This is a genomic window from Pedobacter hartonius, from assembly GCF_900107535.1.
GTDB classification, from domain to species: Bacteria; Bacteroidota; Bacteroidia; order Sphingobacteriales; family Sphingobacteriaceae; genus Pedobacter; species Pedobacter hartonius.
In genome coordinates this window covers 1-57,671 of record NZ_FNRA01000011.1, presented here as the reverse complement: position 1 = coordinate 57,671, position 57,671 = coordinate 1, and the positions used below count along the sequence as shown (strand labels likewise).

Sequence of the window (57,671 nt, the reverse complement as noted above, 5' to 3'; positions counted from 1 at the left end):
CCTTATGCAGGTTATGACGAATATAGTGATTGATTGCCACCAGGATCTGCCCTATCCCATTTTTATCACTTCTTACATCAGTCACCCCGGAGATGTAAAATCCTTCCGGTTTCAGGGGAATGGGCTGATCCGTCAGAACGATCTGTCCTGACGATTCAAAGGAGATAAAGAGAAGAATGCTTATAAATAATTGCCGGTTCAATAGGATTCAGATGTCTTTGTATTTCAATAACGTTCTGCTGCGGGTCCTGGTATCTCTAACGTCTGATTGACCTGCAGCAACGCAATCATCTTATTTACTCTTCACACCCTTAAAATGGCATTTTTTATCTAAAAACTTAGTATTTTAGATAAAAACACTAATCCCCGATAAATGGAAAATTCAACTCCCGAAGAAAACTTTGCTAAAACCGGTTTACAATTACCTCCTGCTCCTACGCCTATAGGTGTTTACACTCCATACCTGATCGATGGTAAATACCTGTACATTTCCGGTCACGGACCGGTACAGAACGATAAACAGCTGATTAAAGGAAGGATAGGCAAAGACATAGATATGGAACAGGGTAAACTTGCGGCCCAGCAGGTAGGCTTAACCATTCTTTCCACCATCAAAACTCACCTTGGGAGCCTTGATAAAGTGAAGCGTGTGATAAAAGTACTCGGAATGGTCAACTGCGTGCCGGAATTTGAGAAACACCCGTATATCATCAATGGCTGCAGTGAGCTTTTCGCCAAGGTATGGGGAAAAGAAAACGGGATCGGCGTAAGGAGTGCAGTTGGGTTCGGCTCTTTACCAGATAACATTCCGGTAGAAATTGAAGCCCTTTTTGAATTGGGGCACTGGCCAAAAAATCCTTTGGAATAATTAATAAAGACGGCAGGCAATGCCTGTCGTCCTGTTTATTTTATTCCCTGTGCATTCCTTTCAGACTAACTTGCCTTACTCAGTTCCTCCTGAACACGTTTGGCAACAATTTTATCTTCCCCAGGTTTTAACATAAACACAGTGATATTGATACTGTTGGGGCTAAATTTCATGATCTCAATGGACGGACTGCCGTTCCGCAATTCAAGAGCCAGGTCATCACTGGTCATCTTCACCTTAGTGGTATCCCATGCGATATTCAAAAGCGGGTTATGGTTTGCGATAGGGGGAACAGTAACGGTTGTAGTAACGCCTGCAACGCTTTTTACTGCCGTTTCAATTACGGCTACCCTTGCTTCCCAGTCTTTCCATTCTTTGTCATGATCCAGTTTCATATAATGGTCCAGAGCGGCATACATCCCCAGGATCTCTTCTTTATTCACCTTCATCCCGCGGCCGATGTTGTTACCGAAAGGAGGGGCATTTAAACGGGCGGCTTTAATCAGGTCAGCTTTTCCCATCAGGATACCTGCACTCTGAGGGCCACGGATAGCTTTACCGCCTGATACACATACGAGGTCGAAACCAAGGTCATTGAATTTCCAGAGGTTTTGTACAGGAGGGATATCTGCTGCGATATCGATCATTGTAGGGATCTTATGTTTTTTCGCAATGGCAATCCATTCCTCATGTTTGATCTTGCCCTCGTTTGAAGCCAGGTTCAGGAACCACATCATGGCCGTTTTTTCATTGATCGCTTTTTCAAGGTCTTCGGCCGTTTCAACTTCTACAACCTCGATGCCCGTATTTGTTGGTGCATGGACATAAGCGATATTATGAGCTTTCTGCACAATCATCTGTGTTTTCTGGAAACCGTCAAGGTTGGGCAGCTGTGCAATTTTCTTAAGGTCAGTTCCGGTAAGTACACCGGCTGTTCCCAGTACTAAGGCCGACCAGCATCCTGCGGTAACCATTGCAGATTCTGCATGACACAGCGCGGCGATCTTCTCTCCCACTTTATCCTGAATGTCACCAATCATGATAAAATGGGTGGATGAACCGTTAATTGCTTCGAGAACGTCTTCATGCATTAATGAAGCCGTATGTGTAGTATAGGTACCAGCTGCATTGATAAAGGTACGTAAACCTAACTCTTTGATCAGATCACGTTTTGCGGCAGTACTAACAGCTGCATTTGCTGATAAAAATGGAATACCTGCTCCGACAACACCACCTACAAGCGGTGCAACTGACAGGTATTTTATAAGATCTCTGCGTTTCATATGTAAAGAATTAAAAAGATGGTTAAACCAAAATGGGGACAGGAAATGATCCCTGTCCCCATGTTAGAAGCTATGAATTAGTTAAAGTTAAAAGGTAATCCTGGTTTTTTATCCCACCATACTTTGGTGAGTAAGTTGTCATCGGTCGACTCTGAGAATCCCTGTCTGCTCAGTGCTGCAAGGTAATTGTCAGCATTCACCAGTTTTTCTGAGATCGGAAGTGCGAAGCGACGGAACATAAATCCACCTGTTACGTTTCCTGTATAGTTTACCTTTTTCAAACGCGGGTAACCTGTACGTCTCCAGTTGGCATATACTTCGTAGTCATCACCAAACATAGATAACCATTTTTGGGTATTGATCTGCTCCATTTGTGCTTCAGTGCTTGCAGTTGCAACATATGGATTAGCCAAAAGGTAAGCATCGATCTGTGCAGTGGTAATCACACCTGAGCTTACCCCTACAGTTGGCCATAAAGCCCATTGAGTCATACCTGAACGTACACCGTTGTTATATGCTGTTGCAGCACTTGTACCTGTAGACCATCCCCTCAGGGCAGCTTCTGCCAGCAATAAATTGGCTTCAGCAGGGCCCATAATAATGATTGGGGCAGCAAGGTTCAGTACCAGCTGAGACGGCTCAGAATAGGTGTCAAAATCTGTCGGACGTGTATTCAGGCTTGCACTCACCATACCTCTTTGTACAGCCGGGGTATTGTTTGCGCTATAAGTTGCACCTGAAGGCTGCCAAACTACTGAAACCACAGGTAAACGCGGATCATTAGTAGTCTTCATCCTGTCAATAAAGGTAGCAGCATATTTACCGCCCTCTACGTTATCACCACCCGGACTGGCGTAATCACCATTCACCAGGCCTTGTGTTTTTGCATTGATATTACCCGTTGTATTGGCATAAATAATCTTCGCAATATCTGCATCAGATGTCATTACACCACCTGCAATTGCGGTTTGAACCCAGGTTTGTGCATCTGCCGGACTTACTTCCGATAAACGCATTCCCAGTCTCAGCATCAGCGTATAAGCAAATTTCTTCCATTTGCTGATATCCCCTTTGTAGAAAAGGTCTCCTGTAGTGAAAGTAGGGTTGGCCGCATTTAATAACTCTGCTGATTCTTTAAGTTCTTTCAGCATGTCCATGTAAATAGCCTGTTGGGTATCATATTTCGGGCTCAGTAAACCAGACTCCCCTTTCAGGGCATCAAAGTAAGGTACATCACCTGCAACATCTGTCAGCTGGTGGTAGGTGTATACTTTCAGGATACGTACAATAGCTTTTTTATTCACATCAGCAGCAGTCAGTGCGTTGTCAAGCACATACAGCCTGTTGAGGTTATTGGTGTAAAAACCGGTAGTAGCAGTACCAAAATCAACAGTTGCACCATTGAAGCTGTAATATTTATCCCCTACAGCAGGTACTTCTTTATAAGTAGAAAAATATTGCATACCACCGCCAATTACAGCGTAATTACTTCTTGGCATGTTTAAGATCACATTGGTAAAAATATTTTCAGGGATAATAAATCCAACTGCATTTTGAGGTGCATTTAATTCGGCAAGTTTGTCTTTACTGCATGATGGCATTAATGCGATCACTGCAGCGGCTAAGAGACAAATACTTTTTATAAATTTCTTTTTCATCTTCTATCGATCTAATAGTTAGAATTTAACATTTAGGTTCAAACCAATGGTACGTGTTCTGGGTTCACCAGCACCGGCAGTACCTGTAGCATTTCCAACGGATTGCTGCATTTCAGGATCAAGTCCTGCTGCTTTGGTTCTTTTATCTCTGTAAAGGATAGCGAGGTTACGTCCTACAATACCAATCGTTGCTGATTGTATCCCGATTTTATTCAGCTTCAGGGAAGGGATAGTATAGTTCAGAATCACCTGGCGAAGTTTCACGAAATCAGTACTGAAAGTCGAGATTTCTGAGATGGTATTACCTAAGTTGTTGTAGTAGTTATCCACATCTGCAACACCCCACAGTTTGCTGAATGGTGCACCAGTCTGGTCAACACCAGTTAACTGAACACCAGTGTCCCTGCCTGGTAAAGTTTCTTTTGTCAAACCGAACCTTGAAGCGTATAACCACATGTTGTTATAAGCCACAGCGCCAAATTTAGCGTCAAACAGTACATTCAGGGAGAACTTTTTGTATTTGAAATCGTTACCCAGACCTATTGTCCATGGTGGATTTGCAACGCCAAGATCTTTCTCTACACGTACTTCATAACCACTTGTTTTGTTATAAACCTGATTGCCGTTGGCATCTTTAAGTAAGCCCCATCCGCGGACAGTACCATATGGAAGACCTACTGCATTCAGTACCCTTACCTGGTTTGAAATACCTGTTCCTACTTCGATAGTTGTTAAACCCGGAGCAAGTTCTACGATTTTACTTTGGTTGTAAGCGAAAGGAAGGCTAACATTCCAGCTGAAATCTTTCGACTGAACAACAGTACCGCTCAGTAAGATCTCAATACCTCTGTTGGTTACTTTACCTACGTTGGTAAAACCTGCAATAAAACCTGAAGTTGGTGAGATTGTTGGTGCCAGCTGATCATCTTTTGTGACGCGGCTGTAATAAGTTGCGTCAAAGCTCAGTCTGTTTTTAAGGAAACGTACTTCAAAACCACCCTCTGTAGTATAGATACTCAATGGGCGGATACCGAAGTCAATCAGTGTATTGGTATTGTTTTGTACCGGCACACCGTTAAACGATGTTCCGAAGCTATAAGTTCTGTTGATCTGGCCCGGGGTTACAGTATTGCTACCCACTTTAGCCCATGAACCGCGCAGTTTTAAGAAACTGATCACTTCAGGTAATTTAACAATGTCAGACATAATTACACTCGATCCTACTGATGGGTAGAAGATGGAGTTGTTTCCGGCCTGTAAGGTAGAGAAAGTATCTTCCCTTCCTGTGAATGACAAATATACAATGCCTTTGTAGTCAAAATCTGCTGATCCGAACACGGAATTTGTACCAGAAGTACCCCTGTTTCTGTAAGGAGCAAGATCAGTATTGGGATTGATGGTAGCAAGGTTACTGATGTGGATAAAGTTAGGCACCTGGAAATTTACACCTCCAAGGTTTGTATTTAAGTCTGACAGTCTTTCACGGTTGGCACCAACCATTGCATTCACTTTAAAGTCTTTGAGGAACGTGGTATTGTAGTTCATCATTGCGTTAAAATTGGTACGGTCATTCTGGCGCTGTCCTGTGTTTAGGTACCCAAGTGGCGTATAAGCCGTACCAATCGGAACATAATCCTGCAGGTCAGTATAAGCAAAGTCCCTTGCAACAGTACCTTTAATGAACAAATTCTCCAGCAGGTTAATGCGGATACTACCGTTAGCAATCAAACGTTGTGTTTTATCACTGTTACCAGTGCTGTAAGCTACGAAGTAAGGATTTGATGCCGCCGGAACCGGGTTCCATTGGATTTCGTTTCCAAGTGCGTCAGTACCGTTTCCGTTAGGACCGGCTAAATTTCTAACGTCAACTGTATTTCCGAGCAGGTAAGTACCCCAGCTTGAGTTACGCTCTGCATAACCAACACCCGGTCTGTTTTTTGCGTCTTCTATATTGTATTGAATTGTAGACTCCAGGTTAATCAGGTTGTTTTTACCCATATTAGCCCTGGTGCTTAAATTTACTGTTTTTCTGTTGTAAGTTGAATTTGGTGTTTGTGCTTTTGAACTCAGGTCTGAAACTGATAACCTGAAATTCAACGCTTCGCTACCACCTGAAAAAGCTACAGTGTTTGTCCAGTCGCGGCTCAGGTTATAAAAGTTATTGATGTTGTTTTTTACACCTGTTGCGCTGTACGGACGTGATACGCCGTCAAACTGAATCACGTTAGATCCGTCTACTTTAGCTCCGAATGATAAACGGCCTGCGCTTAATGCTGCTGCCTGAGTTGCTGGTTTCACACCGTCTATACCCGATCCATATTCTTCCTGGAAATTCGGATAAGCTGAAGGACTACCATACACAATGTTTGAACTGTATTCAACACCGATACCTTTTTGGGCTTTACCGGATTTGGTAGTGATCAAAATCACACCATTTGCTGCCTGGCTACCATAAAGTGCTGCTGCTGCACCACTTTTCAGTACAGTGATCGTCTCGATATCATCAGGGTTAATGCTGGAAATACCGTCACCACGGTCAACGTTCAGACCAGTAGTGTTTGTACCTGCACCGCTGTTTCCAGAGTTGATCGGTAATCCGTTAACTACATATAAAGGCTGATTGTTTGCATTCGGGTTAATCGCTCCTGCTCCCCTGATGACCACGCGGCTTGAACCACCTGGTCCGGATGAGATCTGGCTGGCATCCACACCGGCAATTTTACCGGTAAGTGAGCTTGCTACGTTGTTCTCACGGGCTTCAGTTAGTGATGAACCTGCAACTTCAGAACTGGAATATACCAATCCTCTTCTTGCTCTTTTCACACCGAAGGCTGTTACTACAACTTCACTTAAACCTTTTGAGTCTTCAGCTAAAGTAACATTGATAGATGTTCTTCTGTTTACATCAACTTCCTGGGTTGCAAATCCTATGGAGGAAAAGATCAGGGTAGAGATGTCTGGTGCACTGATAGAGTAGTTACCATTGGCATCTGTAGTAGTTCCAACAGTTGAACCCTTCAATTTTACACTTACACCCGGCAGCGGGGCGCGTTTTGCATCCGTTACCTTACCAGTAATTACTACCGGAGGATTAGTAAAGCTATTTAATGCAAGCGCGCTTTCATTAAATGGTTTAGTGATATTAAATGAGGATAATTTATTAGCAGGTGCCGCAGCTACCTGTAACGTAGTGGCTAAAACCATTAGACCAGTAAATTTGATCACTCGTGATGGTTTTGAAGATATTATTGTCCTGATTTTCTCTTTAGAATAATTTTCATAGAGGTATACGCAGGCATCATTACATTTTTCATGTAAAAAATTTTTCATACTCTGGGTTTTTGGTGAGTGGCTATTAAGTTTTGTGATTTAAGAATTCGGAGAAGGTTGATGGTTACGCTGTATTGGGATTAAGCGCACATAACCGTCCGATCCAGGGGGATCTAACTGCTATTGGTTTCCATATTTATATATTTAGTTTAAGTTGATAATTCAATTCCTCAAATTCAAAGTGTCATTTTAACACTAAGATGAAATATTCAATGCCATTTTATCTATAAAATACAGCAAGGTCTATTACAATGAGAGCTGATATTATAAAAGTATTACTTTTTTTCAATAAAAAATATAAAAATTAAAATATTTAGTTTTTATATTCATCAAATAGCCAACGATTACTCGCTTTTATTATGTGATCATCAATCATATTGCCAGCAAATAACGAATATGATAATTATTTATTCTTACAGGTATTAGAATTATGAAATAAATAATAATGATACATCTTTTGGAAGTACTAATTTATAAAGAACCCGTTTTCTGGCGATCCATTTAATATCATTCCTGTTATAAATGCAATAATCCCAAATAATTTCTATTATTTCATCTTAAATAGAGAAAAACTAAAACTTAAGACCATGTATAAAATTAAATTCACCCTCTTTTCCCTGGTATTGCTGCTGATGAATACAGTTAGCGCACAAACTACCTATACATATAGTGTGGTAATAAAGGGAGGTCATGTGATCGATCCGAAGAACAAAATCGATGAATTAATGGATGTGGCGATCAACGATGGCAAGATTGTCATGCTGGCCAAAAACATTGATCCGAAACAAGGCAGACAGGTGGTAAACGCAAAGGGATTATATGTCACTCCCGGACTGATTGACCTGCATGTACACTTTTTCTGGGGCACAGACTTAGAAGGCACCTACAGAAACGGTCCGAATGCTTTACCGGCTGACGGCTTTACTTTCCCGGCAGGTGTAACCACCGTAGTTGATGCAGGATCTTCAGGATGGAAAACTTTTGAGACTTTTAAAAAACAGACGATTGACAGGTCGCAGACCAGGGTGCTCGCCATGCTGAATATAGTAGGTGAAGGTATGGCAGGTGGCCGTTTTGAGAACAATATCGAAGAAATGGATGCGCAGAAGACCGCGGAAATGGCAAAAAAATACCCGGAAATCGTTGTAGGCGTAAAACTTGCCCATTTCAGCGGGCATACATGGACGCCGACAGACCGGGCAGTTGAAGCAGCGCGACTGGCAAATATCCGTGTAATGGTTGATTTTGGCGGGGCCAAACCTTTTTTACCCCTCGATTCATTATTTAATGTAAAACTCAGGCCGGGAGATATCTATACACATGCCTTCGGCGGGAATCCTGAAGTAGGCGTAACCTCTGATAACGGAAGAGAACCTATAGTAGATCCGAAAACAAACAACTTAAAAGCCTTCGTACTTAAAGCACGAAAAAGAGGAATTATCTTTGACGTCGGTTTTGGCGGCGCAAGTTTCCTCTTCTCACAGGCAACACCTGCATTCAAGAGCGGATTTTTCCCTAATTCTATCAGTACAGATTTACACACCGGCAGTATGAACGGCCCGATGAAGAGTATGCCAAATATCATGTCTTTATTTATGGCAATGGGTATGCCTTTTAAAGACGTAATTGCAGCGAGCACCTGGAATCCTGCGAAAGAAATCAAACGCGAGGAGCTGGGAAACCTATCCGTTGGTTCGGTTGCGGATATCGCTATATTTAACCTGAGAGAAGGCAAGTTCGGATTTTACGCCAGGGATGGCAAGATTGAAGGCAAAAACAGGCTGGAAACAGAAATGACCATCAGAAAAGGGAATATTGTATATAACCTGAACGCTATCGCAGATCCGAATATCCTCGTTGGACAAAATCCAAGTCCACATTAATGGAAATTTATGGTGAATTTGACTCAAATTTAATAAACAACAAAGGCTGCGATGATCAGCCTTTGTTGTTTATTAAAACCTGTATTAATGTTCTTCATGCAGGTATAGCCCCGGCTGTAGTAATTTAAAGGTTGGATTGGCTTTTTTCTGATCAGCCACCATTTTCCTTACATCTTCCAGCAGTTTTTTAGCATCATAGACGATCCCGTCTTTAATGGTATACGAAACACCCCCAACACGTTCAACATCATTATTCGGCATTACTTTAATCACACCGGTTCCCAGTAAAGACTGGAGATTCACCAGCGGATTTTCTTTGGCAATGACAAAATCCGCAAGTTTACCTATCTCTATGCTCCCGATATTTTTTTCTTCCCCAATTGCTTCTGCACCGTTCATTGTCGCTGCCTTTATGATCTCCAGCGGATGGAAGCCCGCCTCACGAAGCAGTTCCATTTCCTGAGTATAGGCAAAACCATACAGGTTGAAGATAAATCCGGCATCGGTTCCAACAGTAACCCGGCCACCTCTGTTTTTATATTCATTGATAAAGGTCATCCACAGGCGGAAATTCTCTTTCCATTGTACTTCCTGCTCTGTGCCCCAGCTAAACCAGTACGAGCCATGTGCATTTCTGTTGGGCTGGTAGTAATTCCAGAGTGATGGCAGGGTATATTCTTCATGCCACTCCGCGCGTCTCTGGGCCATCAGGTTCCGGTTAGACAAATAAGCGATCATCGTTGGAGAAAGAGTAAAATCAAGTTTCAGCAATTCATCCATTACATCATTCCATTTCTTTGAAAATGGCGCAGCAGCCTGTTTCCAGAGCAGGCCGGCCTCGCCAAAACGGTCTTGCTCATTCATATAGTTATAATCGAGAGAGTAATTCTGGACAGTACGATCTGTAAACAATGCTTCAGGGAGTCCGTACCAGTGTTCCATGGCGGTCAGCCCCGCTCTTGCACTGTTCAGCACATTCCAGCTTCCTACATAGGTCTGGGAGTGGTGCATTTTAGAGCGTAATCCCATTTTCTTATTCTCATCCAGCGCAGCTGTCATGATTGCAGGTGTTTCTCCAAAGAATTTGATCCCATCGGAACCCATTTTCGCGTTATTACGCACCCACTCACGTGCCTGTTCAACGGTAGAGATCGGTGTTTTGCTCCCCATCCCAAAACGGGTATACTGTTTGATCCTTGGTGCGGTGATCAGGTTCCGGGCACTTTTGCGTTTCTGATCCAGCACCCAGTCTACCCCATTCATACTTCCCGCTTCCACAATTGTGGTCACGCCATGGGCCATATATAACTTATAAACATATTCTGCATCAGACACTTTATCACCACCGCCGATATGGACATGGTTATCAACAAAGCCCGGCATCAGATACATACCTTCCGCATTTAACTCTTTTCCGCCAGCCTTTAAAACAGGCCTGAGTTTTGGATCAGGAGGCGAACCCGGATTACCGAACTTATAAATACCGGCAATCCTGTTCTTCTCTACTACAATATCTACAGGCCCGTATGGCGGGGACAAGGTACCGTCAATAACGATAACACCCCTTATGATGAGTTGCTCCCAGGGGCCATCACCATCTTTACGGTCGGGCGCTTTCTTAGGTTGTGCATGTGCTGCACTGAGCTGCCATAGGCTACAGCTAATGATAAACAGGAATCTTAATGTGGCTTTCATCTAATAATAGTTAATGGTGATTATTTATTTACCTACCTGGTATTTTGCAGCCTGTCCTTTTTCAGGTATAGCTTTCTGGATAAATTCACGAAGGTCTTCATTCGCTTTGATGAGGTCTTCATACCTGAGGTACATCATGTGCCCGCTGCGGTATCCTTTCCAGTCCATACGGCCTTTCAGTTTGCCGCTTGGATCCAGCTGCCACATATTGTACTTTGCATTAAAATAATCACAGGCACCATCATAGTATCCTGACTGTACCAGCAGGTGCATAAAAGGGTTCATCGCCATTGCCTGTCTCAGGTTTTCTCCTGTTTGTTCAATATCTGACCCTTCACGTGTCCACCCTCTGGTATGACCAGCTACGAAGTACTCCAGATCTGTATGGTATTTGAGATAATTGGTATAATAATAGTTATTGGCTGGAGTGAAAAGGTGCTGCCATGTAGTATTCTCAGGGGAATAATCGGGCCTTCCTCCCGCATCGTCCCTGTCTACACCAAGGTAACGGGAATCCAGACGGCCGATCGTATAACCTTTATCCCTCAACAGTTCTTTCCAGAAGTAATTAGCCGGCACCGCGAGGTTATTTTGAAGGACGGCTTTCTCAGAGAGCCCGGTATACTTAGCCATCTTGGCAGCAACTCTTTTCTTGGTAGCTTCATCAAGAAATCCTCCCCTGGTTAATGCCGGGATCAGTTCATTGATAGTAAACTCTTCCACTTCGGGCAGAAAGGCTTCCAATTCCTTTTGCTGATATTCCGGAGGGAGCACTTTATGGAACCAGGCTGCTGCTGCGTAATATGGAACGTGATTTGCATATTCTACAGGGCCATCTCTTCTGATGCCGAGGTTTGTGGGCGAGACGAGTACAACTCCGTTGATATACATCCAGTGTTCCTGTTGCAGCTCATAGGCGAGACCGGCAACACGGGTAGTACCATAACTTTCTCCGACAAGGAATTTCGGGGATACCCATCTGTTCTTCCGGGTTACGAAGGTACTGATCCAGCGCGCAAGATATCTCAGGTCTTTGTTTACGCCAAAGAACGTTGAATCCGGTGTTCCTCCATAAGCTCTGGAAAAACCGGTATTCACAGGTTCTACATATACAATATCTGCAACATCAAGCAGCGAATAGGGATTGTCTTCGATCCCGTATGGCTGGATAGGAAAACCTTCTTTATCTACTTTAATACGGTGCGGGCCTGTATATCCCAGGCGCATCCAAAGCGCACCGGCACCCGGACCTCCGTTAAAAGAGATCACCAGGGGCCTGGTGGCGCTGTCTGCCACATCAGTACGTCTATAGTAGGTGTAAAATACACTGGCTATTATTTTATTGTTCTTATCCCATACAGGCTGCGTTCCGGTAGTCGCTTTAAACGCCACTGGTTTCCCTTTGATCGTTACCACATGCCTGGTTGTGACAGAAGAATCGGGATTGATCTTGATCCCATTAGCCTTTGCCTGCAGTGTGAACACTGTAAACATCAATAAATAGAAAGTAATTTGTCGTTTCATGTTAAAAGATTTAAATGATTTGTAATCATAATTTATTTGAAAATTGGTAGTCCGGGCCTCAATTAAAGGCCATTAAATAGTTTTAAAATACGTTTGTATTGATCAGTCCAGCTTACTTCATCCACAAAATCATGGCTTTCCAATGGATAAACAGCCAGTTCCCAATTGTCCTTTTTCAGCTCAATCAGCTTTTGGGTCAGGAGTACAATGTCCTGAAAGTTGACATTGATATCTACTATCCCGTGAGTCATTAACAGGTTGCCTTTTAGCCCTGCAGCAAAAAACAGGGCTGAGCTTTGACGGTAAGCTTTTTCGTCATTTACCGGTTCATTCAGGATGCCGGAAGTATAACCCTGGTTGTAATTAGACCAGTCAGTAACCGAACGGAGTGCAGCGCCGGATTTGAAAATATCCGACTGCGTAAACATGGCCATTAAGGTGAGGAAGCCACCGTATGAACCTCCGTAAAGTCCGATACGTGCCGGATCAACATTGTATTTGTCTACCAGCAGTTTTGCGCCATCAGAAAGATCTGTCATATCCAGACCGCCCATATGACGGTAGATTCCCGTCCTGAAATCCCTTCCATAACCTGAGCTGGCGGTATAATCAATATTGATCACGGTATAACCGCGGTCTGCCAATAAGTTGTTGAACATATATTCCTTATAATGATAGCTCCATCCGTAATGGACATTTTGCAGGTAACCATTGGAATGCACAAATACGACAGCAGGCCCTTTGCCTTTTGCATTGGCAGACTTAAACACCTGGGCATACACATCGGTCCCGTTCCTGTTTTTATAGGTAATCGTTTCAGGTATCTTCCATGGGTAGGCATCAAATTCCGCAGTGGTAGACTTTGTGACCTGTACAGGCGTAGCATTCGGCTCATTCTTTTGCAGGTAAAGTTCCCAGGGTTTGTTGATATAGGAATGACGCACAGCGAGCCACTTTTCATCCGGCGAAAGGAAGGTCTCATTTCCACCGTCTGTTGAAGTCAGCTGCACAGGATTCCCGCCGCTCACCGCAACCCGGTAAAAATGAACGATACCGGGATGTTTGATATTCGCGCTGAAATAAAAATTCCGGTGGTCATTCGACAGCTGCAATGTTTGCACCTCATACTTCCCGGAGGTGATCTGTTTTTTTGCAGTGGTATCGTTTACATTCACCGTATACACGTGTGAATATCCGCTCCGCTCACTCTGGTAGTAGAAAGTTTCAGCATTTACCCAACCCATGAGCACTCCGCGACCTATACCCGGACCGGCAACCCAGGCATCATCATGCTGCCTGTCAAGCAGGGTGACAGACCCGTTTAAAGGATCCAGCTTCATGATCCAGCGGTCCTTATGGTCATCAGACATGATATTAACTATTGCCATTGTACCTCCGGTGTTCCAGTAAAATCCTGTAACCCTCACCTTCCGGTCTTCATTTTTTGTCTGAAGTTCCTGATAACGGACAGGATATTCTTTCAGGTATCCCGGCAAATCCTTTATACCCGGAAGTGTTGCCATTGAGATCTGCCAGATAGTATCCCTTTGCCTGTCATAGATATAACTTTTAGCCATGCCCGCTGTACTGCCAACTTTCGTTCTGCCGGCGATATCTTCTGTATATCCGGAGCCTGTCACATAATCAGGCACAATGATATTCCTGTTTTGGGGAACAGCCTGTTCAGTGGTAAACGCTACAAAACGCATATCCGGGCCAATGCTCATGTCCGCAACAGTACCCTGGTTATCAATATTGAATGTTTTGGGATAACCTTTGCCTTCCTGTTTTTGCTGCCAGGCACGCTCGGCTGCACGGGAACGTACTATAGCAAAAGTTTGCTGCTGCTTTTCCCTGAGCCATCTGGCCTGACCGGTAAGCGATTCAGCAGCATCTTTCGCCTGCCTGAAATTCGTCAGTTGCCTTACTGCCCCACCAGAAACAGAAAAACTGTACAGGTTATTATTTCTGCGAAAAATGATTTCACTTTCATCTTTACTGAACACAGGGTTGCTCTCCTGCTCTGTTGTTTGCGTAACCTTCGTTTCGTTTCCTTTTTTCAGGTCTGCCAATACAATATCACCTGCGCATTCATAAATTACTTTTGAACGGTCCCGGGAATAACTTATTTGTTTTTTCTGCAGCACAGCAGCTGGTTCCGAAGTCCTTACAGGCTGATGGCCTCCGGCTGGAACCCGGTAAACCAATGGATGATCCTGGCCATCCGGGTTCCAGCTAAAACTAACTGCCTTACTGTCCGGGTTCCACTGAACCTGCCCGGGGACAACTCCCATCCATTTTTCGTTCTGCATAATTTTATCCACGGTTAATCCGCCTGCAACCTGTGCACTAAGTTTTCCCGTGAGCATGCCGATAAAGAAGAATATACAGAGGTACCTCATGATACAGCCTGGTTAATTGATATCCCAAAAAAGTTTTGTGGTCATCAGGTCTCCTCCAATCGCAGAGGAAGCCGCAGCCCAGTTTGCAGTATTTAACGTTTGTTCCGAAGTAGGATAAAGCAATCTCTTTGGAACCACATTGATAAATGCCGCCACCGGAGCCTTTAACTCCGGATAATCCAGCCTGCGGTATTCTGTCCATGCTTCATATCCCTGGTTATAGAGTGCAATCCATTTTTGTATACCGATTTTCCTTTTCCATGGCCCCGCTGCGGTTTGGTAAGCCACTTGGGGCAATCTGAGGTAAGTATCTATTCCGCTTACACCATAGTAATTGAAGGAAGCTGTGACCGCTGCATTGTAATGTTGTTCTGCAGTGCCTGTTGCACCCGGTATTCCGCGTTCTACGGCTTCGGCCAGCAAAAATTCAACAGTAGCATAATCCAGCAGGATAGAAGGTACTGTTGGCGTATAAAACAAATCACCAAAATGCGAATAACGGCTATATTCAACAGGCAGTCCGTAAGGTGCGCCTACAAAGGCACCTGCCACTGTGGTGAAATAAACTGCCCTTCTTGGATCAGCAACTGCGTTCATCTGGTCTACCAGTGGTGCAGCAGCAACAAAATCCTGACGGTTACCTACCGCTAAATCTACCCATAGTGGGTTGGTGTTTGGCTGCGCGGTGAGATAAGTAAGTTTAGCATTTTGCGTATTAGCAGTAAACACACCGGGGATAGCAGCCTGAATGGTTGTCGTACCCAGCTCCGGCAGGGCATCAATGATCCGCATCCCCATCTGAAGTTTCATGGAATTGGCGAAACTTCTCCAGTTGGTTACCGACCCGCTATAGATCAGATCCGAAGTACCAAAGCTGGTTCCTGAGATATCCAGTTTAGCGATCGCCGCGTTCAGGCGGCTGATCAAGTCAGTATATACCTCTTTCTGATCCTCATATTTAGGCAGCACATTATCAATAACAAGGGCCTGTGTATAAGGAATGTTCCCAAATGACTCCACCAGTCTTGTATAGGTATACACATTCATGATCTCAATAATAGCGAGCTGATTTTGCTTCTGTTTGGTTGCAGCATCGGTGAGCGGGCTAACTGCTTCAATGTTTCTTTTGCTTTCATCCAGGTTTTTCAGCACATTCATATAAACGCTGGTCCAGTTGAACTGGGCAAAATAGTTTGAGCCCTCATTATAGGTATTAGCGGAGATCTGTTGTGCAAAGAACCTGCATATCGTCCAGGGCGTTCCTGAGCTACCATAAGTAAGGTCCGACATTGCACCTGCCATTTCCTTTTCTGCATAGGCAAAGAAGGTTTCGCCTCCTGCTGCCGTAGCATCTTTAACATTCACATTTAGTTTTTCCAGGTCTTTAGAGCAGGAAGTAAGAACTGCGATTAAAGACAATATGATGATAATTCTTTTCATGCTATTTAAAATTGAAGTTTAACATTTAACCCAAAATCCCTTGTTGTAGGCAGTGGGCCTAACTGGTATCCCTGGATATTACCGGCACTTAAACCCGATTCAGGATCGGCATAGGGCAGGTTTTTATGTATGATCCATAAGTTGGATCCCACAGCAGAAATGCTGAGCCCGCGCACCCTTATTTTTTTCAGGAAGCTTGCATTTACTTTATAAGTAATGGCCACCTCTCTCAGCTTCACATAAGTTGCATCATAAATGTAAAGTGCCTGCGGGCCTTTCACAATACCAAGAGCATTGTTATAGGTGTCCATCCTTGTTCTCACCGCATTTGGAGATCCGTCGGGAGCAACACCTCCAAGGATGATACCTCCTCCATCAGCGAGAGAGTTTCTTACCGGGTTACCAAGGTCATTCAGTCCGACAGTATTTTCGTACAATCCGGAACGGTAACCCTGGGCCATATCACTGGAGAAAATATCTCCGCCCTTCTGCATATCAATCAGGAAGCTCAGGCTTAAGTTCTTATACCTGAAACTGTTGCTGACGCCGCCTTTCCAATCCGGATTTACATCCCCAATCACATTGTTAAACGTCGAGGTTTTTGCGTACTCTCCGGTGGTCTGGTTAATCACGCGTTTTCCATTCAGATAAATAAAATCAGCCCCTTTTAAGGTTCCGTAAGCCTCACCTACCGTGGCATTCAGCGTAACCGTACCCCTGAATGAACCCAGCTGAAGGTTGTCCACCCCCTCAAACAGTGATACTACAGTATTCTTATTTTTTGCCCAGTTCACCTTCACATCCCAGCTAAAGTCTTTACTGGTAACCGGTGTTCCGGAGAGGACAACCTCCACACCTTTATTTTGTACTTCTCCAGCATTTACATACTTGGAGGTATAACCCGTTGTTGAAGATACCTCAACCGGGATGATCTGATCTTTGGTATTCGTTTTATAAACCGAGACATCAAGTCCCAGTCTTCTTTTCAGGAATGACATTTCCAGCCCTGCCTCATAACTCTGGGTAGATTCAGGCAAAAGACTGGCGTTGTTCTTCGTTGTATTTACCGCATATAACGGGACCGATCCGAAAGGGGTTGGTTTTTGCAGGATATCGGTCAACCTGTTTGCCGGGGCACTACTTCCTACTTCAGCATAGTTCAGTCTTAACTTACCAAAATTGATGAAATCACTTTTCAGCAAATTAGAAAAGATGAAACTCGCTGCTACAGACGGGTAGAAAAACGTGCTGTTATTTTCCGGTAAAGTAGAAGCATGGTCACTTCTTCCTGTTACATCCAGGAAGTAAGTATCATTATAACCCAGGGAAACCAATCCGTATATTCCATCCACGCCCAGTTTTTCAGCAACCTCAATAGGGGCCGCCGGTGCGCTGACAGAATTGGAAACGGAGAACAGACCGGGAACGATCAAGCCGCCGTTAGTTTCCATAAATACTGTTCTCAGGTCATTTCTACGGATATTTGTTCCTACTACGCCACTGATGTTCAGTTTTTTTGTAATGTTTTTGTTGAAGTTTAACATCAGGTCATAGTTTGATTCCATAAAATCAATATCCTGCCTGGTGTAACGGCCAACCTGGCCAGTCGTGCCGGTATTCGTACGGTCTTCCTGTAAATACGAGTATGTATCAACAGAAACGCGGCCATCCGCAGTTAACCAGTCTGTAAGTTTATATTTCAAACCCAGGTTACCATAAAAACGTGTACGGGTATCAGATTCATAATTTTCATACCGGGTCCAGTAAGGGTTATCTATCGTTCCACCGATGAAATTGGTAATATTTCTTCCTGTTGAAAAATAAGCATCCTTCAGCTGTCCGAGATCCACATTGTTTTGCCACCACTGGCGTACAATGGCGGAATAATTTCCACCACCAGAACCCGATTCATTACCTGTAAGGTTTCTTCCGACTACGTCTGCTTTAGAGAAATTACCACTGCCGTTTACCGTCAGACGGTCATTGATCTTAAAGGTGTTGCTCATAGAAAAGTTATTTCTCTTGATATCACTGTTAGGCAATAGCCCTTTTTGGTTCACATTGGTATAAGAAAAGCGATAGTTTCCACCGTTATCTGTACTGCCGGCCATGGAAATGCTGTTTGTATTGGTCACAGGTGTTTCAAAAAATGCATCAGGGCCATTCTTAGGCGCTACCCAGGGGGTTGCCACATGGTAGGTAGCCAGGGCAGGATCAAAGGCATTCCACTGATATACCAAAAGTGAAGGATCATAGGCCGCTCCGAATGAACCATAAGCATTAAAGGCAGGTACAAGGTCAAGTACACCATCTCCGTTCACATCCTGCGAATTAAAGAACTGATCCCTGTTTGGCCCATATATTTTTTCATAACCACTGCCATATTCCTGCTGAAACTTAGGCCAGGTAGATTTATCTATTACACCAATAGTAACTCCTGAGCTCAGTTCTATCACAGGCTTTCCTTTTCCAGCTCCTTTTTTCATGGTAATAATGATAGCTCCATTGGCTGCGCGCGATCCGTAAAGGGCAGTAGCAGCTGCGCCTTTCAGTACGTTCATAGATTCCACATCGTCGGGGTTAATATCCGAGGCAAGGTTTCCGAAATCATATCCTCCGCCGGCACCCTGCTGGTCAGCAGAATTAAAGGTAGAGTTGCTGACAGGTACACCATCCACCACAAACAGAGCCTGGTTATTTCCGGTCAAAGAGGTATTACCCCGGATCACAATGTTCGTTGATCCACCAAAGTTGTTGTTCCTTTGTACCTGTACACCGGCTGCTTTTCCGGATAAGCTATTGGTAATATTGGAAGTAGGCACCTGGTTCAGGCTTTCGCCGGAGAGTTCCTGGCTGGCATAACCCAGTGATTTTTTCTGTCTTGAAATTCCCAGTGCGGTAACAACAACTTCATTCAGCTTATTTTCTTCATTTACCAAATTGATGTTGTAAACGGAACCTGTGGTAACTGGCATCCTTACAGTTGAGTAACCTATAGAGGTTACAATCAGGGTAGTCCCGGGCGCAGCCTGAATCCTGAACTTTCCGTCCTTGTCAGTCTGTGTTGCAGTCCCCGTTCCTTCCAGCACGATGGAAACACCGGGGATTGCTCCTCCTGTGTCTTTGACGGTTCCGGTGATCAGTTTAGTTTGCGCTTCTGCCTTGGCAAAGGCAAAAAACAGTAAAAAGAGTAGTATTTTTTTCATATTTCAGCGGTTTGAATTAAAGTACTATAATAAAGGTTTAGGATAAGCGCATTAAATTGTGATCGGATAGATTATCAGAAGGAAAACAATCTAATTTACCTAGAATTCGAGGCTGAATTTTACATTTTTTACCAACTATATATCATATTTTAGCCTATTATAATATTTAATACCTAAAAATCAGATAATAAATATTCACATATAACAAATAAGATTTAAAAATTATAATATATATAGATTATAAAATACGATAATCACATTAATTGATAATATATAACCATAATAAAGGTAAACATCATAAATTAGCACAGATTTTCAGCTAAAAAAAGAAATTGCCTGGCTTTTATCGACAATTAACGATGTGTTAATCAAAAAAAACCAGGCAATACAACAAAAGAGAATATTTTTTATCACATATTGCTGCAGACCTGCAACACTGAGGGTGGAAACAATAATAAGTGTAAGCTAGCAGTTATTCATTTTTAGCAGACTTTCCTTTAATCAGATAATAGACCGGAATACCGATAACGGTAATAATCAGGCCCGGCCATGTAAACTTCGGTTTATAGACAATCAGCAGTAAACAAAAAGCAAGTCCCATCAGGATATAGATAATTGGCAGAATAGGATAACCAATAGCTTTGTAAGGTCTGTCTGCATCCGGACGTTTCCTGCGCAGGATAAATATTCCGCAGATCGTCAGTATATAAAAGCCTACCACAACAAAGGAGATCATATCCAGTAAATCGCCATAGCGACCACTAAAACACCATAAACAGGCAATAAGGCACTGTACCCAAAGCGCAAAACCCGGAACAGCATTCGTATTGAGGCTCGCCGCTTTCTTAAAGAACAGCCCGTCAGTTGCCATGGAGTAGTACACCCTGGCGCCCGACATGATCAGTCCATTGTTACAACCGAAAGTAGAGATCATGATCATGACAGCAATGATCACAGTACCACTTGCCCCAAAGATCACATGACTGGCTGCTACCGCTACACGATCTTTATCTGCTCCGGCAATCTCAGGTAAAGTGAGTACGCCGGTATACATTACATTCGTAGTCACATAAATGATAGTCACAACGAAAGTGCCCAGCGCTAAGCTAAGACCAATATTACGTTTCGGATTCTTTACCTCACCCGCTATAAAGGTTATATTATTCCAGGAATCACTGCTGAAAATAGAACCTACCATTGCCGCAGCAACCGCACCCAATGCAGGAATAAATGTATATTCACTTCCTTTAACCCCGGAAGGCAATAATTTATGTATATCCAGCGTATTAGTCCAATTGGCCTTCCAGACCTCTGTTTTCAATGCCCAGAACCCAAAAATGATCAGGCCGCCAAGACTTAATATTTTTACGATGGTAAAGGTGGTCTGGATCATCTTCCCGCTTTTCACCCCCCGGGTATTGAGATACGTAAGAAAAACAATTACACAAACGGAGAGCAGCTGGGCAGGAGAAATAGTGACGGCACCGAGATCCACTAATACGAGATCTTCACTGAAAATTGGAAAGATATAAGCGGTAAATTTTGCAAACGCCACTCCCACAGCGGCAATAGTTGCCGTCTGGATTACTGTAAAAAAGCTCCATCCGTAAAGGAAACTGACTAAAGGATTATATGCTTCTTTGAGATAAACATACTGTCCTCCTGCTTTAGGGAACATGGCACTCAGCTCTCCGTAACTTAGGGCTGCTGCAAGTGTCATGAAACCGGTGATCACCCAAACCAGGATCATCCATCCTGAACTCCCTACGTTCCGTACAATATCTGCACTTACGATGAAGATTCCGGAGCCGATCATACTCCCCGCAACAAGCATTGTTGCATCGATTAGCCCTAGAGATGGCTTAAATGAAGTTTTTTGTTCTTCCATTAGATTAAATTGGTTTGCTGAACTCAAAAATACCCGAATACGATCCGAAAAGTATTCCATATTTAATCAATCATTGACCGATATTAACCAATGTCATTAATATTGTTCTTTGTAATTTCGTGGGCTTTTGCCGGTTATCGATTTAAATACCCTGTTGAAGTTGGCAATACTGTTAAACCCGCAGCCATAAGCTATCGAGGCAATTCCATTATGAGAGCCGCTCATCAGCTGTTTGCAGGCTTCATTGATGCGCACTTTATTCAGAAAACTGACCAGGGTATAACGGGTATGTTTTTTAAAATAACGACAGAAAGCATGCGGTGTCATAAATGCCTGTTCTGCCACTTCCTCTAAAGTAAGATCCTTATTGTAATTCTGAATGATATAATTATAAATGGAGGCCACACGCATCCCTTCGTTATCATTGATGGATTTAGGAAAGGTATCTACTGTTAATGGTTCGAGACCTTTTACGTCGCTCAATGCTTTTAGCAACTGTAAAAACTGCATCAACTGATCTATGCCATCAGAATTCAGCAGGCCTGTTAACCTGCCTGACACATCCGAAAACAGTTGAGGGGGAACCTTAAAGCCACAGTTATATGCATCCAGAAAATGCTGTACGTTTCTCATCTCAGGTAAATCGAATAAAGCGGCCAGCTTATCCGTCGGATTAAAAAACACAGTAACTGTGCGTATCTTCTTCGTGCTGTCGCCAGAAAAATATTCAGGATCACTTTTAAATACATGAGGCATATTAGCTCCAAAAAGGTAGATTTCCCTGGCATGAAACAAATGCATATTCATTCCTGCAACCAGTGTACCCTCCCCTTCCTGTATCCAGGTTAGCTGTATTTCTTTATGACGGTGCAAATGCGTATAGAAATGAGGCATATCCTCAGTCTGAACCATGATTGTCTTGTCATGAGAAGCCGGTATAGTAAAGGGGAGTACTTTCATCATCAAAATATACAAAAAACTTAAGGGTCGTCAAAACAAAAAATCTAAAAAACACTGATATATAATATATTAGCTATATCTGTCTGGCGAAAACGGTTGAATATCCATGGAAGGTGGTGTTCCATTCACCAGTTCGCTCAGCAGCATTCCTGTAGCAGGACCGAGACTTATTCCCATCATGCCGTGCCCGGTGGCGACAGTCAAATTATGCAGGGCCTTACTGTTGCCCAGATAAGGCAACCCGTCCGGAGAGCAGGGCCTGAAGCCAAACCAGATATCTTTTTTCTCAGGCAGATCCGGCTGAAAACCGGGAAGGTAGGCAGGGATAGATTCTACAATTCCTTTCACTCTATTTATATGAATACGGTCATTGATTGCATCGATCTCCATCGTACCCCCAAAGCGTATCTTTCCGCCCATAGGCGTCACTGATACCTTCGCTTCACAAAGCAGCGCAGCGATATGCATATTCTTTTGTGTGTTCTCAACCATAAAAGAATATCCTTTACCAGGCATCAGCGGGATTTTAAACCCTGCCCGTTTTGCAATTTCGGGCGACCAGGAGCCAGTGGCCAGTACGTAATGATCTGCCGCATATTCCTGCCCCGCAGCAACAAGCAAGGTAATTTTACCTTTCTCATGTACCATCTTTGTCACTTCCGCGTTCTTAAGAATTTCCACACCGCTCTCCAGCAGGTTCCTTTGCAAAAGTGCCAGGAGCAGGTTTGGATTAAGATGGGCATCACAACGGTAATGAACTGCGCCTTTTACATTGAGCTCCAAACCGGGCTGCAGTTGCCTGGCTTCAGCAGCGGATAACGAAACTGCATCCAGGCCCAGTGCCCTTGCCTGCTCAGCGGTATGCAGTTCTTCTTCCTCAACCTTTTCTGTTTTATACAACATCAGGATTCCGTTATTGGACAAGCCGAAGTCGCCAATTTTAGCTGTAAGATCAGCATAAAGCTCCTTGCTCAGCAAAGAGATATCACGTAATGGTACTGCAGCCTTTGCGGCCTGCTGCTGGTTTGCGCTCTTCATAAACTTTAGTCCCCAGCTCAGCAGGGCCGGATTAAGCGAAGGCCTTACATAAAAAGGGCTCCGGCTATTGAACATCCACTTTATTCCCTTTTCCAGCATGCCCGGAGCTGCCAGGGGAACAAAATGACTTGGAACGATCATCCCGGCATTACCAAACGAACAATTATCACTGAGATTGCCTTTTTCCAGTACAGTCACCTCCCAACCGGCCTGACGGAGATAATAAGCAGAACTTAATCCGATAATTCCAGCACCTATAACAATTGCTTTAGCCATTATTGATATAATTTATGATCTCATGAATAATTTTACAGTACCTGAAAACCCCTGGCATACGGATCATCATCATCAATTTTAATCGTATTGTAACCATATACCTTTGCCCATCCCTCAATACTGGGGATAATCGCAGTGCGGCCATGGAGGTCAACCAACTCTTCCACCCTGCCCGTGAATGTACTTCCTATGATACTTTCATGGATAAAGACATCTCCCTTCTTTAATTTGCCTTTGGCGAACCATTGTGCCATACGGGCCGAGGTGCCCGTTCCGCAGGGCGATCTGTCAATAGCTTTATCGCCATAAAAAACGGCATTACGCGCAGTAGCCAGTGATGATTTGGTTTCACCCGCCCAGAGCACATGCGTACAACCCTTTATTGTAGGATTATCAGGATGTACAAAACTGTATAATGAATTGATCTGCTTACGGATCTCCCTGCTCCAGGAGATCAGCTGATCAGCTGCATAATGATCAATTCCCTTAAAATTTGGCTGAGGATCAATGATGGCATAAAAATTACCACCGTATGCCACATCAAAAGTCAGCATGCCCAGATCAGGGCATGCTACCTCCAAACCTTCCGAATCCAGATAGGAGGGTACATTGGTAAGTTTTACCGAAGACACTTTATTGTTCTCCTGCTGGTATTCAATATGTACCAGACCTGCGGGAGCTTCCATTTTAACTATCCCCGGAATTTTCGGAATAATCAGCCCTTCCTCAATAGCGATAGTGATCGTTCCGATCGTACCATGCCCGCACATCGGTAAACATCCGCTTGTCTCAATAAAGAGGACAGCAATATCATTTTCGGGATCATGGGGAGGATAAAGTATGCTGCCCGACATCATATCATGACCACGCGGCTCAAACATTAACCCCTGCCTGATCCAGTCAAATTCTTTCAGGAAATGCTGTCTTTTTTCGCTCATGGTTGCCCCTTTCAGATTGGGGCCGCCGCCGGCCACCAGTCTGACCGGGTTGCCGCATGTGTGTGCATCTATACAAAAAAAGGTTTTACTTGACATATCTTAGTTGATCATGGATGAGTTTGTCATGGATTGATTAACCATTCGCCAGATCCCCAGCGGGTTTTCCTCCTGCAAAGCAGCGGGCAATAATTTACCGTCCCAGTTCTGCCAGCTGAAGGGGCGCACAAAACGGCGCACAGCCGTAGTGCCCACTGAAGTAAAGCGGCTGTCATTCGTAGCAGGAAAAGGGCCGCCATGCTGCATTGCTGCACAAACCTCAACGCCGGTAGGCACACCATTCAGCAATATCCGTCCGCAAATATCTGCTGCTTTATCCAGTAAAGCCTGGTAGCTGTCGAGCTCTGCATCCTCAGCCATGACTGAAACGGTCAGCTGACCACCAATACTATCCAGCACCTGCTCCATTTCCATGTTGTTTTCAGCAATAACGAGCAGTGACCAGGGGCCAAAAATCTCTTCTTTAAGTTTGGGGTTCGCTATAAAATCTTTTGCTGAAACCTGGGCAATCATTCCTCCTGCCTGGTTTTGTGCGCCTTCAGCAGAAACCTGAGACCTCATCACCAGCGTAACACCCGCTTCTCTGAGCATCTCTGCTGAAAGCTTGTGGTAATTACTGCAAATTGCCGGAGTAAGCATAGCTGCAGAAGGTATTTCAGCAATCTTTTCAGCAAGCGTATCCTTAAAACGTGTCAGTCCGTCAGAAGCGGTACCAATCAGCAAACCCGGGTTAGTACAAAACTGACCTGCACCCATCGTAATAGAAGCAGCATATTGTTCTGCAATTTTCTCAGCCCCGGAATGCAGTGCATCAGGCAATAATAAAATAGGATTGATACTTCCCATCTCTGCGAAAACCGGAATAGGTACTGCTCTTTCAGCAGCCAGTCTCGTCAGCGCCATACCACCTTTAAAGGAGCCGGTAAAAGTAACAGCCTTTGTTTTTGGATGCTGAACCAGTGATGCACCAATTTCAAATCCGTTATCGAACAACATAGAAAACACTCCCGGTGGCATACCGGTAGAAATTACAGCCTTTTGAATTGCCGAGGCCACAAGGGCACTCGTCCCCGGATGGGCAGCATGCGCTTTGACAATCACAGGGCAACCCGATGCCAGGGCTGAAGCTGTATCACCACCGGCAACTGAAAATGCCAGCGGGAAATTACTGGCGCCAAAAACAACAACCGGGCCAAGCGGCACCAGCATTCTTCTCAGGTCTGGCCTTGGCGCAGGCTGCCTTTCAGGCAACTCATGGTCAATAATAGCTTCTACCCATGAACCTTCCGCAACCAGGTCTGCAAACATATTCAGCTGTGCAACGGTTCTTCCTCTTTCTCCCTGAATTCTGCCCAATGGCAAACCACTTTCCGCACAGGCCCTTTCAAGAAGGATAGTGTCCAAAGCCAGGATTTCTTTTGCAATTGTGCGCAGAAAATCTGCTTTAAGATCCTTATCTATATTTTTATAAGTGATAAAGGCATTTGCGGCAAACAGTAGTGCATCATCCACATGTTTCTTCTGAGCAGGGAAAAATTCCCCGTCAAGAACCTCTCCTGTTAAAGGATTTACCGCTCTGAATGCTGAAGTTGCTGCCTCAGCATATTCATTTCCCACTAAATTCTGTCCGTTCATTTTTATGAATTAAATATGTTGTGCTGTGGTTATCCCCAGCTTCCTTCAGGCAATACAGGTCTTACTGCCAGCGCATCGTTGATCACTTTCAGTACCTGTTCACGTTCCTCTCCGGTAATTACCAGACGTGGTGCGCGCACGTATTCTGTTCCCGTTCCTGTTGCTGCCTCAGCAAGTTTAATATACTGTACCAGTTTGGGTTGAATGTCAAGGTCAAGCAGTGGCATAAACCAACGGTAAATTGCTACAGCCTCCTCATTCCTGCCTGATTTTGCCAGACGGAAAACGGCCACTGTTTCCTTTGGAAATGCATCCACCAGACCGGCTACCCAACCATGGGCCCCTACTAATAAACTCTCTAATGCTAATGGATCGACACCTGTAAAAATCTTGTAGCGCTCTCCAAAACGATTGATCATCCGCGTAATGTTACTCACATCACGGGTGGATTCCTTTACAGCAGTAATATTACTATATTTTTCGAGTTCAGCAAACATGTCAAGTGTAACATGTATCTTATAATCAATAGGATTGTTATAGATCATGATCGGCAAAGTAGTGCTTTCTGCAACTGTGCCAAAATAGGTAAGTGTTTCCTCTGAAGAGGCATAATAGCGGAGCGGAGGAAGCAACATTAATCCGGAAGCACCCAGCTCTTCTCCTTTTTTTGCATGATAAACAGCAACTCTTGTTGCCTGCTCAGCGATACTAAAGATTACCGGTACCCGTCCGGCCACAGTTTTAACAGTTTCAGCAAGCAGAATAAATTTTTCTTCCTCAGATAAGGTACTGGCTTCTCCAAGAGAGCCTCCAATAACAATACCATTTACACCCGCCTCAAGCTGGGCTTCTATTCCTCTGTTGCATGCATCAAGATCAAGTTCTTCTTCTGAGGTAAATTTAGTAGTGATTGCAGGAAAGACTCCTGCCCAAAAATCTATATTCATAACTGCGTTTTTATTTCAAAATTAGAGTTATGAAACTTGATTATTACTTGAAAATTACCGCATATTGGTTAGATTTTAACATATAGTATAATTGAAAGATAACAATTATTTTAGCCTGCCCGAAGAGCCCTTACAGCGGAATTACTCATTAACCCCCCCAGCTCTTATTTGGCAACGGGCCCATTTCAAGTTCGAGCGTACCGCCAGCCGTTAGCTGAGCGTGAGTAAACCATGGTGTAGTCAATGCCTTACCATCAAATTTTGCACTTTGAATATATTTATTAACAACAGAGCTGTGATTGGCGATGATGCGAAAGGTTTTGCCACCGGGCAGGTCGATATTCACTTTTTCAAAAACAGGACTGCCAATTGTATATACCGGATTACCTGGTGTAAGCGGATAGAAACCCATGGAAGAGAATACGACAAAAGCACTCATTCCACCGCCGTCCTCATCTCCTGGAATACCGAATACATTATCTTTAAACCAGGTATCGAGCAGGAAACGTATCCTGCGCTGGGTTTTCCAGGGTGAGGTATAGTTGTACAGGTAAGGGATGTGAAAGCTGGGTTCATTACCCATTGAATACTGCCCTACAATACCTGTAACATCCGGGAACTTAGCCTGGATGCATATTTACTACGGCCCAGCGGCTCGCGGTAAAGCTGATCCAGCTTATCTTCGAATGCGGTCTTGCCGCCAAACAAGCCGATCAATCCATTGACGTCCTCCTGAACCTGCCATAAATAGGTCCAGCCGTTGTTCTCATCATAATAATCTCTGCCGCCCATACCGCCATCAAACTTCGGATCAATATTAATCCAGTTTCCTTTGGCGTCTTTTGGCATGAACATTTGCTTTTTGGCATCCCATAAATTTTTATAGTTCTGGCCCCGGGCACTAAATCTTTTAAAATCCGCTGTTTTCCCCAGATCTTTTGCCAGCTGACCCAGTGCCCAGTCGTCATAACTGTGCCCCAGCGTAATGGCAACAGCCTGGCGCTTTTCAAAATCATGTACCGCCGGGTTAGTTTCCTTTTCACCAATATGCAGTGCAGGGAAAAATCCATTTTTATAATAAAAATCGTCCAGATCGGTTTTAGGCCCGTTCTTCCAGGGCAACATCGTAGCGGCAGTAGCATTCTTAAACACGCCTTCATAAGCTTTAGCTACATCATAATTTCTTAATCCTTTGCGGTAAGCATCCAGAAAACTGACCGTAGAGTGGAATCCGTTCATACAGGCATGATCGCCAAACAATACGGGAAAGGTAGGCATCCAGCCGCTCTGTTCATACATATGTACATATGAGTTGAGCATATCTTCTTCCTGTGAAGGGTTAAGTATCGTTCTGAGCGGATGTAGCGCCAGATAGGTGTCCCACACCCAGTCGTCAACATAAAACGGCCTGTCAGATTGGTGGATCTTGTTATCAAAGCCGCTAAAATACCGGCCATCCTCAGTGATATCTACCATGCGTTCAGAACTCCGGTACAGCGCAGTATAAAAAGATCTTTTTTGGGCTTCTGTACCGCCATCGGTTTTGATCTGGTTGATTACATCAGACCAGGCCTTTTCGCCTTTTTTCTTTAGCGACCCGAAGCTCTCAGATTGAAATTCCTTATCAAAGTTTTTGCGGGCCTGTGCTGCGCTAATGTACGATATTGCATATTTAAAGGTGATTTCATTTGCTCCGTTTTGGGGAAACGTAATCCAGGCCCTGATATCTTTGCCATTTGCAGAACGTTCTTCTAACAGCTGGTTACCTTTCACCGTACCTACAGTTGCACCCGTATTAAAAACACCATATAAATATACTTTGATATTCTCATGATAGGTTTCTACTCCCGTTATCTCGCTGTCCGAAATAAACTTAAATTCACTTTCACCTTCATTATATACACCCAGCAATAAAGATCTGGGGCTGTTTGCTTTAAAACTGAATTGATAATAGCCCACTTTTTTACCCGGCACAAATTCTACTTTAATATCATTGTCAACCAAATAGGTTGAATAATACCAGGGGCGGGTGACCTCCAAATCGTAATCATAGGCCATTTTGCCTTTCCAGCTGTTGATATCTGGTACAGTATTGACAGGTTTAAGGGAAAAGACCTCACCCAGGCGATGGGAAACAATGTTCAGCGGAAAGCTGGAGATCTGGTCATCCATATAATCTTTCCTTTGCGGAAACATCCTGATCATCTGATTGGGAAGCTGAATAGTTGGCCGCGTTGGCTCTAACAGCTGTCCCACGTTACCAATCCGTGGATCTACATATTTTAGGTTACCACTGCCGCCGTTGTCATTTTGTGTTTCCTGTGCAGAAGCAGTGCTGCTGATATTTAATATCAATACCAAGATAAAAATTGGCTTCCAATTTAAAGTGCTCTCAAAGAAGTGTCTGGTCATTTTTAAGTGTTTACTCTTTCGCCGGAATTACAAATACGCTTCATACAAACTAATATTATTTAGTTTTTGAATATACAGGTTTTTTGTACCAAGCTGACCCTGAGATTGTAAATACTTTGTTTCTTCCTGCATAAATCCAATATCTGCGGCATGGATTTACCTGGCTGTAAAGAACCGAAACGACCTTATCAATTTAAAAGCCGCAACCAATATCGCTATCAGCTGCGGCTTTTATGATTAGTAATAGCTACTGTTTAAATTGGAGTTTTGCTTTTCTGCCGCTTCAATGATAGAAAAATCAGAGAGAATCAGCGGAGCACCTTTCTTCACACAGACATTGTGCTCAAAGTGAACTGCTACCGAGTTATCCGCAGATATGACTGTCCAGCCATCATCAAGTATATGTATTTTATTTGAACCCATGGTAATCATCGGTTCAATCGCTAAAACCATGTTTTCTGTTAGCTTTTTACCTTTACCTTTTACACCGTAGTTTGGCAATTGCGGATCTTCATGCATTTCCCTTCCTACTCCATGTCCCACGAAATCCCGGATCACACCGTAACCGTGTTTACCATAGGTATAGCTTTCAATAGCATTCCCGATGTCACCTGTGCGATTCCCCGCAACAGCTTGTTTAATACCTTCATAAAGAGACTCCTTCGTGATCCTCACTAAATCCAGCACCTCTTTTGTGGTTTCGCCCAGGATAAAGGTATAGGCGTGGTCGCCATGGAACCCGTTCTTATATACAACCGTATCAATGGATACTATATCTCCTTCCTTCAACACATATTTTCCCGGAAATCCGTGAACGATCTGTTCATTCACGGAGATACATAGCGAATATGGATATCCGTGGTATCCTTTACAGGATGGACTGGCCCCGTTGTCGCGGATAAAGGTCTCGGCCATTTCATCCAGCGAGAGTGTAGTTATACCGGGTTTCATTATTTTAGCCACCTCGGTAATGGTAGCGCTAACCAGCAGGCAGCTTTCACGTTGGATCGCCACTTCCTCATCAGATCTAAATAAATTCATTGTGTTATCTTTTTACAAAAATAATGATTTCAGGGGATAATGCCTATTTCTGACCATTGGCCTTTAGAAACATGAACTTATTGTGGCAATAGTCCTTAAGTCTGAAAATCGGAATAAGCCCTATAATTCTGGATAAAGGAGCCCTGAAAACATGTGATTGAGTCCAGGATTTTGCCCGGAGTTTTTCGTTTTGATACTCCATTGAACTGATGTAATTTAAGCGATCCGTAATATCATTTGCAAAGGCCATCTCAGCATTTTTTTCTTTATATTTTATAAGATTACTCTGAATATCAACGTAGATGATTTCCCGGCTTTTTTTAATATGCCTAAGTTTGCCTGAATGGTTATTTTTTTCTTCCGGTGGCAAGATTGCATCTAAATTCATTGACAAAATTTCTGCCCTGCTATAGCCATAACTTATCAGGAACGCTTCATTGACATCCAGAAACTGCGAGGAATCCAACTCAAGAACATACGTAGGTAATGGAATTAAATTGAATAATTCACTATATTTTTTTTCAGATGCCTCCAGGGCCAGTATGGATTTTTTACGTTCGATGCTATATATAATGCTTTTGTAAAGCATAGATGAACTTAGATCGTCTTTTAAAAGATAATCGGAAATACCCATGGAAAGTGATTTTACACTAAAGGAGATATCCGCAAAGCCCGTCAAAACAATGATGGGTATAGAGAAACTTATTGCTATCATTTCCTGTATCAACGGTAAACCCATTTTGTCGGGCAGTGAAAGATCCAACAGGATCACATCAAATCCGGCTATTCCGGCTAAAAGTATTTGTCGCGCTTCCCTGAAGGTCCTTGCCTGGGTGAGTTTAAATGCCACCTTTTGCTCTGTTAAAAACTCCTCTGCCAGAATTAAATCTCCAGGATTATCTTCGATAATTAAAATTTCAAATGCTTTGCTATCGGTTTCCATATATCTAAACTTATACGTTTTGATGACGCCGGATTTAATAAACTGCCATTATTATTCAGAATCAGTGTTAATGGAGTTTTCATGATCTGCGGTTTAACAAGTCAAAATTGCTAAATCATCCGTTCCTAAAATATAGACGCAATTATGAAAGTTCTGTAGTGTTTTGATTGACAGAAAAAAGATTATACCAGCTTCTGCGTAATGGCATAAGTGGTTAGCTCAGCATTGTTTTTGAGTTTCATTTTTTCGAGAATGCGGGCTCTGTAAGTACTAATAGTAGGTGTACTCAGGCAAAGTATGCCAGCGATTTCAGAAACCGTCTTGCCTGATGCGATCAGCAGCAGTGTTTGATATTCCCGCTCGGATAAATATTCATGTGGCTCCTTAGCAGAATTGTCATCCAGCAGGGACAGAAGTTTTTCGGACAACGATTGAGATACATACTTTTTACCGGCCATAATTTGATTGATGGCTTTGACCAGTTCCATGTCAGCCACATCTTTTGAAAGGTAGCCGGCAGCGCCCAGCTTCATTGCTCTCAGGGCAATTTGTTCTTCACTATGAAAGCTGAACATCAATACTGGTATTTTCAATTTTTCTGCCTTTATCTGCTTGAGTATCTCCAGTCCATTTCTGCCTGGCAGATCAATGTCCAGTATCAGAATATCCCATTCGTTCTGTTTTAATTTTTGAAAGACATCTGCATAGTTAATGGCTTCTCCAAATAAAACAGCCGGAAATTCGCCGGTACAGATTTGCTTAACCCCGATCCTGATGGCGGAGTGATCATCTGCTATTAATATTTTTCTGGCCATTTTTATTTACAATAAGTTCAATTAGCGTTCCGCTATCTGATGAACTGCTGATATTTAATGCTGCACCAATCAAGTTGGCGCGCTCTTTCATATTTAGCAGGCCCATTGAAAGCGGGTTATGTAATGTGCTCGATTTGATGCCCCGGCCATCATCTGAGATGGTTACCGATAATTGGTCAACCCGATTCTCTAATCTGATTTTCACCAGTGTTGCTTTCGCATGTTTAGCAATATTGGTCAGTGCCTCCTGGCAAATTCTATAAATATTTATTTCAAGTTTTTCATCAATACCATACCAGTCAGTATCCTTATAAAGCTGGGATTTCACCCTGTTTTTGTTTTCAAATTCATTCACCAGCCATTCTATCGCCGCAAATAAGCCAAGCTTGTCTATTAACACAGGCCTTAATTCATTAGCAATTTGCCGGACGGACGCAATACTGGTATTGACGTCAACAATCAGCACATCGATCAGTTTTTCTATGTCATGACCAACACCTTTTGATTTTTTTAAGGACGACAAGGACATTTTAAGCCCCGATAATTGTTGTCCGAATTCATCGTGAATTTCACGCGCAATACGTGAGCGTTCTGCTTCCAGCGCATTATTCAACTGGTTGGCAAAATTTCTGACATCCTGTTCGGATGTTTCAAGTGCCGAAATAATCTTTTTGCGCTCTGAACTGTAAACCATGCTTTTATACAAAGACGTGGCGGTGAGATCTTCCTTTAATAAATAATCTGACACGCCCAGGGAAAGCGACTTTACCCCGAACGCAAAATCAGTATACCCCGTCAGCACAATGACAGGGATGTCCCCGCATAATTCCACAATTTCATGGATCAGCGGTTCACCGGCATGGTCGGACAGGGAAAGATCCAGCAGAACAGTAGTATAATCGTTTCGCTTTTTTGTCAGAATTTCTTTGGCCGTCTTAAACGTTTTTGCCTGAACAATCACCGGTGCTTCAATTTGTTCAAATATAAAATCCTCCACCAGGGCAAAATCCCCAGGATTATCTTCCACAACTAAGATCCGATAATCGCTTCTATCTGTGTTCATGATTTAATTTTGAGGAATGGAAACAATATTGATCCAGAAGTCCTGTATTTTGGCTATTGCTGTCATAAACTCCGAAACATCGATGGGTTTGGTAATATAACAATTGGCATAATGTTTATAAGCCGACAATATATCCCGTTCGGACGAGGAGGTAGTGAGCATGATCACCGGAATCTGGTTGTATTGCTCGTTCTTTTTGATGAATTGCAATACTTCATGCCCGCTTTTTTTTGGCAGATTAATGTCCAGTAATATCAGATCAGGTCTGTCATCACGGTTATTCAGCGTAACAAAAAAGTCAATTGCGGCTTTACCGTCCCGCAGAACAGTCACCCTATTAATGATCTTACTTTCTTCCAGGGCATCAGTTGTCAGTAAAATATCGCCTTCATTATCTTCTACCAGTAAAATATGGATTGAATTCATTAGTTATGTTTTAAAATGGTAAAATAGAATGTGCTGCCCTTACCTTCTTCAGACTCCACCCATATTCTTCCGCCAAGGTTCTCTATTATTTTTTTGGTGACTGCCAAACCCATCCCTGTGCCGGAGTATTCGTCCTTGTTGTGCAGTCGCTGAAATATGATAAATATTTTATCAAAATATTCAGCATCGATACCAATACCATTATCCTTAACCGCAAACTTCCAGTTATTACCGCTATCCTCACAGGAGATACTGATCAATGGTGTAATGTCTTTTTGCTGATATTTAAGCGCGTTACTGATGAGGTTTTGAAATACCTGGCGGATAGGCACTCTAAAGGATCTTAAAGCAGGTAAACTCTCAAACACGATCCGGGCGCCCTGCTCTTGTATCTGCTTGCGGTATAAGGCTAGAATATCCGTAACCACTTTATTGATATTTACTTCTTCCATCGTGTCTTCAGATCTCCCTACTCTTGAAAACTCCAGCAGATCCAGGATGATCTGCCGCATCCGCTTGGCCCCATCGACAGCAAAGTGGATGTACTGTTTGCCTTTAGCATCTACAATATCACCATATTTTTGTTCCAGTTGAGTCAGAAAACTGGTTACCATGCGTAAAGGCTCTTGTAGGTCGTGAGAGGCAACATAAGCAAATTGTTCCAGCTCCGCATTGGAAATGGCTAGTTCTTTAGTGTGTTTTTGAAGGCTCTCATTCAGTTCCTTTAAACTATTTTCAGACATTTTACGATCCGTAGTGTCTTTGAAATAGACCGACAGACCATTGCCGGTAGGATAAGCGCTGATTTCGTACCATTTATTTAAAGGCGCATAATGATCTTCAAAATGTACCGGTTGATTAATTTCAAGTGCTTCGTGATATTTTTTATACGATATTGATTCAATTGAATCGTTAAATACATCCCATAAACAATAATCCATCATTTGCTCTTTTGATTTTCCTAAAACCTGCTCAGCGCTGCTGTTCCAATAAGTGAAAGTCCAGTTTTTATCCACTGCAAAAAAAGCGTCTCCTATACTTTCGAGGATCGTATTTCTTTCTTCAAGCGTTTCTTTAGCGGCAATCTCAGCTTTCTTCAGCGCATCAATATCCTGGAAGCTACCAACTATCCGTATACACTTGTCTGCCGCAAATTCAGGCTCGCCAATGACCCGTACCCATTTGGTTTTCCCCCGGGCTGTCACTAATTGCAGTTCCAGATCCCATGATATACCTTTAGTGATCGCTTCTGAAGCATGCCGACTGATCAAAATTCTACTTTCTCCTTCCTTATAAAAATTGACGCCTGTTTCAAGATCCGGCTCAAAATCTTCCGGCACCTCATGGATCTCTTTAGTCATCGCAGACCAGTAAACAGTTTCTTTAATCAGGTCAATTTCCCATCCGCCGATACGTGCCAGAGTAGTTGCTTTATGCAGCAACGCTTCCATCTCTTTTTTATCTGTAATATCTTTGGCAGAGCAATATAAAGTTCCCTGTTCCGAAGCACCGGTAGTGGTCCAGGCCAGCCATCTGACCTTTCCTGATTTGGTGAGGTAACGGTTCTCGATATAGTAAGTGGGGCTGCCATTAATAATATTTTGTAGTTCGGTTATGGTATTCTCTTTATCCAACAGATGTACCATATCCATATAAGGTTTAGACAACAATTCTTCCTCGCTGTATCCAAGTAAAATACTCATGGCAGGGTTCACCTTTTTAAAATACCCATCGGTATTGGCTATACAAAGAATATCGGGTGTAAACCGGAATACCTGGTTCAGTTCCTGCTCCAGTTGTTTGCGCTTAATTTCAGCACCCAGATGGGAACCAATATGCGCCATTACCATGTCCGACATGCCTCGTTGTTTTTCACCCGTTGTTAAGCCAAGCACCAGGACACCAATTAATTCTCCGTTAGAAAGTAGCGGCAGGCCGTAGGCGGACTTCAAACCGGCTTTTTTTGCGGAAGTTATGCGTACAAGGCTTCTTTTTTCTTGAATGTCAGGCCAAAACTGTATGGTTTGGGTTTGCCAGGTCATACCGGGTAAACCGGCGCCCTTCGCAAAGGTTTTAATATCAGCGCTTTCATTAAAGAAAACAGCCGTTTCATCTTCTCTTGAATATTGGGCCACCTTACTGATCCTGCCTTTATCTACTCCAGTCAGCCAGGCCTCGGCTATATTGAAATTACCCATATTCACCAATTGTTCCAGTACCTTGCTGAGGCTATCATTTAATCCGGCATCCCCCTTAAAAATCAGGCTCATGGCAGATAGCAGCGCCTTTTGCATTTCTTCATTTTTTCTTTCCGAGATGTCCCGGATGAATATAGAAAGTCCATCCCCGGAAGGATATACCCTGTTTTCCTGCCACAAGTTTAGTGGCAGATAATAATCTTCATTACAAATGTATTTCTTTTCAGAATAGGCGGTTTCAATGGCCTGGTAGGTAGCTGACCCTACGGCCTCAGGGAATAATGTCCAAATAGGATGGCCAATCAAAGATCCGGGTTCCTTTCCAAACATTTTGCCAATATGACCGTTGGCATAGGTAAAGCATCTGTTTTCATCCAGCGCAATAAAGCCATCGGTAATATTTTCCAACAGATCTTCAATCTGGGCTGTCTTTTTCAAAACCTCCAGGCCGGCTGACCTGACTTCGCTGTAATCATAAATCAGCGAGTAAAAGCCCTTCACTTTACCGTCCCTGATATCCGGCACATACTCAGTATGCGTATAGATCATTTTACCGTTAGCTTTAAAAAAAGGACGTTCAAAGCTTTGGGGCCTGCCTTCCAGTACATTTTGAATGTGATACTCATATTTTAAATACTCATCTTTTATCAAATCCTGCTTATGAATACCCTGCATCTCCTGAGGAGTTTTTTCAAACCACTCCAATAATGCTTTATTGGCAAACAAACAATGCAAGTCTGCCGTCCAGTAAGCAATCATCGCCGGCACATTATCTGTAATGTTTTTCGTAAAACGTTCACCTTCCACAACTTTTTCCTGGCCCAGCTTATATTCCGTAACATCCAGAAAATTGCAGACGATGGCATTAACATCCGGCTCATGAAGCATATTAGTAAATGAGCACTGCAGCCAGATAAAATGCCCTTTAAAGTGTTTTGACTGAAAAGTGCATATTTTAGGAATACCGGGACTAATAAGGACATCCTTTAGCAACTGTTTAACCATTTCCCTGTCGGAAGGATGTGTTAGTTCCTCGGTTGTTTTTTTCATCCGGTCTGCTGTACTCCAGCCAACAATCCGCTCAGCTGACGGGCTGCGGTAAATTGTCTGAAGATCTATATCTAATAAAGTAATACCGGAAAAACTATTCTCGATCAGCTTTCTGAAAGTAACATCATTACTGATAATTTGGTTAGCGGTAGTGTCGCTGCCGGAATCGCCGGGGTCAATGATTTGTGCCATATATACCGGTGATGCTGCTTTATGAACGTTATGCTTTTAACGTTCATTTGGTTAGGTCGTATTAAAACTAAGTATTATTAGTGGTAGCCGCAATTATTTTAGTGAATATTATTCCTATTTGCTCTATTATCAGCATTACGGAGACTTTTGAAAGTCATTTGGTATGGTGCTAAGTATGAATTCCAATCCATCGACTACATCACCATCGATGCTCCGCCGAATAGTTACCGGTAAATTTGCAGGTGATGCGGTCAGTTTCAGGTGCTGTAATTGAGTCGTGTCAATGCTAACTGTATAAGAGCCGGCAACTAAGCCCAAATAACTGAAATAACCATCACTTTCGCTCAGTACCTGTTTAATCAGCTGCGCCTGCTGATCATAAAAGTTCACTCTGATTTTCCCCAGGCCCTGCCGCTCATTATTATTTTTCACATATACCATACCTGAAACTTCAGCGGCCACGGTAACCGGTATCTCTATCTTCCTGAATTGGTTGGGTTCTGCTGTTATACTGATTACAGGCTTTTTCAACTGCCAGGTAAGATTATCAAAGCCATTTGCATTAAGCGATAAGGTATATGTCCTGAAGGCTTCCAGGTTGGTAATCCGGATGAGTGTGTCCTTTTCATTATATTTTATCATCCCCCCATTCATCCGCAGGGAAAGCCCGGCCGCTTTTGGTTCAGCCGGATCCTTTACACCATTTCCATTGAGATCAAGATAGGCAATAACCGTAAAACCTGCCTTTCCTACATTACTGTTATTATTGGCGGTAAGATAGTGGCTGGCCTGATCATATAATAAACTTCCTGTCGCGGATTGGGTTAGGGTGAATCCGCTTTGGTTGTTATGGGATGCCGCAAAGGCCGTTCTTGCGAATGAAAAATCATAACGCAAACCTATGCCGGTAGTGTAACTATTGGAGCGAAAGTTTCTTTCAAAGGATAATTTGATAAAACCACAGTTCAGTATCGGTCTTTCTATTTCAAATTTGGTAGTGATAACTTTTTTCGTTTCATATTCATATTGTACTTTCGGAGTAAAGAGCAGCCGTTGCGGCAAACGGTATGTCTGTGATAAAATGCTGTAGGTGAGGGCTGCATTCTCTCCGCTTAACCTACTGAATGTGGTCAGGTTCGTGTTTATACCGGCAATCACACCAGAAAACAGTAGTTCAGCATTAGTAAATTGTGCAGATGGCAAAAATACCTGATCTAAGGTAAGCCTTGAAAACAAGGTAAAGTTTCTGCCTCTTATGGGAAAGTTGATTATAGCTTTCCTTTCCTCGTTATAATTAAACAATACAGCTTGCTGACCTTGATGATAACGGATATAATTCAGTTCCAATTCCAGGTCTGAGGAAAGCCGATAATTAAGAATCCCCTTGGTTCTTACACCATAAGCATATTCACTATATAACAATAAATTGGATGTCAGCCTAAATGAAGTATTCAAAAAGGGTGTTTCTTTGCGGGATGGGATAGCGGAGAAATATTCCATCCCGCCGCCAATGGTTATTTTCCTGGTAAGACCGTAGTTTAAATTACCCCTTGCATAACTATGGTTAGAGCCATTATCCACTATCCCCGCATACAACGTATATTCAAATTCTTTTTCAGGAAGGAAATTAAACGGGATATTTATATTTCGTCTTTGTGAGCGTTCCTCCCCCCAGGGCCCATAAAACCTGAGGTCTATTAACGTGTTACCGTAAACAATAGGTACATCAAAAGAGAAAAAGCCAGAGGCATCTGCCTGTTGATAATCAACTAATTCATTATTAACATAAAGTTCAACTTTCCACCCGGGTTCTGTTATATCGCTTAACTTATAAGTGCCGAAAGCATTCCTGTTAATAGACGATCTGTTGGTAAGTTGTATACCTGTTACCGGCCCGTAGATGGATGCTATAGTCTGTGGTGCTATTTTACCGGCTATAAACTGCCGGAAGAGTGGATTGTTATTGTCAACAAAACGCCACATGTAAAACTGGTTACGGACAGTAAATGGCTGGGTATTATTGTAATTTAAGAAAACATCTGCTTCTCCGCCGGCCAGCGCGGCGCCAAGAGACAGATTAAGCCCGGTATATTTAGCACCCCGTTGTTGGGTAGAGACCACCGACCAATCTGCCATCCCCATTTTAAAACCCGAATAGCTGCGGCCAACGGTAGAGTCCACTTTTACAATCCCGCTGGTATGGTTAATATGATCGCGCGTCAGTTTTTGCCTTATCTCCCGAAAAACCGGCAGATCGAGCTTAGTATCAATACTAACGGAGAGACTGCGGAAATTGAACAGACTGTTTAAGCCAAAGATTTTACCGAAATAATCTGATTTCAGATAAAGCGTAGTAGCCGTGCTGATCAAATCATCTATAGCAATATTATTTCGTTTTCCCTGATACCAAATCAGGTGATGGAGCCTGTCTATCAGATAGATGTCGCGGGGATCGAGCAGAAACCCTGATACGGAGTCTTGACTGGCCGATGGGATAACATTGATTTTTAAAAAGGTGAAAAAATCTGTTACCGATAGGTAGCTGTCCTTACCCCTGATAATGGCCGGAATATCTGCAGTTCCTAAACCTGGCATATCCAGCGAAACAGAAATATCTTCATCATCCGGTTTTACCTGACCTACAGATGATAAGGGATGAAAAGTTAATAACATCACAACAATAGCTATCCGGCATATTTTAGGACTGTGTCTATACAGACTGTATTTCCATATCCGGTATACCGTTTGATTTTTCATGGGAACAACCGGCTAAGCCTATTCTATTATAAAGGTGACATCAAATGAACCACTGTATTTTCCAGAAGGGTTCGCCGTCATATTTGAGATCATCAGCGTGCCGCCAATGCTAATATTGGTTTTCGATGTTGTTGTAATTACAGAAGAAACAGGGTCGGTGCTATTGATATGAAGTGTCATCGCTCCACCGTTACTTCCCCTTAATTGCGTATTGGAATTTACAATGGTTAATCTGCTGCCTATAGGAGCTTCTACTTCGACAATAGCCTGCATATATAGTGCACTATTTTGATTAATAGTAATGATGTCGCCGGCTACGGTACGTACGCCCGCTGGTGAAATGGTAATGGAACCGCTTGCGCCAACCGGACAAAAGGTACCAAAATTTAACTGTTGAATAACAGTAGTAGTGAATTGGGCCTTCGCCGGTGAAACGGTTAGCATCAAAAAAAAACCTGCCGATAACAGTGGTATAATCCGGGTTATTATTTGAGTAGCTGTCATGACGATTTTATTTATTGTAATGCAGGTAACCGGATTTGCCATTGGTTATTGCAGTGGTAATTCCTTTTCAGATAGCATGACTATTTTAGCTGCTGTCGGCAATGCGTATTGTATTTCCAGTTTTCCGCTATGATAATCAACCCCTGGCAGGATATCTAATTTCATGGTTACTTTTCTGCGCGGTAATGGTGTATAAACAGCTATTCCATTAACAGCGCCAACCCGGATCTTTTTCCCCGTTAGTGATATATAATTGACATACAAGTCTCCGTAAACAGACATATTACCGATGCGGTTCAGGCACATGTTCAGCTGCGGTTTCTGGACATTCACCAGGTCAACCGACACATCTGAGATAGCTGTTCCTGATGAGTTTTCTCCAACCCGGATGATCGCCGGTATACTGATGCCAAAAACAGGCACCAGTTTTACTGATAGATTGGCGGAGTCTGTTACAACCGGCTTTTCTCCAGCAGCGGTTGTGCGTGGAACGGCCCTGAAGTAGATATGGGAACGGTATTCGCCAGGACCAAGGTTCGCTGCCTGTATCACCTGTATTTTTACGGTTTGGGATTCTCTGGGCGCAAGGGTTACAGAACGGGGGAAAATACGTAAACTTTTATCTGCAAAATATTGCCCCGAATCTGGCTGGGTAATATTTTCAAAAGTGCCGTCTTCTTTCATCCTGATCTGAATCATAGAAATAATGTACGTTGCTGTATCTTTTCCGGTGTTGGCCAGGTTCAGGTCCTGGGTCCTCCGGCTACCGTCAAAGACAATCCGCTTGGGAAGAATCAATAAATTTCCCTGGGCTTTTGCATTTTCGGGCATACATAATGATAAGGTAACTAACCAAAAAAAAATAAGTATAGCGTGAATAACATTTGGCAGTAAGCCTGTTACAGAAGCGGCTGAAATAGTCATAATATCAAATTTGTGTTTGAATTAAAAATAAGAGACATAGCGATGCCATGTCTCTTATCAGATGAATTTCAATTAATTGTAATTTACAGTGACAGTAAATGGTGTACCGGCCAAATAGTTACCGGATACCTGGTTGCCTGCGATCACCAGTTCGCCACCTACCGATAATGTTTGGGTACCAGCAACTAATACGCCACCAGCTGCAACAGTAGGAGTACTTACAAAATTCTCTACAACCATAGTTTCACCACCAGCACCAGTGGTATTAGTCAGGGTAACAGAAGTCGGGAGGGTGATGGCGTAGGTGTAACCCGCTTCCCCTGTTACCGCAAACGTCGCTGGGGTCACGGTTCCTGTTTGTGATAGTAATAAAGCACCACCTGTTGTGGTACGGACGCCGGCAGCTGATAATTGAACCCAGCCGTTGACATTACTCCGGGCTACAATCCCGAAATTCATATCGCCTGTTTTGAGAATAGCAATGGGTGCCACAATGTCAGCACCTGCATTAGCGGTAGCAGAAACTTGTGCAAATGATTTAGCAGCAAATAGTGTTGATGCAACTAACATAGAAATGAATACTTTTTTCATGATCTTTTAATTAAATTGATATTTGTTTGATTTCACATATCAAAATTATTAATTAAGCCGATCATAGAATATAGACGCAATTATGAAAGTCATGTAGTGGTTTGTATTACAAGAAATACAATATAGTAAAAGCCTCTACTTTGTAACTACCTCCACCTTTCCGCCATTCTTAAAGAGATCATGCGATACAAAATATCCCTCATTCAATTTATCATTCACCTTTATAGAAGTAATGCCCCTGCCCTTTCCAGGCTTGCTAACCGTTAAAGTCCGGCCGGTATTGGTTGTCCATTTCACCTCATCAAATAATGGCGCAGTAACAAGATATTCGGGATCTGTAGCAGAGAACGTATACAGGCCGGTTGAACTTAAAACATACCATGCAGACATTTCTCCTGCATCATCCATCCCCGCCAGTGCCAGTCCCTTATCTCCAATCCCATAAAGGTTGTTCAGGATATTGTCAAGCACCTTTTGGGTTTTTTCCGGCTTGCCGATAAAAGTATAGCCAAACGGAGCCTCATGATCGGGCTGATTGCCATGACAATACTGACCAATAAAGGTTTCCACATTTCTGGCAATATGTTTCGGGTTCCAGGGCAGCGTGAACAGCGAATCCAGTTTGGATTCAAAACCTGCCGGGCCGCCATACAGTTCGATCAAGCCTTTCATATCATGTGGTGCAAAGAAAGAAACCTGCCAGGCATTGGCTTCCCGGTACATATATTCATAATAGGGATAAGTAGGGTCGAAAGGCTTGATCCATTCCCCGTTTTTTAACCTGCCCCGCATAAACCTGGTGGAAGGATCAAACATATTTTTGTAATTCTTGGATCTGGCCATCAGTATCCGGTAATTGGCAGTATCTCCTAATTTCTTCGCTATCTGAGCCAGTGAATAATCATCATAAGCATATTCCAGCGTTTTGGAAACACCCGCATTGGCTTTAGTTTCAACTTCCGGATGAGCGATTTCAGGGTCAGAAATATATCCCTTTTCAATGTACTCTGCCAAATGTGGCCGCGCCCCCGGGGAAATATTGGCGTTCCGGAGTAAAATGGCATAAGTACCTTTTACATCAAAATTATCTATCCCGCGCAGATAAGCGCCGGCAATGGAGGAAGCGCCATGATCTCCATGAAAAAAGGTAGGGATAAAACCGGTTTTGTCACCCACATCTTTCATTGATTTGATCACATCCAGGGCTACCTTCGGAGAGATCAGCCCTAACAGCACATCTTTATTCCGGTAAGTGTCCCAAAGAGAAGGTTCGGTATAGTAATTAAAATCTGAGGACTGCACATGCTGCCCTTTGACATCAGTATAATCCCCGTTCATATCACTGCGCAGCGCAGGCCATAGTAACGAACGGTAAAGGCAGGAATACAGGAGTTGCTTTTGCTTCCCTGTTCCCCCTTTAACCTGAATCTTTGAGAGTACCTGTTCCCAGGTCTGTGCAGCCTGCTGATGGATCTGCTCAAAGTTTTTGGAGCCAATCTCTTTCTCCAGATTTTCTTTCGCATTGGCGGTGCTGACAAATGACAGACCGATCTTCACTTCCACCGGCCCCTTGTGCCCATTGGATAATTTCACACGTGCATAACCCCGGGCCTTCGCATCATTGATTTTCTCCACCGAGCTGATCTCAGTGTTGAGCACAGCATAGAAATAAATGCGCTCTCCCGTCTGCTGAAAACCCTGTAATACATTCTTGCCAGCCTGAGTGATCTCCCAGTTTGAAATAGTATTATTGGCCCTGCCCAGATCAAAGATGATCTGCCTGCCACTGGTACCGGTAAATTCATATCGGTGAAATCCGCAGCGCAAGGTTGACGTCAGGCTTACCTTCACCTTATAATTTTCCAAATAGACCTGGTAAAAGCCTGGCGCAGAATTTTCCTTATCATGGGAAAATAAAGATCCGAAATCTGCAGGATTCTTCCCCTTTCCTTCTATTGTATTGTGAGAGGCGGCAATCGCCGCTTTGGCACCGGCTATCCCGCCTTCCCATACAGGCATAAGCGGAATATTGCAGAGGTTCCAGTGTCCCTTGTTGGTATGAGTGAAACCGTAAATAATATTGTCTTCATATTCATATCCTGCACCGGAGCCATATTCCGTCATCGGGCTCAGCTGCACCATAGCATTGGGCATTGAACTGCCAGGAAAGGTCAGCCCCGCCCAGGAACGCCAGTCTTCAGGCAATTCATATCCCAGTATTTTAGGATCAGTAAGCGGGTAACTGCCGATAAAAGTATTGACGTATTTACCCAGGTTATTCTGTGCCCGCATAACAGACGAAGCAGAGAAAGTTAAGGCAAGTGCCAGAAATGAGGTTTTGAGTAAGAATTTCATGGATCAGATCTTATATATGGTCAGTAAATATAAAGAAAGTGTGTTGTTTTATTGGGCAGATGGAGGCGGAACTTTAGTGCCCCAGTTCTTGTTTGGCTGGTTGCCCATTGTAAAGACGAGCTCACCTCCCCGCATTAACTCATCACGGTACAGCCAGCAGTTATCCAATGGTTTTCCGTTAAAGGTAGCCGACTGTACATAAAAGTTGTCTTTACCATTGTTCTTCGTTACGATTGTTAAGGTTTTCTGATTTCCCAGGGTGATCTTTGCCTGATCGAACAGCGGACTTCCCAGCTGGATGACCGGCCTGGCATCCGTTAAACCTTTTACGTCAAACAGCGCCAGCGCATTCATCACATACCAGGAGCCTAATTGTCCCTGATCTTCGTCCTGTCCGTACCCATAGCCATGTATCGGTTCCGTACCGTAAAAGTCCCGGCCGATCAGCCGCGTCCATTTTTGCGTTAACCAGGGCTGCCCCGAGAAATTGAACAGCCAGCTGATATGCAGATTCGGTTGATTTCCATGATTATAGATTGCATTAATTCCGGCAAAAGCGTCAATGGACTTGCCGCCGCCAAAACCAAGTTTTTCAGAGACAGTGAAAATACTGTCCAGTCTTTTATTGAAGTTGTCGCGGCCAATCGCTTCTACCAAACCTCCCGGATTCTGTGGTACATAAAAAGTATACTGTATCGCATTGCCCTCCTGGAATCCGCGCCAGGGTTGGTAAGGATCAAATTTGCCTATAAAAGTTCCGTCTGCACGCTTAGGCTGCATCAGTTTGTTCTTCGGGTTCAGCAAAGCCTTCCAGCCGTTTGCATATTTGGTCAGCTCCTGATAATCGGCTGTCTTACCCATCGCTTTCGCCATCTGAGCGGTAGCATAGGCACTGAAACTATATTCCAGCGTATGTGATCCTGAGAAATTCGATCCGGTAGAATCGGTCACAAAATCACGACCTGTCTGCTCCAGGTGTGGCACATAGCCATATTGTAAGAAAGCTTTGGTATCCAGTTTTCCTGCCCCGAGGATACGGTTTTTGTAATTCAGGTCGTTCGCCTTCACTGCCTGATAGGCCAGTTCCGTATCGTAATTGCGGATGCCTGAATTATAGGCTGCAGCAATTGCTAAGCCCACAAAGTTGGTACCTACACCGGAAATGTATTCACTGTTGGCAATCCCATCCCCAAACCAGCCGCGGTCTTTATACAATTGCAGCTGGGTGTTCACAAAACTACCATACCATTCCGGGTAGCTAAGCGCCCAGAGTTGCGTAATGTTCCAGTAGCCGCCCCAGATCGCGTCAGTATTGATAAATTCAGCTTTCATCCCATTATCTTTCTGCTCAGGGAGCTGACCAGCCATACCGCCATGTTTCGGATAAGCACCATTCACATCACTGGCAATACCCCTGCCCAAAAGCGCATGAAAAAGCCCGGTGTAAAATTTGGTTTTGTCCTGCTCGTTTTTGCCTTCAACGCTGATCTTTCCCAGTTCCTGCTGCCAGGTTTCCTGTGCATCTTTACGGGCCTGTTCAAACGTTAAATCTCTGGCTTCTGTGGCGAAATTTAATTTTGCATTATTGATCGAAGTATAGGACAAGCCGGTTTTCACTTCTATAGTTTCATCAGCAGCAGTCTGATAGTTCAGGACTAAACCCGCACCCAGCCCTTTGGCTGCCGTGGTTTTAGCCTGGATCGCGTTAGCTGTAAAAGCCGTCACATCAGCAGGCTTTTTGCTAAGCGCACCATAAAAGAACATCGCCACCTTTCCTGCAGGGTCGTAGATCTTTACATATTTTGGATAGGTAAATACATAGCCTTCAAAATGCGTGTCGTCGATCATTTTAATGCTGGCATCGGTCACTTCACCACTTTCCCCCTGCTTATTGCCAATATCCAGGATGATATGACTCTGCTCATTTTTTGGAAAACGATACCGCTGGAAGCCTACCCTTTTGGTAGCTGTCAGTTCGGCAGTGATCCCATAATCAGATAGCAGTACTTTGTAGTAACCGGGTTCGGCCACTTCGTTTTTACGGTCGAAATTGGAACGGTAGCCCGCTGTTTTACCGTCCAGATCTCCCGGTCTCACTTTCAGTTTGCCTGTAGTGGGCATATAACTGAGTCCGCCAACCTGCCATTCATGGAAATGGACAAAACCCTCTATCGAGTTTTGGCGGGTATCATAACCTACCGCTTCCCAGCCAGAGGCATTTCCATAATGTCCGTTGGTGGAAGGAGCAAGTTTTGCCATACCATAAGGCACAGCAGCAGGGGTATAAAAGAACCACCTGCTGTGTGCAGTCCCGATATTAGGGTCTACATAATGCAGCACGCTGTCCTGTTTTACCTTGCAGGAAGCCAATGCTGCTGCCAATAGTATACATCCGATGCTTAGTTTCTTTTTCATAAAAGGAATATCAGTTAGTAACCCCGGTTCTGTGTCAGATTGCCATTGAGCCCTATCTCTGAAGATGGTATTGGCCAAAGGTAATCCTTCTCCGTAAATGTTCTTCTTTGTGCACGGATATAGCCGTTATCTATCGCAGGATCACCAAATTTTGCACCATGTGCATAGCCGTTCAGCACAGTTTCTGCGATTTTCCAGCGGCGGAGATCATCTGTCCTCAGACCTTCCATCGCCAATTCAGACCTGCGTTCACGGTGGATAATGGTGGTTAGATTCGCTGTTCCCGGAAAACTTAAGGCGGCAGCATCAGTAAAACCTGCACGCTGACGCAATAAGCGGATGGTATTGTTCCATACGGTCTCATCCAGCTGGCCGAGGGATTGTTTGGCTTCAGCATAGGTCAGCAACACTTCTGCATACCGAAGCAGGTGGAGGTTAGTGCCTGAAGCAAAGGATGTCAGGGCAATCGGGTCAAAATATTTACGCCAGTAATAACCGGTTGGCGAAGAAGCCTGTGAGGCTGCACTGTATTCATCCAGGCGTGAAGCATCAGGATCGGTACCTGGTTTGATATAGATCACTTTGACCGTTCCATCTGGTCTTACCCAGTTAAATTTATCGTAAACCACCGTAGCTGTCAGGCGCGGATCGCGGTTGATATAAGGGTTGGTTTCAATATAGCCCGAACCGGTTTCGCTGATTCCTCTGCCATTGAGTGTGATATAGTCGTCTACTAATTCCTGAGTTGGGGCCATACCACTTACACGACCGCCCACAGAGCGTGGTGCAAAATCAAAAAATTCGCTCCAGGTACGTACCGAAGGCACATATTGCAGGGAAAGGATCACCTCATTATTAGTTCTATTCACAGTGGGGTTACTGAAAAGATCAGAATAGTTGTTCACCAGGCTGTACTGCCCGTTGGTACCGCCTTCCCTGATCAGCCTTTCGCACAGGGTGATTACATCGGCCATGCGGTTGCCTTCGTATAATAATACACGGGCTTCAAGCGCGATCGCAGCTCCTTTGCTGATCCTTCCGTTCTCACTGGCCGGAATAGCTTCTTTAGCAGGCAGTGCCGCAGCAGCAGCTTCCAGTTCATCGGTTACGAATTTGATCACTGTAGCTTTAGGGCTGCGTGCAATCGTTTTGGCCTCCTCAGCCGTGATGTCCTTATCGATCAAAGGTACGTCGCCATACCATTTCGTCAGGTTAAAATGCGCGAAGGCACGGATAAATCGATTTTCGGCTTTCAGACGGCTGATCGTTGCTGCCGGCAGTGTTTTGTTCTGGTCAACGTTGGCGAGAAAGACATTACAGGACTTGATCGTGCTGTAATAATATTTCCAGTCATTGAGGAACTGTGCCTGGGACGCATTCGCATTGCCACTGGCGATCAGGGCATAGTCGCCTGTTGTACTGTATGCATTATCAGAGGTTGATTCATTGTAGAAGAACATCATGCTGGTATACATCAGGCCGTAGTTATTATTCAGGGCACTATATACGTTAGCATCTACCGTCCAGAAATTACTTTCAGAGAAGCGGTCGGTAGGCTCCAGATCCAGTTTTTTACATCCTGTTACCGTAATGGCTATCAATCCGGCAATCAATATATGAGTTAAAAATTTCATCGTCTTATAAATTAAATATGTCCTTAAAAAGTGATGTCTAAACCGGCACCGTAAAATACCGGCAGCGGATAACTGCGTGCACTGTTGGAGCCGGTGGTTACTGCTACACTGTTCCCAAACTCGGTTGTTTCCGGATCGATAAATTTAAGCTTGCTAACGGTGAACAGGTTTTGTCCGATCAGGGAGATACGGAGACGTTCCATTCCTGCTTTCCTGCTGATGCGCTGCGGGAAAGTATAACCGATGTTCAGGTTTTTCAGACGGGCATAGGCTGCATTGAATTTGTATACATCAGAACCCTGACGCCAGTTATTGGTATTGGAACCGGAGCCTATTGCCGCCAGACGCGGATATCTTGCATCCGGATTATCTGGTGTCCAGAAATCCGTCATGTGCTCATACACTGTTGCACCATAGTTATAGTGGAAAGGTTCCACGAGTTCGCCCCTCAGGAAAGCGTCCCTTTTACCTACACCCTGAATGAACACCTGGAAGTCAAAGTTTTTATAGTTCAGCCTGTAAGTGAAACCGAAAGTGTAGCGCGGGAAGGGATTCCCTAAAACAGTTTTATCCTTATCATCGATCACACCATCACCATTCCGGTCTACGAATTTAATATCCCCGGGGCCAACATTTGCACCCACAGGTTTAGGCGCAGTGGCCACATCCGAAGCGTTCTGGAAATAGCCATTGGTCTGGTAACCATAATACTGCGTGATCGGCTCACCTACTCTTCTGATCAGTTGGAACACATCCTGGTTGAGGATCTGCTCATTGGTACCGCCGGTCAGTTTCAGCAGTTTATTTTTGCTGTCCGCGATGTTGAAACTGAAACTATGTTCCGCTGCACCGGTGGTCATATGGTAAGCGATGGTAGCTTCCCAGCCCTGATTGCGAACTTTCGCCACATTATAATCCGGCAACCCTGCACCAAATAACGCGGGAACATCATAACGCGGTTGCAGGATATCTCTGGTCACCTTGTTGAAGTAATCAAATGATCCTGTCAGCTTATTATCGAAAAAGCCCAGGTCAACCCCAATGTTGAGGGTAGCCGCTTTTTCCCAGGTCAGCGCCGGATTGCCCAGGGTGAATCCTGCACCGCCAACCGGCTGGCCATTAAATCCATAGGCACTTGCGTAATTGAAATAGGTGGTCAGGAACTGGTAGTTCCCTAAGTTAGGATCTCCCAGGGAAGCACCCACATTCTGATTACCCAGGATACCATAGGTGGTACGTAATTTAAGATTGCTGATGGTATTTTTCAGCGGTTGCATAAAGGATTCATCCATGATCAGCCATCCCAGGTTGACAGATGGGAATATACTGGAACGGTTTCCTTTTGCAAATCTGGAGGACACATCATTCCTTACTGTGGCTTCGAACAGATAGCGGCCTTTGTACGCATAGTTAATTCTGGAGAACAGGGAGTTCAGGCTCCTCTGCTCCACACCGATACTGTTGGTGGAATTGATCGCATCGATCAGCGTTCCGGTTGTAGAGGTGCCCAGGTAAGGATCAGTAAGGGTTTTCTGTAACTGAAATCCTCTGATACTGAAGTTTTCATTAGAAGCGCCGAACAAGATCTTGTAGCTATGGTCCTGAATCGTTTTACCATATTCCAGCAATAACTGAGTATTCAGGAGTACAGATTTATTATTGCGGTCGGTTACTGTAAGATCATCACCATAAACCCCGGAAGGAAGGTAATTCACTTTGGAACGTCTGAAAAAATAACCATTGTTGGCGATTGTTCCTCCGAAGATCCCGGTTATTTTCAGGTCTTTTGTGAGGTTGATCTGTCCGTTGAAATTACCGAAGATCTCGTCATTGTCCGTCTGTTCGTATCCTCCCTTTTCCAGGATGCCATATCCACTGTACTGTGAAGCAACCGGGTTGGTGAGGTAGTTTCCGTCAGCATCCTGAAAGTTGTAGTTCTGTGGAACGCGGTTTGCATCAGCAAAAATATTGTTGTCCCCAACACTGTTTGATTTGTTACGTGCTTTGGTATAATTGAGGATCATATTGACCCTCAGGATTCCGATTTGCGAAGTCTGGTTTAAACGCACATTGTATTTGGTATAGCCGAAATCCGGACCTGAACCGCCGTTCCCGATCAGGTTACTTTTCTGATCCTGGTAACCCGCTGATAAATAATAGGAACTGGTTGGTCCGCCACCATTGATACTGACGTTTTGTGATTGCTGAGGGGCGGTCTTTAACAGGTGCTCGATGTCCCATGTTCCAGGACCCATGTTCCGGATCTCCTGGATCTGATCGGCCGTATAGGCTACAGGTAAACCGGCATTGACTAAAGACTGATTTTTATATTCCGCATTCTCCGCTGCATCAACCTTATGCACAAGAACCCTTGGGTCTTGAAGGCCATAACTTGAGTTATAGCTGAGCGATGGTTTCTGATTGATCTTGCCACTTTTGGTGGTCACCAGTAAAACGCCGTTCGCTGCACGGGAACCGTAGATCGCAGCCGAACCTGCATCCTTCAATACGGATACACTGGCAATATCATTGGGATTGAGGGTATTGATATTACCTCCAATGATCCCGTCGATAACTACCAGAGGATCATTATTACCCAGCGTACCTACCCCGCGGATATTAATATTGACATTACTGCCGGGGTTGAGCTGGCTCTGCTGGATGGTCAGGTTGGGCGCTTCGCCCTGTAAAGCCTGCAAGGTATTGAGAACAGGTTTGTTTTCGATGTTTTTTGAACTGACCTGGCTTACAGCACCCGTCACGCTCACACGTGATTGGGTACCATATCCTACTACAACCACCTCAGACAGGTCGTTGCTTACCGGAACCAGGCTAACACTGATCTCGGTTTTACCGGCCATCAGGACTTCCTGTGTGGTATAACCCACATAGGTGAAGGTGAGGCTTTTTCCTGCGGAACCATCAGGTATGGTAAGTTTATAGTTTCCGTTCGTATCGGTAACTGTGCCGATTTTGGTACCGGTGATATTGACACTCACGCCCGGTACAGGTTGTTTTTTCTCATCCAGCACACGGCCTGACATTACGATATCTGCCTGCTGTGCTAATGGGTGATTGGGCAGGCTGGCGGCAAACACCACCGGCCCGGTATATAAGGTGGCACATACCAGGATGGCCGCCATTGGTTTGCGATAAGGCCAGCGTATCTGCACCAGCCCGTTGAGTAGTTTATTTTTCATACGGTAATATTTGGTTAAAGGTTGATTGTTATATTTTTTTAATGTTCATAATCTTTTTTCCAGTGGGCCTCAATATCTTCGAGGGTTCGGCCTTTGGTTTCGGGGATGAGTTTCCAGGTGAGCAGAAGTGCGGGAGAACAGCATAACGCGAAAATCCAGAACGTCCATGATGAACCGAGACCCGCTAACATAAGAGGGGTGAGTTGTCCGACCAGGAAGTTCCCTATCCATAAAGATAAAGTGGCCAGTGCCATCGCTTCACCCCTGATTGCATTCGGAAAAATTTCCCCCACCACCACCCAGCAGACAGGGCCGAAAGAAAAAGCAAAACAGGCGATAAATGCGAGAATAAACAGCAGTATCCATGGGCCTGAAGTAATTCCGAAAGCAAAGAGCGCCCCGATGATCAGTAGTGAGACCACCGCACCGCCAATGCCTACCATTAATAGCGGTCTTCTGCCCCATTTGTCCACCGTAAAAATGGCGACAAAGGTAAATACCACGTTCACCAGCCCAATCGTTACCTGACCACCCAGCGCATTGTTCAATGTGAAGCCGGCCTGTTCCAGAATTCGCGGACCATAATAGATCACGGCATTGATGCCGCAGACCTGCGAGAGGAACGGCAGCAATAAACCGATCCATAAAGCCTTGCGGTACACTGGGGTAAAGAGTTCTATGATCGAGCCCTTACGAATATCCCCTTGCGCCTTAAAAGCCTGGATTTCACGCCCGGCAGCTTCGGCACCGTCAATTTTCACGAGTATATCCGCTGCTTTTCGTTCCTGCCCCTGCAGCAACAGCCATCTGGGCGATTCGGGGACCAGGAACAGACAAAGTAAGAATACACCCGCGGGCAGCGCACCCAGGCCCAGCATAGCACGCCATACTTCAGTAGAAAAGATACGCGTCATCACTTCAGTATTGTGTATCACCCCCGTATGATCCGCGAGGTATGCATTGGAAAAATAAGCCAGTACAATACCGATAGTTAAGGCCAGCTGGTATAAAGAAACCATCATGCCACGTAAACGCGAGGGGGCAAATTCAGAAATATACAGCGGTGATACCATAGAAGCCACACCTATACCCAACCCTCCTACCAGACGGAAGACAATAAGAAAAGTAAATGATACAGAAAGCATACAACCGATCGCGGAAGTCAGGAAAAGTACGGCTGAGATAATGAGTACGATCCGGCGGCCATACCGATCGCTCAGTTTACCGGAAAAGCTAACCCCAAAAATACAACCGAGCAGCGCACAGCTGACAAACCAGCCTTCACTGACCGGGCTAAGGTTAAAATCGCTTTTTACCAGGCTGATCGTCCCGGAAATTACCGCAGTATCAAAGCCAAACAGAAAACCACCCAGTGCAGCCACCAGACAAACAAGATACAGGTACATGCTGCTTTTCGTTGGAGAAGTATTGTTCAGAGCATCATTCATATCTGTTATTTTAAAAATGCAAGAATAACCCTCGCGCGGCCTTCACCCAGGTTGGTTAAAGTATATGATCCAGCCGCCGCAGGGACTACAAAGGTTTCCGCATAAGCATAGGTATGTTTGGTGCCATCTGCGGTTTCGATGCTGACAGCAGAACCTTCCACCAGCATCATGATGTGACAGCAATCATCTGTATTTCTGAAGATCTCTCCGTCAAATTCAAGGCGGTAGACATCATAGAAATGATCTTTATGCGTAGGCAGATGAACGACCTGCCAGTTTTCTGCTTCTTCAATCACCACAGGTTTGGAAATCAGCTCTTTACTGACCTGCTCACCTTTACGGTTGAAATCAAGATTATGGAATGCATGATCGATATTGATCGGCCTTGGTTTACCTTCCAGATCCAGGCGAACCCAGTCGTACATCTTGAAAGTAAAAATATAAGGTGTAGCACTGATCTCGAGCACGAGACTCCCTTTGCCGGCACTATGAACCGTACCATTCGGGATCAGGAACAGATCGTGTTTTTTCGCTTCATGTAACTGTACATATTGTGTAATATCAATCTCTTCAGCTTTTTCCTCACTGTGTTTAAGAACGGCTTTGAAAGTTTCAGGATCGATATCCTCCTGGAAGCCAAGATATACTGTTGCATTGGTTTCGCAGTCAAGGATATAGTAGGTTTCATCCTGTGTGATATTTTCGCCAAAATTTTCCCTGATATAATTTAGACGCGGATGGCATTGGATGGAAAGATTACCGCCCCCGTAAGTATCAAGAAAGTCGAACCGTACAGGAAACTCATCCCCAAAGATATCGGCATGTTTGCCGAGTACCTGCTTCTGGTTTTCAAACATCAGCATATCAAATGATACTTCGAGCAGGTTGCCATTGCTTTCAAACACCAGTCCATTTTCCGGAACAATCAGCTCAAAAGACCAGGCATAATTGACAACATCGTTATTGAGCTGTCCGATCCGCTCCTTTATCCACTGTCCGCCCCATGCGCCGGGTTCAAACCAGGGCCGTACCCGAATGACGGATCGGCTCATTTTGCCAAGGCCTTCCGACAGATCGGTTTTGAACATCCAGTTGATATGATCCGGCCATTGCCCGTCGGCCACTGTGACGATCTTGTTCAGGATAGCTTTTTTGTGCTTGTTCAGCAGTACCCAGTCTACAAAATAAGAGCGCTTGTACATTTTAAAGCTTTCTTTCAGCTCTCCTGCTCCCAAATTGTTGATAGAACCGGCTCTCATCCTGAACTGCAATTCATTTTTCGGAAGATCGATATACAGGATAGGAGCATCCCAATTAGCCAGTGCCGCGCCTGTGCCCAGGACGATATTGAGATCTGCCTGCTCATCAGGTTTTATAGCAGAAAGTTGATCCAACTGATACATATCTGCGAGGGTCAGGGTACATTTTGTACCCCAAACAGCGTTTTCAGTACCCAAAAATGGTGCTACCAGCTCATCGATTTCCGTCACCGGTTTCAAGTAATCACTGGTAATGAACCAGTTGGCATTCAGTCCTTCTTTAGCGAGAAAATGGTTAATAGTTTCCTGCACCTGGTCCCAGAAAACACCACCATATCCATCAATTACTATATTCTTTTCTCCGATCATCCACTGCGTTAGGGAAGCGTAACCACTAAATATTTTATCCGCCCCCAGACTGAATACAGGGTAGATATTATACCCGTCTGTTACATCCGGTTGCTCAGGCAATCTTGATGGCATAAGGTACTGGGCTGTTTTACGCAGCCTGGTGCTGGTTTCCAGCATATCATCTTTTAAGTTTGAATCCATTTTACTGTTAAGGCATGTACATATTACTGGCGACAGGCTAGCTCAGACCGGATGCCTGAGCGAAAGCACAAATATTTGGTTATACAGTGGTAGTATTATGTACAAACATAGTAATTATATTGACCAAACAAAAAAATATAAAATAAATATTCAGGGCACAAAATACACTGAAAACTGATCTAATAAGCACATTAAGCAATCATGCATGTATATACATATTTACATTGAAAAAACTACTTCCTTTCGTAAATTAAAATCAGCATGCATTATCAAGGGGGAAAAGCCAGAGACTATCTGGTGAAATTCCCGCAAAGGTTGAACAGAATCATTGAACACCGGAAGGTTACTTATGGCGACTTTAAGTTTTCCTGGATTAAAGGATGATCGCTCACATAAAGTAACTTTTACCACGTTAACTATCTGCTATGATTTTGAAAGATAGATCACAATATTATAATTGCTGTTTATTTTGATAGCCACGATGCCTTTCTAATAGTTTATCAGCAATTTTATATAGACTTACATGTTTCTCCCTTAATAGGACCAGTAGATTATTAGAGTTTATGTATATAAGTTTTTAATCGGCCTAACAGATCATCGAAATCAGGCTGTGCCTGATAATAGAGTGCGGCTGTATCTTGGTAACGCTTGCGAAACTGGGCTCTTAATTCAGGAGTGTCAAGAAGGAATGCTTGATTCTGCGCTATTGGAATAGCATAATCTTGTTTTGGAAATCTAGCCCTTTTATGCGCTTGATATTCATCGGTATTTAAAAAATCCTGTACAGCACTATTATCTAACAAGCAGTAGATATCATAATATTGCCTCATCAGATTGGGCTTTGGAATTCCAGTTTCCTGTTCCTGCCTAAATTTCGTTGCGATCGTTTGAAGTTTCTCAACAAAAGTGTATCCAGGATGATAGCAAACTATACTTACTGCCCTGTTATCTATGATTTCAAGAACTTTATTGCCAGCTATCTTATCATAAACCCATGAGCTTATGGTAAGTTGTGTATTTGGGGTAATCGTATCAAATCCGGCTTCTAAAATAATCCCTTCTTTGACTCCTTCTATGCGGTCTGTTTTCGTCTCATAAAACAATCTGATCCCACCACTACGATAGGCTTTTTCATCATCGAACAAGGTATCTCTTTCCACAGAAACAATACCCTCGATCTCAATATTCATAGCCAGCCAATCATAAAAGTCTTTTCTCGACTTTACGCTACCAGTATTATTATTACCGGGGTTTTCCTTTACTTTTAATTCTGGGGGTGATGTGATATGAATATCAATATCTTCAGAAAAACGATGTATTATCTTATATCCTTTAGAGAAGTACCTCCCTTTAATTCGAAATTTAGCCCCTGTTTCTTTAGCCCATATAAGACGTGCATGATCCAGTAATCCTTTTCAACCAGTCCAACCTGTATGTTTGTTTCACCAGCTACAATTTGCAATAAGTCCAAAAAGTCTTTGCGCTCATGAAGATAATTAGCTGGCATGTTTTAGCTGTTCTTTTCTATTCATCAATGGCAAAAGAATCTTCTTGGCTTTAGCATTACCATATTCCAAAACGGAATCCTCAAGTTTCTTTGTGTCCATAGTCTGAACCTTAGATGATACATTTTTAAGAACTTCTTCCTGATCTTCCGCTAATTTTTGTAGATTATTAACCAGATCCACCAGCAAAAACTCTAGCGTCAATTTCTTAGGAAAATGATGTTTAACATGAAAAGAAAACTTTTGGCCACCCAATTGAAATTCCCCATTACGTTTGTGATTGTATACAGTTCTTATATTGTAAAGCTGAGTGGTACCCACGCCTAAGCTATTATACAGATTTAAAGACGTCAGAAGAAATCTATCATCTTTTAGAAAACTACGAACTAATGCCTCCTCTTCAGGTGGAATTGCGCCGAAGGCACTTTCCTTTGGATAATAATATAATCCCTGGGACAATTTCTGTAAAGTTCCATCCTCTAAAAGCATTTCAAGATGACGATCAACCGACTTAGACCATTTAGTCAGTTCGGTTCGGCGATATACCTTTCCACGTTTTAAATGTTTTTTCAGTTCGTTTAACTTGGTCATGATGGCTTTTCCTTTCAAAGCTGTAAAGGTAGTATATCTCGTGGGTAAACACAAGAATATTTTTGTAAAATTCATGCAAAAAAACTTCAATATATACTGATATACAGTTATTTGATAATATATATAAATTCATGATCTAATGCGCCAACAATTTGAACATGTACCAAAATGAGCATTGCACGCCGAATCAGCAACAAGTTATCTGATAGAATTCACTGGTTTCAGTTCCAACTGAACCCTATGCTTCCACCTGAAAAACTTTTTGCTCCTTCTTCGCACCAACTCAATGACCTTGGCTTGTACCTCATCGACAATAGACCAATCCTTAGTGATGTAAATATCCGTTATCTGGTTAGACTGATCCTTATGGTTCATCGCCAATCCGACATCATCCTTTGAACACCGGCAAATATTCCTCGCCCAGGAGCCAAACATACGGCGGGCATCTATAAATTCTAATTCTGGTATATTCAATTTTGTGCTGAGTGCATTCATGCCGATACTTAAAGCTCTGTCTAAAGAATTATGTGTAGAATATTTATCCTGCAATGTACCGGCATATTTTTTATATAGCTTCAACGCAACAGGATGAATAGGAACGCTTATAAAGGCTTTATCTTTCCTGCGCTTAGTCTTTGATCTGTTATACTCTAAACGAGGTTGCAGGGCAGTGTGGAATTGCAACATTAAAGTTGACATTTAGTTAAGCGGCAATATTTTGTTTATTTAAGTTTCTACCAAATTCTTCTGGGGACAAGTATCCCAGTG

Annotated in this window: 39 protein-coding genes (1 of these 39 running past the window's edge); 2 read left to right on the top strand and 37 right to left on the bottom strand. The window is 43.6% G+C overall.

Annotated features, from left to right (window positions below):
• Window positions 1-202, bottom strand: the start of a protein-coding gene (locus tag BLW16_RS17500; protein ID WP_090559014.1) for a hypothetical protein. 533 nt of this gene lie to the left of the window's left edge; 202 of the gene's 735 nt are visible here — the first part of the coding sequence; it begins with the start codon at window positions 200-202; its stop codon lies off the left edge, out of view.
• A 171-nt stretch (window positions 203-373) separates the two neighbouring features.
• On the opposite strand from BLW16_RS17500, the gene BLW16_RS17495 reads away from it, so the two are divergent.
• The gene (locus BLW16_RS17495) at window positions 374-868 is read left to right on the top strand and encodes a RidA family protein (protein ID WP_090559013.1); all 495 of its coding nucleotides are present in this window, start codon (window positions 374-376) and stop codon (window positions 866-868) included.
• A 65-nt stretch (window positions 869-933) separates the two neighbouring features.
• Here BLW16_RS17495 and BLW16_RS17490 read toward each other — a convergent pair whose 3' ends face one another.
• The 3 genes from BLW16_RS17490 to BLW16_RS17480 all read right to left on the bottom strand — a co-directional run bounded on the left by BLW16_RS17490 (window position 934) and on the right by BLW16_RS17480 (window position 7,139).
• Entirely contained in the window at window positions 934-2,151 is a 1,218-nt protein-coding gene (locus BLW16_RS17490; RefSeq protein ID WP_090559011.1) for a PLP-dependent transferase, read from the bottom strand.
• 77 nt (window positions 2,152-2,228) lie between these two features.
• Window positions 2,229-3,809 carry a SusD/RagB family nutrient-binding outer membrane lipoprotein gene (locus tag BLW16_RS17485; protein WP_090559009.1) on the bottom strand — a complete coding sequence of 527 codons (1,581 nt, stop codon included), beginning with the start codon at window positions 3,807-3,809 and terminating at the stop codon, window positions 2,229-2,231.
• An 18-nt stretch (window positions 3,810-3,827) separates the two neighbouring features.
• Complete coding sequence (locus tag BLW16_RS17480; protein WP_090559007.1) at window positions 3,828-7,139, bottom strand: SusC/RagA family TonB-linked outer membrane protein; 3,312 nt, start codon at window positions 7,137-7,139, stop codon at window positions 3,828-3,830.
• 587 nt (window positions 7,140-7,726) lie between these two features.
• Between BLW16_RS17480 and BLW16_RS17475 the strand changes: the two genes are divergently transcribed.
• The gene (locus tag BLW16_RS17475) at window positions 7,727-9,022 is read left to right on the top strand and encodes an amidohydrolase/deacetylase family metallohydrolase (RefSeq protein WP_090559005.1); all 1,296 of its coding nucleotides are present in this window, start codon (window positions 7,727-7,729) and stop codon (window positions 9,020-9,022) included.
• Between the two features lie 84 nt (window positions 9,023-9,106).
• Here BLW16_RS17475 and BLW16_RS17470 read toward each other — a convergent pair whose 3' ends face one another.
• The 33 genes from BLW16_RS17470 to BLW16_RS17320 form a co-directional block, all read right to left on the bottom strand.
• A complete protein-coding gene (locus tag BLW16_RS17470; protein ID WP_090559003.1) occupies window positions 9,107-10,717 on the bottom strand; it encodes an amidohydrolase family protein in 1,611 nt (536 codons plus the stop codon).
• A gap of 24 nt (window positions 10,718-10,741) precedes the next feature.
• On the bottom strand, window positions 10,742-12,241 hold the full coding sequence (locus BLW16_RS17465; protein WP_090559001.1) for a S10 family peptidase: 1,500 nt from the start codon (window positions 12,239-12,241) through the stop codon (window positions 10,742-10,744).
• 62 nt (window positions 12,242-12,303) lie between these two features.
• The gene (locus BLW16_RS17460; protein ID WP_090559000.1) at window positions 12,304-14,643 is read right to left on the bottom strand and encodes a S9 family peptidase; all 2,340 of its coding nucleotides are present in this window, start codon (window positions 14,641-14,643) and stop codon (window positions 12,304-12,306) included.
• Between the two features lie 12 nt (window positions 14,644-14,655).
• Window positions 14,656-16,083 carry a SusD/RagB family nutrient-binding outer membrane lipoprotein gene (locus BLW16_RS17455; protein WP_090558998.1) on the bottom strand — a complete coding sequence of 476 codons (1,428 nt, stop codon included), beginning with the start codon at window positions 16,081-16,083 and terminating at the stop codon, window positions 14,656-14,658.
• Window positions 16,084-16,088: 5 nt separating this feature from the next.
• Window positions 16,089-19,289 carry a SusC/RagA family TonB-linked outer membrane protein gene (locus BLW16_RS17450; RefSeq protein WP_090558996.1) on the bottom strand — a complete coding sequence of 1,067 codons (3,201 nt, stop codon included), beginning with the start codon at window positions 19,287-19,289 and terminating at the stop codon, window positions 16,089-16,091.
• A 472-nt stretch (window positions 19,290-19,761) separates the two neighbouring features.
• Window positions 19,762-21,177 carry an APC family permease gene (locus BLW16_RS17445; protein ID WP_090558994.1) on the bottom strand — a complete coding sequence of 472 codons (1,416 nt, stop codon included), beginning with the start codon at window positions 21,175-21,177 and terminating at the stop codon, window positions 19,762-19,764.
• 96 nt (window positions 21,178-21,273) lie between these two features.
• Entirely contained in the window at window positions 21,274-22,140 is an 867-nt protein-coding gene (locus BLW16_RS17440; RefSeq protein WP_245735361.1) for an AraC family transcriptional regulator, read from the bottom strand.
• Between the two features lie 66 nt (window positions 22,141-22,206).
• Complete coding sequence (locus BLW16_RS17435) at window positions 22,207-23,451, bottom strand: NAD(P)/FAD-dependent oxidoreductase (protein ID WP_090558992.1); 1,245 nt, start codon at window positions 23,449-23,451, stop codon at window positions 22,207-22,209.
• A gap of 32 nt (window positions 23,452-23,483) precedes the next feature.
• The gene (locus tag BLW16_RS17430) at window positions 23,484-24,485 is read right to left on the bottom strand and encodes a 4-hydroxyproline epimerase (protein WP_090558990.1); all 1,002 of its coding nucleotides are present in this window, start codon (window positions 24,483-24,485) and stop codon (window positions 23,484-23,486) included.
• Window positions 24,486-24,488: 3 nt separating this feature from the next.
• The gene (locus BLW16_RS17425; protein ID WP_090558988.1) at window positions 24,489-26,081 is read right to left on the bottom strand and encodes an aldehyde dehydrogenase (NADP(+)); all 1,593 of its coding nucleotides are present in this window, start codon (window positions 26,079-26,081) and stop codon (window positions 24,489-24,491) included.
• A 29-nt stretch (window positions 26,082-26,110) separates the two neighbouring features.
• A complete protein-coding gene (locus BLW16_RS17420) occupies window positions 26,111-27,028 on the bottom strand; it encodes a dihydrodipicolinate synthase family protein (RefSeq protein WP_090558987.1) in 918 nt (305 codons plus the stop codon).
• A gap of 148 nt (window positions 27,029-27,176) precedes the next feature.
• Window positions 27,177-27,611: a glycoside hydrolase domain-containing protein gene (locus BLW16_RS23910; RefSeq protein ID WP_217631595.1), complete on the bottom strand. Its 435-nt coding sequence runs from the start codon at window positions 27,609-27,611 to the stop codon at window positions 27,177-27,179.
• Window positions 27,612-27,622: 11 nt separating this feature from the next.
• Window positions 27,623-29,440: a GH92 family glycosyl hydrolase gene (locus BLW16_RS17415; RefSeq protein WP_217631594.1), complete on the bottom strand. Its 1,818-nt coding sequence runs from the start codon at window positions 29,438-29,440 to the stop codon at window positions 27,623-27,625.
• A gap of 237 nt (window positions 29,441-29,677) precedes the next feature.
• Window positions 29,678-30,481 (bottom strand): type I methionyl aminopeptidase, encoded by an 804-nt coding sequence (gene map / locus BLW16_RS17410; RefSeq protein WP_090558986.1) that lies wholly within the window; start codon window positions 30,479-30,481, stop codon window positions 29,678-29,680.
• 43 nt (window positions 30,482-30,524) lie between these two features.
• The gene (locus tag BLW16_RS17405) at window positions 30,525-31,424 is read right to left on the bottom strand and encodes a response regulator (RefSeq protein WP_090558984.1); all 900 of its coding nucleotides are present in this window, start codon (window positions 31,422-31,424) and stop codon (window positions 30,525-30,527) included.
• Window positions 31,425-31,606: 182 nt separating this feature from the next.
• Window positions 31,607-32,239: a response regulator gene (locus BLW16_RS17400; protein WP_090558981.1), complete on the bottom strand. Its 633-nt coding sequence runs from the start codon at window positions 32,237-32,239 to the stop codon at window positions 31,607-31,609.
• Window positions 32,211-33,302, bottom strand: coding sequence for an ATP-binding response regulator (locus BLW16_RS17395; RefSeq protein ID WP_090558980.1), 1,092 nt, complete (start codon window positions 33,300-33,302; stop codon window positions 32,211-32,213). Before BLW16_RS17395 ends, BLW16_RS17400 begins: the two co-directional genes overlap by 29 nt.
• A gap of 3 nt (window positions 33,303-33,305) precedes the next feature.
• On the bottom strand, window positions 33,306-33,728 hold the full coding sequence (locus tag BLW16_RS17390; RefSeq protein WP_090558978.1) for a response regulator: 423 nt from the start codon (window positions 33,726-33,728) through the stop codon (window positions 33,306-33,308).
• A complete protein-coding gene (locus BLW16_RS17385; protein WP_090558976.1) occupies window positions 33,728-37,168 on the bottom strand; it encodes a PAS domain S-box protein in 3,441 nt (1,146 codons plus the stop codon). Before BLW16_RS17385 ends, BLW16_RS17390 begins: the two co-directional genes overlap by 1 nt.
• Before the next feature lie 135 nt (window positions 37,169-37,303).
• The gene (locus BLW16_RS17380; RefSeq protein ID WP_139298351.1) at window positions 37,304-39,925 is read right to left on the bottom strand and encodes a hypothetical protein; all 2,622 of its coding nucleotides are present in this window, start codon (window positions 39,923-39,925) and stop codon (window positions 37,304-37,306) included.
• 18 nt (window positions 39,926-39,943) lie between these two features.
• On the bottom strand, window positions 39,944-40,429 hold the full coding sequence (locus tag BLW16_RS17375; RefSeq protein ID WP_175470631.1) for a DUF4402 domain-containing protein: 486 nt from the start codon (window positions 40,427-40,429) through the stop codon (window positions 39,944-39,946).
• 45 nt (window positions 40,430-40,474) lie between these two features.
• Window positions 40,475-41,260 carry a fimbrial biogenesis chaperone gene (locus BLW16_RS17370; protein ID WP_090558971.1) on the bottom strand — a complete coding sequence of 262 codons (786 nt, stop codon included), beginning with the start codon at window positions 41,258-41,260 and terminating at the stop codon, window positions 40,475-40,477.
• A gap of 165 nt (window positions 41,261-41,425) precedes the next feature.
• Complete coding sequence (locus BLW16_RS17365) at window positions 41,426-41,923, bottom strand: DUF4402 domain-containing protein (RefSeq protein ID WP_217631593.1); 498 nt, start codon at window positions 41,921-41,923, stop codon at window positions 41,426-41,428.
• Between the two features lie 156 nt (window positions 41,924-42,079).
• Complete coding sequence (locus tag BLW16_RS17360; RefSeq protein ID WP_090558968.1) at window positions 42,080-44,299, bottom strand: GH92 family glycosyl hydrolase; 2,220 nt, start codon at window positions 44,297-44,299, stop codon at window positions 42,080-42,082.
• A gap of 48 nt (window positions 44,300-44,347) precedes the next feature.
• Window positions 44,348-46,714, bottom strand: a complete 2,367-nt coding sequence (locus BLW16_RS17355; RefSeq protein WP_090558966.1) for a GH92 family glycosyl hydrolase — start codon at window positions 46,712-46,714, stop codon at window positions 44,348-44,350.
• Between the two features lie 14 nt (window positions 46,715-46,728).
• Window positions 46,729-48,348 (bottom strand): RagB/SusD family nutrient uptake outer membrane protein, encoded by a 1,620-nt coding sequence (locus BLW16_RS17350; RefSeq protein WP_090558964.1) that lies wholly within the window; start codon window positions 48,346-48,348, stop codon window positions 46,729-46,731.
• Between the two features lie 23 nt (window positions 48,349-48,371).
• Window positions 48,372-51,548 carry a SusC/RagA family TonB-linked outer membrane protein gene (locus tag BLW16_RS17345; RefSeq protein WP_090558962.1) on the bottom strand — a complete coding sequence of 1,059 codons (3,177 nt, stop codon included), beginning with the start codon at window positions 51,546-51,548 and terminating at the stop codon, window positions 48,372-48,374.
• A 38-nt stretch (window positions 51,549-51,586) separates the two neighbouring features.
• A complete protein-coding gene (locus BLW16_RS17340; protein ID WP_090558960.1) occupies window positions 51,587-52,996 on the bottom strand; it encodes a sugar porter family MFS transporter in 1,410 nt (469 codons plus the stop codon).
• A 5-nt stretch (window positions 52,997-53,001) separates the two neighbouring features.
• Window positions 53,002-54,807 (bottom strand): class I mannose-6-phosphate isomerase, encoded by a 1,806-nt coding sequence (locus tag BLW16_RS17335; protein ID WP_090558958.1) that lies wholly within the window; start codon window positions 54,805-54,807, stop codon window positions 53,002-53,004.
• Window positions 54,808-55,361: 554 nt separating this feature from the next.
• Window positions 55,362-56,093, bottom strand: coding sequence for a nucleotidyl transferase AbiEii/AbiGii toxin family protein (locus BLW16_RS17330; RefSeq protein WP_245735369.1), 732 nt, complete (start codon window positions 56,091-56,093; stop codon window positions 55,362-55,364).
• A 32-nt stretch (window positions 56,094-56,125) separates the two neighbouring features.
• Window positions 56,126-56,314, bottom strand: coding sequence for a hypothetical protein (locus tag BLW16_RS23535; protein WP_217631592.1), 189 nt, complete (start codon window positions 56,312-56,314; stop codon window positions 56,126-56,128).
• Window positions 56,304-56,921, bottom strand: coding sequence for a DUF6088 family protein (locus BLW16_RS17325; RefSeq protein ID WP_245735359.1), 618 nt, complete (start codon window positions 56,919-56,921; stop codon window positions 56,304-56,306). The genes BLW16_RS23535 and BLW16_RS17325 overlap by 11 nt, the downstream gene beginning before the upstream one ends.
• A 180-nt stretch (window positions 56,922-57,101) precedes the next feature.
• Entirely contained in the window at window positions 57,102-57,590 is a 489-nt protein-coding gene (locus BLW16_RS17320) for a hypothetical protein (RefSeq protein WP_090558956.1), read from the bottom strand.
• Window positions 57,591-57,671 lie beyond the last annotated feature (81 nt).

Bases quoted from the DNA above. Each gene is read 5' to 3' on its own strand.
- BLW16_RS17495 (WP_090559013.1), top strand. From the start codon at position 374: ATGGAAAATTCAACTCCCGAAGAAAACTTTGCTAAAACCGGTTTACAA.
- BLW16_RS17490 (WP_090559011.1), bottom strand. From the start codon at position 2,151: ATGAAACGCAGAGATCTTATAAAATACCTGTCAGTTGCACCGCTTGTA.
- BLW16_RS17485 (WP_090559009.1), bottom strand. From the start codon at position 3,809: ATGAAAAAGAAATTTATAAAAAGTATTTGTCTCTTAGCCGCTGCAGTG.
- BLW16_RS17480 (WP_090559007.1), bottom strand. From the start codon at position 7,139: ATGAAAAATTTTTTACATGAAAAATGTAATGATGCCTGCGTATACCTC.
- BLW16_RS17475 (WP_090559005.1), top strand. From the start codon at position 7,727: ATGTATAAAATTAAATTCACCCTCTTTTCCCTGGTATTGCTGCTGATG.
- BLW16_RS17470 (WP_090559003.1), bottom strand. From the start codon at position 10,717: ATGAAAGCCACATTAAGATTCCTGTTTATCATTAGCTGTAGCCTATGG.
- BLW16_RS17465 (WP_090559001.1), bottom strand. From the start codon at position 12,241: ATGAAACGACAAATTACTTTCTATTTATTGATGTTTACAGTGTTCACA.
- BLW16_RS17460 (WP_090559000.1), bottom strand. From the start codon at position 14,643: ATGAGGTACCTCTGTATATTCTTCTTTATCGGCATGCTCACGGGAAAA.
- BLW16_RS17455 (WP_090558998.1), bottom strand. From the start codon at position 16,083: ATGAAAAGAATTATCATCATATTGTCTTTAATCGCAGTTCTTACTTCC.
- BLW16_RS17450 (WP_090558996.1), bottom strand. From the start codon at position 19,289: ATGAAAAAAATACTACTCTTTTTACTGTTTTTTGCCTTTGCCAAGGCA.
- BLW16_RS17445 (WP_090558994.1), bottom strand. From the start codon at position 21,177: ATGGAAGAACAAAAAACTTCATTTAAGCCATCTCTAGGGCTAATCGAT.
- BLW16_RS17440 (WP_245735361.1), bottom strand. From the start codon at position 22,140: ATGATGAAAGTACTCCCCTTTACTATACCGGCTTCTCATGACAAGACA.
- BLW16_RS17435 (WP_090558992.1), bottom strand. From the start codon at position 23,451: ATGGCTAAAGCAATTGTTATAGGTGCTGGAATTATCGGATTAAGTTCT.
- BLW16_RS17430 (WP_090558990.1), bottom strand. From the start codon at position 24,485: ATGTCAAGTAAAACCTTTTTTTGTATAGATGCACACACATGCGGCAAC.
- BLW16_RS17425 (WP_090558988.1), bottom strand. From the start codon at position 26,081: ATGAACGGACAGAATTTAGTGGGAAATGAATATGCTGAGGCAGCAACT.
- BLW16_RS17420 (WP_090558987.1), bottom strand. From the start codon at position 27,028: ATGAATATAGATTTTTGGGCAGGAGTCTTTCCTGCAATCACTACTAAA.
- BLW16_RS23910 (WP_217631595.1), bottom strand. From the start codon at position 27,611: ATGGGTAATGAACCCAGCTTTCACATCCCTTACCTGTACAACTATACC.
- BLW16_RS17415 (WP_217631594.1), bottom strand. From the start codon at position 29,440: ATGACCAGACACTTCTTTGAGAGCACTTTAAATTGGAAGCCAATTTTT.
- map (WP_090558986.1), bottom strand. From the start codon at position 30,481: ATGAATTTATTTAGATCTGATGAGGAAGTGGCGATCCAACGTGAAAGC.
- BLW16_RS17405 (WP_090558984.1), bottom strand. From the start codon at position 31,424: ATGGAAACCGATAGCAAAGCATTTGAAATTTTAATTATCGAAGATAAT.
- BLW16_RS17400 (WP_090558981.1), bottom strand. From the start codon at position 32,239: ATGGCCAGAAAAATATTAATAGCAGATGATCACTCCGCCATCAGGATC.
- BLW16_RS17395 (WP_090558980.1), bottom strand. From the start codon at position 33,302: ATGAACACAGATAGAAGCGATTATCGGATCTTAGTTGTGGAAGATAAT.
- BLW16_RS17390 (WP_090558978.1), bottom strand. From the start codon at position 33,728: ATGAATTCAATCCATATTTTACTGGTAGAAGATAATGAAGGCGATATT.
- BLW16_RS17385 (WP_090558976.1), bottom strand. From the start codon at position 37,168: ATGGCACAAATCATTGACCCCGGCGATTCCGGCAGCGACACTACCGCT.
- BLW16_RS17380 (WP_139298351.1), bottom strand. From the start codon at position 39,925: ATGAAAAATCAAACGGTATACCGGATATGGAAATACAGTCTGTATAGA.
- BLW16_RS17375 (WP_175470631.1), bottom strand. From the start codon at position 40,429: ATGACAGCTACTCAAATAATAACCCGGATTATACCACTGTTATCGGCA.
- BLW16_RS17370 (WP_090558971.1), bottom strand. From the start codon at position 41,260: ATGCCCGAAAATGCAAAAGCCCAGGGAAATTTATTGATTCTTCCCAAG.
- BLW16_RS17365 (WP_217631593.1), bottom strand. From the start codon at position 41,923: ATGTTAGTTGCATCAACACTATTTGCTGCTAAATCATTTGCACAAGTT.
- BLW16_RS17360 (WP_090558968.1), bottom strand. From the start codon at position 44,299: ATGAAATTCTTACTCAAAACCTCATTTCTGGCACTTGCCTTAACTTTC.
- BLW16_RS17355 (WP_090558966.1), bottom strand. From the start codon at position 46,714: ATGAAAAAGAAACTAAGCATCGGATGTATACTATTGGCAGCAGCATTG.
- BLW16_RS17350 (WP_090558964.1), bottom strand. From the start codon at position 48,348: ATGAAATTTTTAACTCATATATTGATTGCCGGATTGATAGCCATTACG.
- BLW16_RS17345 (WP_090558962.1), bottom strand. From the start codon at position 51,548: ATGAAAAATAAACTACTCAACGGGCTGGTGCAGATACGCTGGCCTTAT.
- BLW16_RS17340 (WP_090558960.1), bottom strand. From the start codon at position 52,996: ATGAATGATGCTCTGAACAATACTTCTCCAACGAAAAGCAGCATGTAC.
- BLW16_RS17335 (WP_090558958.1), bottom strand. From the start codon at position 54,807: ATGGATTCAAACTTAAAAGATGATATGCTGGAAACCAGCACCAGGCTG.
- BLW16_RS23535 (WP_217631592.1), bottom strand. From the start codon at position 56,314: ATGCCAGCTAATTATCTTCATGAGCGCAAAGACTTTTTGGACTTATTG.
- BLW16_RS17320 (WP_090558956.1), bottom strand. From the start codon at position 57,590: ATGTTGCAATTCCACACTGCCCTGCAACCTCGTTTAGAGTATAACAGA.